Origin of the sequence: Massilia oculi, assembly GCF_017582745.1 — a bacterium.
Taxonomy (GTDB): Bacteria; Pseudomonadota; Gammaproteobacteria; order Burkholderiales; family Burkholderiaceae_D; genus Telluria; species Telluria oculi_A.
The window spans coordinates 1-56,740 of the sequence record NZ_JAFVIM010000007.1 but is presented as its reverse complement, the minus strand read 5'-3'; the positions used below and the strand labels follow the sequence as shown (position 1 = coordinate 56,740).

The 56,740-nt window shown below is 65.3% G+C and carries 51 protein-coding genes (1 of these 51 cut by a window edge); 34 read left to right on the top strand and 17 right to left on the bottom strand.

Annotated elements, in window-relative coordinates; translation table 11 throughout:
• The 9 genes in view from paaE to J3U95_RS10420 are tightly spaced (at most 41 nt apart) and all read left to right on the top strand, a layout consistent with a single transcriptional unit that may run on beyond the window.
• Positions 1-1,001, top strand: partial view of a 1,2-phenylacetyl-CoA epoxidase subunit PaaE gene (paaE, locus tag J3U95_RS10460; protein ID WP_208278553.1) — the 3' portion only. Its footprint begins 76 nt before the window's first position; the window shows 1,001 of its 1,077 coding nt (coding positions 77-1,077); its start codon lies off the left edge, out of view; it ends in the stop codon at positions 999-1,001.
• Positions 1,002-1,023: 22 nt separating this feature from the next.
• Entirely contained in the window at positions 1,024-1,815 is a 792-nt protein-coding gene (paaG, locus tag J3U95_RS10455) for a 2-(1,2-epoxy-1,2-dihydrophenyl)acetyl-CoA isomerase PaaG (protein ID WP_208278552.1), read from the top strand.
• A 2-nt stretch (positions 1,816-1,817) separates the two neighbouring features.
• Positions 1,818-3,344, top strand: coding sequence for a 3-hydroxyacyl-CoA dehydrogenase PaaH (gene paaH / locus J3U95_RS10450; RefSeq protein WP_208278551.1), 1,527 nt, complete (start codon positions 1,818-1,820; stop codon positions 3,342-3,344).
• The gene (paaI, locus tag J3U95_RS10445; protein WP_208278550.1) at positions 3,337-3,774 is read left to right on the top strand and encodes a hydroxyphenylacetyl-CoA thioesterase PaaI; all 438 of its coding nucleotides are present in this window, start codon (positions 3,337-3,339) and stop codon (positions 3,772-3,774) included. Before paaH ends, paaI begins: the two co-directional genes overlap by 8 nt.
• A 25-nt stretch (positions 3,775-3,799) precedes the next feature.
• Positions 3,800-5,113, top strand: a complete 1,314-nt coding sequence (gene paaK, locus J3U95_RS10440; protein ID WP_208278549.1) for a phenylacetate--CoA ligase PaaK — start codon at positions 3,800-3,802, stop codon at positions 5,111-5,113.
• A 12-nt stretch (positions 5,114-5,125) separates the two neighbouring features.
• The gene (pcaF, locus tag J3U95_RS10435; protein WP_208278548.1) at positions 5,126-6,331 is read left to right on the top strand and encodes a 3-oxoadipyl-CoA thiolase; all 1,206 of its coding nucleotides are present in this window, start codon (positions 5,126-5,128) and stop codon (positions 6,329-6,331) included.
• Positions 6,332-6,336: 5 nt separating this feature from the next.
• Positions 6,337-6,948 carry a phenylacetic acid degradation protein PaaY gene (locus tag J3U95_RS10430; protein ID WP_208278547.1) on the top strand — a complete coding sequence of 204 codons (612 nt, stop codon included), beginning with the start codon at positions 6,337-6,339 and terminating at the stop codon, positions 6,946-6,948.
• A gap of 23 nt (positions 6,949-6,971) precedes the next feature.
• A complete protein-coding gene (gene paaZ, locus J3U95_RS10425) occupies positions 6,972-9,023 on the top strand; it encodes a phenylacetic acid degradation bifunctional protein PaaZ (RefSeq protein WP_208278546.1) in 2,052 nt (683 codons plus the stop codon).
• A gap of 41 nt (positions 9,024-9,064) precedes the next feature.
• Positions 9,065-9,532, top strand: coding sequence for a cupin domain-containing protein (locus tag J3U95_RS10420; protein WP_208278545.1), 468 nt, complete (start codon positions 9,065-9,067; stop codon positions 9,530-9,532).
• A 9-nt stretch (positions 9,533-9,541) separates the two neighbouring features.
• Here the strand turns inward: J3U95_RS10420 and J3U95_RS10415 are convergent, their stop codons facing one another.
• From J3U95_RS10415 to argH, 3 genes are all read right to left on the bottom strand, one after another.
• On the bottom strand, positions 9,542-9,769 hold the full coding sequence (locus tag J3U95_RS10415) for a hypothetical protein (protein ID WP_208278544.1): 228 nt from the start codon (positions 9,767-9,769) through the stop codon (positions 9,542-9,544).
• A 66-nt stretch (positions 9,770-9,835) separates the two neighbouring features.
• Positions 9,836-10,501, bottom strand: coding sequence for an HAD-IA family hydrolase (locus J3U95_RS10410; RefSeq protein ID WP_208278543.1), 666 nt, complete (start codon positions 10,499-10,501; stop codon positions 9,836-9,838).
• 75 nt (positions 10,502-10,576) lie between these two features.
• Positions 10,577-11,974, bottom strand: a complete 1,398-nt coding sequence (gene argH / locus J3U95_RS10405) for an argininosuccinate lyase (protein WP_208278542.1) — start codon at positions 11,972-11,974, stop codon at positions 10,577-10,579.
• A gap of 174 nt (positions 11,975-12,148) precedes the next feature.
• On the opposite strand from argH, the gene J3U95_RS10400 reads away from it, so the two are divergent.
• From J3U95_RS10400 to J3U95_RS10380, 5 genes are all read left to right on the top strand, one after another.
• Entirely contained in the window at positions 12,149-12,586 is a 438-nt protein-coding gene (locus J3U95_RS10400; protein ID WP_208278541.1) for a GNAT family N-acetyltransferase, read from the top strand.
• Positions 12,587-12,653: 67 nt separating this feature from the next.
• Positions 12,654-13,874: a cyanophycinase gene (locus J3U95_RS10395; RefSeq protein WP_208278540.1), complete on the top strand. Its 1,221-nt coding sequence runs from the start codon at positions 12,654-12,656 to the stop codon at positions 13,872-13,874.
• Positions 13,875-13,914: 40 nt separating this feature from the next.
• Positions 13,915-15,333: an IgA Peptidase M64 gene (locus J3U95_RS10390; protein ID WP_208278539.1), complete on the top strand. Its 1,419-nt coding sequence runs from the start codon at positions 13,915-13,917 to the stop codon at positions 15,331-15,333.
• 146 nt (positions 15,334-15,479) lie between these two features.
• On the top strand, positions 15,480-15,974 hold the full coding sequence (locus J3U95_RS10385) for a hypothetical protein (protein ID WP_208278538.1): 495 nt from the start codon (positions 15,480-15,482) through the stop codon (positions 15,972-15,974).
• 177 nt (positions 15,975-16,151) lie between these two features.
• Positions 16,152-16,676 carry a contractile injection system protein, VgrG/Pvc8 family gene (locus J3U95_RS10380; RefSeq protein ID WP_229519761.1) on the top strand — a complete coding sequence of 175 codons (525 nt, stop codon included), beginning with the start codon at positions 16,152-16,154 and terminating at the stop codon, positions 16,674-16,676.
• A 69-nt stretch (positions 16,677-16,745) separates the two neighbouring features.
• Here the strand turns inward: J3U95_RS10380 and parC are convergent, their stop codons facing one another.
• Together parC and J3U95_RS10370 are read right to left on the bottom strand one after the other, a co-directional pair.
• Positions 16,746-19,073, bottom strand: coding sequence for a DNA topoisomerase IV subunit A (gene parC / locus J3U95_RS10375; protein WP_208278537.1), 2,328 nt, complete (start codon positions 19,071-19,073; stop codon positions 16,746-16,748).
• A 33-nt stretch (positions 19,074-19,106) separates the two neighbouring features.
• Positions 19,107-21,104, bottom strand: a complete 1,998-nt coding sequence (locus J3U95_RS10370) for a DNA topoisomerase IV subunit B (protein ID WP_208278536.1) — start codon at positions 21,102-21,104, stop codon at positions 19,107-19,109.
• Positions 21,105-21,276: 172 nt separating this feature from the next.
• On the opposite strand from J3U95_RS10370, the gene J3U95_RS10365 reads away from it, so the two are divergent.
• The 3 genes from J3U95_RS10365 (at position 21,277) to J3U95_RS10355 (ending at position 23,687) form a co-directional block, all read left to right on the top strand.
• Positions 21,277-22,122 (top strand): response regulator, encoded by an 846-nt coding sequence (locus tag J3U95_RS10365; protein ID WP_208278535.1) that lies wholly within the window; start codon positions 21,277-21,279, stop codon positions 22,120-22,122.
• Positions 22,123-22,188: 66 nt separating this feature from the next.
• Positions 22,189-23,187: a gamma-glutamyl-gamma-aminobutyrate hydrolase family protein gene (locus J3U95_RS10360; RefSeq protein WP_208278534.1), complete on the top strand. Its 999-nt coding sequence runs from the start codon at positions 22,189-22,191 to the stop codon at positions 23,185-23,187.
• 161 nt (positions 23,188-23,348) lie between these two features.
• Positions 23,349-23,687 carry a hypothetical protein gene (locus J3U95_RS10355; protein WP_208278533.1) on the top strand — a complete coding sequence of 113 codons (339 nt, stop codon included), beginning with the start codon at positions 23,349-23,351 and terminating at the stop codon, positions 23,685-23,687.
• Here J3U95_RS10355 and J3U95_RS10350 read toward each other — a convergent pair.
• From J3U95_RS10350 to J3U95_RS10325, 6 genes are all read right to left on the bottom strand, one after another.
• Positions 23,684-25,585, bottom strand: a complete 1,902-nt coding sequence (locus J3U95_RS10350; RefSeq protein ID WP_208278532.1) for a M61 family metallopeptidase — start codon at positions 25,583-25,585, stop codon at positions 23,684-23,686. The two genes, J3U95_RS10355 and J3U95_RS10350, sit on opposite strands and share 4 nt — an antisense overlap.
• A gap of 80 nt (positions 25,586-25,665) precedes the next feature.
• A complete protein-coding gene (locus J3U95_RS10345; RefSeq protein ID WP_208278531.1) occupies positions 25,666-26,793 on the bottom strand; it encodes a YbdK family carboxylate-amine ligase in 1,128 nt (375 codons plus the stop codon).
• A complete protein-coding gene (locus J3U95_RS10340) occupies positions 26,783-27,973 on the bottom strand; it encodes a cation:proton antiporter (RefSeq protein ID WP_208278530.1) in 1,191 nt (396 codons plus the stop codon). Before J3U95_RS10340 ends, J3U95_RS10345 begins: the two co-directional genes overlap by 11 nt.
• A 229-nt stretch (positions 27,974-28,202) precedes the next feature.
• Entirely contained in the window at positions 28,203-29,372 is a 1,170-nt protein-coding gene (locus J3U95_RS10335) for a vWA domain-containing protein (protein ID WP_208278529.1), read from the bottom strand.
• Positions 29,373-29,375: 3 nt separating this feature from the next.
• Positions 29,376-29,966: a GNAT family N-acetyltransferase gene (locus J3U95_RS10330; protein ID WP_208278528.1), complete on the bottom strand. Its 591-nt coding sequence runs from the start codon at positions 29,964-29,966 to the stop codon at positions 29,376-29,378.
• A complete protein-coding gene (locus J3U95_RS10325) occupies positions 29,963-30,808 on the bottom strand; it encodes an AAA family ATPase (protein ID WP_208278527.1) in 846 nt (281 codons plus the stop codon). Before J3U95_RS10325 ends, J3U95_RS10330 begins: the two co-directional genes overlap by 4 nt.
• A gap of 188 nt (positions 30,809-30,996) precedes the next feature.
• On the opposite strand from J3U95_RS10325, the gene J3U95_RS10320 reads away from it, so the two are divergent.
• The 3 genes from J3U95_RS10320 to J3U95_RS10310 all read left to right on the top strand — a co-directional run bounded on the left by J3U95_RS10320 (position 30,997) and on the right by J3U95_RS10310 (position 33,318).
• Entirely contained in the window at positions 30,997-31,353 is a 357-nt protein-coding gene (locus J3U95_RS10320) for a c-type cytochrome (RefSeq protein WP_208278526.1), read from the top strand.
• An 8-nt stretch (positions 31,354-31,361) separates the two neighbouring features.
• A complete protein-coding gene (locus tag J3U95_RS10315) occupies positions 31,362-31,700 on the top strand; it encodes a c-type cytochrome (protein ID WP_208278525.1) in 339 nt (112 codons plus the stop codon).
• Positions 31,701-31,797: 97 nt separating this feature from the next.
• A complete protein-coding gene (locus J3U95_RS10310) occupies positions 31,798-33,318 on the top strand; it encodes a SulP family inorganic anion transporter (RefSeq protein ID WP_208278524.1) in 1,521 nt (506 codons plus the stop codon).
• A gap of 13 nt (positions 33,319-33,331) precedes the next feature.
• On the opposite strand, the gene J3U95_RS10305 is transcribed toward J3U95_RS10310, so the two are convergent.
• From J3U95_RS10305 to J3U95_RS10295, 3 genes are all read right to left on the bottom strand, one after another.
• Positions 33,332-33,760, bottom strand: coding sequence for a DUF1841 family protein (locus J3U95_RS10305; RefSeq protein WP_208278523.1), 429 nt, complete (start codon positions 33,758-33,760; stop codon positions 33,332-33,334).
• A 63-nt stretch (positions 33,761-33,823) separates the two neighbouring features.
• Positions 33,824-34,876: an aspartyl protease family protein gene (locus tag J3U95_RS10300; RefSeq protein WP_208278522.1), complete on the bottom strand. Its 1,053-nt coding sequence runs from the start codon at positions 34,874-34,876 to the stop codon at positions 33,824-33,826.
• Between the two features lie 114 nt (positions 34,877-34,990).
• Positions 34,991-35,620 (bottom strand): RNA pyrophosphohydrolase, encoded by a 630-nt coding sequence (locus tag J3U95_RS10295; protein ID WP_208278521.1) that lies wholly within the window; start codon positions 35,618-35,620, stop codon positions 34,991-34,993.
• A gap of 206 nt (positions 35,621-35,826) precedes the next feature.
• Here J3U95_RS10295 and J3U95_RS10290 point away from each other — a divergent pair, with 206 nt between their 5' ends.
• The 4 genes from J3U95_RS10290 (at position 35,827) to J3U95_RS10275 (ending at position 41,102) form a co-directional block, all read left to right on the top strand.
• Positions 35,827-37,548, top strand: a complete 1,722-nt coding sequence (locus J3U95_RS10290) for a proline--tRNA ligase (protein WP_208278520.1) — start codon at positions 35,827-35,829, stop codon at positions 37,546-37,548.
• Complete coding sequence (locus tag J3U95_RS10285) at positions 37,548-38,174, top strand: lytic transglycosylase domain-containing protein (protein WP_208278519.1); 627 nt, start codon at positions 37,548-37,550, stop codon at positions 38,172-38,174. Before J3U95_RS10290 ends, J3U95_RS10285 begins: the two co-directional genes overlap by 1 nt.
• 92 nt (positions 38,175-38,266) lie before the next feature.
• On the top strand, positions 38,267-39,709 hold the full coding sequence (locus J3U95_RS10280) for an alkaline phosphatase (RefSeq protein ID WP_208278518.1): 1,443 nt from the start codon (positions 38,267-38,269) through the stop codon (positions 39,707-39,709).
• A gap of 19 nt (positions 39,710-39,728) precedes the next feature.
• Positions 39,729-41,102 carry an alkaline phosphatase gene (locus J3U95_RS10275; protein WP_208278517.1) on the top strand — a complete coding sequence of 458 codons (1,374 nt, stop codon included), beginning with the start codon at positions 39,729-39,731 and terminating at the stop codon, positions 41,100-41,102.
• Positions 41,103-41,241: 139 nt separating this feature from the next.
• Here the strand turns inward: J3U95_RS10275 and J3U95_RS10270 are convergent, their stop codons facing one another.
• The gene (locus J3U95_RS10270; protein WP_109346291.1) at positions 41,242-41,622 is read right to left on the bottom strand and encodes an SWIB/MDM2 domain-containing protein; all 381 of its coding nucleotides are present in this window, start codon (positions 41,620-41,622) and stop codon (positions 41,242-41,244) included.
• 232 nt (positions 41,623-41,854) lie between these two features.
• The gene (gene ffh / locus J3U95_RS10265) at positions 41,855-43,222 is read right to left on the bottom strand and encodes a signal recognition particle protein (protein WP_208278516.1); all 1,368 of its coding nucleotides are present in this window, start codon (positions 43,220-43,222) and stop codon (positions 41,855-41,857) included.
• A gap of 244 nt (positions 43,223-43,466) precedes the next feature.
• Between ffh and J3U95_RS10260 the strand changes: the two genes are divergently transcribed.
• From J3U95_RS10260 to J3U95_RS10220, 9 genes are all read left to right on the top strand, one after another.
• On the top strand, positions 43,467-44,441 hold the full coding sequence (locus J3U95_RS10260) for an ABC transporter substrate-binding protein (protein ID WP_208278515.1): 975 nt from the start codon (positions 43,467-43,469) through the stop codon (positions 44,439-44,441).
• A 13-nt stretch (positions 44,442-44,454) separates the two neighbouring features.
• Positions 44,455-45,312, top strand: a complete 858-nt coding sequence (locus J3U95_RS10255) for an ABC transporter permease (RefSeq protein WP_229519759.1) — start codon at positions 44,455-44,457, stop codon at positions 45,310-45,312.
• A gap of 1 nt (position 45,313) precedes the next feature.
• Positions 45,314-46,111, top strand: coding sequence for an ABC transporter ATP-binding protein (locus tag J3U95_RS10250; protein WP_208278514.1), 798 nt, complete (start codon positions 45,314-45,316; stop codon positions 46,109-46,111).
• Positions 46,112-46,210: 99 nt separating this feature from the next.
• The gene (locus J3U95_RS10245) at positions 46,211-47,014 is read left to right on the top strand and encodes a cytochrome C assembly family protein (RefSeq protein ID WP_208278513.1); all 804 of its coding nucleotides are present in this window, start codon (positions 46,211-46,213) and stop codon (positions 47,012-47,014) included.
• A complete protein-coding gene (locus tag J3U95_RS10240; RefSeq protein WP_208278512.1) occupies positions 47,014-47,262 on the top strand; it encodes a PP0621 family protein in 249 nt (82 codons plus the stop codon). Before J3U95_RS10245 ends, J3U95_RS10240 begins: the two co-directional genes overlap by 1 nt.
• Positions 47,263-48,915 carry a sensor histidine kinase gene (locus tag J3U95_RS10235; RefSeq protein WP_208278511.1) on the top strand — a complete coding sequence of 551 codons (1,653 nt, stop codon included), beginning with the start codon at positions 47,263-47,265 and terminating at the stop codon, positions 48,913-48,915.
• 3 nt (positions 48,916-48,918) lie between these two features.
• A complete protein-coding gene (locus tag J3U95_RS10230; RefSeq protein ID WP_208278510.1) occupies positions 48,919-50,385 on the top strand; it encodes a sigma-54-dependent transcriptional regulator in 1,467 nt (488 codons plus the stop codon).
• 575 nt (positions 50,386-50,960) lie between these two features.
• Positions 50,961-53,891, top strand: coding sequence for a ribonucleoside-diphosphate reductase subunit alpha (locus tag J3U95_RS10225; protein WP_208278509.1), 2,931 nt, complete (start codon positions 50,961-50,963; stop codon positions 53,889-53,891).
• Positions 53,892-54,127: 236 nt separating this feature from the next.
• The gene (locus J3U95_RS10220) at positions 54,128-55,231 is read left to right on the top strand and encodes a ribonucleotide-diphosphate reductase subunit beta (RefSeq protein ID WP_208278508.1); all 1,104 of its coding nucleotides are present in this window, start codon (positions 54,128-54,130) and stop codon (positions 55,229-55,231) included.
• A 63-nt stretch (positions 55,232-55,294) separates the two neighbouring features.
• On the opposite strand, the gene J3U95_RS10215 is transcribed toward J3U95_RS10220, so the two are convergent.
• Positions 55,295-55,717 carry a VOC family protein gene (locus tag J3U95_RS10215; RefSeq protein ID WP_208278507.1) on the bottom strand — a complete coding sequence of 141 codons (423 nt, stop codon included), beginning with the start codon at positions 55,715-55,717 and terminating at the stop codon, positions 55,295-55,297.
• A 75-nt stretch (positions 55,718-55,792) separates the two neighbouring features.
• On the opposite strand from J3U95_RS10215, the gene J3U95_RS10210 reads away from it, so the two are divergent.
• Positions 55,793-56,497 (top strand): helix-turn-helix transcriptional regulator, encoded by a 705-nt coding sequence (locus J3U95_RS10210; protein WP_208278506.1) that lies wholly within the window; start codon positions 55,793-55,795, stop codon positions 56,495-56,497.
• Positions 56,498-56,740: the final 243 nt, after the last annotated feature.

Below are 56,740 nucleotides of genomic sequence, written 5' to 3'. Positions count from 1 at the left end.
TCCCGCCCGAGCTGAAGGACACCTTTGCCTACCGCCAGGGCCAGTACCTGACCCTGCGCACGACCATCGATGGCGAAGACGTGCGCCGCTCGTACTCGATCTGCTCGGCCGTGCAGGACGCGCAGCTGCGGGTGGCGATCAAGCGCTGCAGCGGCGGCCTGTTTTCGGGCTGGGCCAACGACAGCCTGCAGCCCGGCGCCACGCTGGACGTGATGCCGCCCAGCGGCAACTTCAACGTGCCGCTCGACGCGGCGAGCAGCCGCCACTACCTGGCCTTCGCCGCCGGCAGCGGCATCACGCCGATCCTGTCGATCGTCAAGACCACGCTGCAGGCCGAGCCCGAGAGCCGCTTCACCATCGTCTACGGCAACCGCGCCTCGTCGAGCGTGATCTTCCGCGACGAATTGACCGACCTGAAGGACCAGTACATGGGGCGCCTCCGCCTGGTGTACGTGATGAGCCGCGAGCAGCAGGACATCGAGCTGTTCAACGGCCGCATCACCGAAGACAAGTGCAGCCAGTTCCTGCGCCACTGGATCGATATCAAGGACATCGACGTCGCCTTCATCTGCGGCCCGGAAGACATGATGCATGGCGTCTCGCGCGCGCTGCAGCAAGCCGGCCTGCCGAAGGAGCAGATCCGCATCGAACTGTTCGCCGCCAGCGCGCCGACGCGTGAGCGCAAGCCGCGTTCGGTCGAATCGGCAGCACGAAACCTGACTGAAGTGACCGTGATCATGGACGGCAACGCCGCCAGCTTCACAATGGACAAGGACAAGGAATCGCTGCTGGACGCGGGCCTGCGCGCCGGGCTGGACATGCGCTACTCATGCAAGGGCGGCGTGTGCTCGACCTGCCGCTGCAAGGTGCTCGACGGCGAAGTCGAAATGGACGTGAACTACGCGCTCGAGGATTACGAAGTGGCGCGCGGCTTCGTGCTGAGCTGCCAGAGCTTTCCGGTCACCGACAAGGTGGTGGTCGATTTCGATATCCACGAATAAGAACCTGATAACGGAGACAACCATGAGCTATGAATCGATCACGTTCAAGATCGAGAACGGCATCGCGCTGCTGACCTTGAGCCGGCCCGACCGCCTGAACAGCTTCACCCAGGCCATGCACCTCGAAGTGCGCGACGCCCTGAGCAAAGTACAGGCCGACAGATCGGTCCGCGTGCTGGTCCTGACCGGCGCCGGCCGCGGCTTTTGCGCCGGCCAGGACCTGTCCGACCGGGCCGTCGACCCGGGCGCCCCCAGCGTCGACCTGGGCGAATCGGTCGAGAAGTTCTACGCCCCGCTGGTGCTCACCCTGAAGAACCTGCCGATGCCGGTCATCTGCGCCGTCAATGGCGTGGCCGCCGGCGCCGGCGCCAACCTGGCGCTGGCCTGCGACATCGTGCTGGCCGCCAAATCGGCCAGCTTCATCGAAGCCTTCAGCAAGCTGGGCCTGATCCCCGACACCGGCGGCACCTGGCACCTGCCGCGCCTGATCGGCCATGCGCGCGCCGTGGGCCTGGCCATGCTGGGCGAAAAACTCAGCGCCGAAAAAGCCGAGGAATGGGGGCTGATCTGGCGCTGCGTGCCCGACGAAGCCCTGATGGACGAGGCGCTGGCGATGGCCGAACACTTCGCCGCCGCGCCGACGAAGGGGCTCGCCTTCACCAAGAAAGCCTTCCAGGCCAGCTACGCCAACTCGCTCGAAGATCAATTGCAGCTGGAGGCCGGCATGATGCGCGAACTGGGCTACAGCCACGACTACCGCGAAGGCGTGGCCGCCTTCATGGCCAAGCGCACGCCGCACTTCAAGGGAGAGTGAGCATGCATGCCATCCCTCCAGGCAGCACCGTCGCGGTGATCGGCAGCGGCGCCATGGGCGCCGGCATCGCGCAAGTCGCGGCCACCGCCGGCCACCAGGTCCTGCTGTTCGATACCCGGCCTGACGCCGCCGACAAGGCCATCCTTGAGATCGGCAAGACCTATGCGAAGCTGGTCGAGAAGGGCCGCATGGGCGCGGTCGAATCCGACCTGGCGCGCGAACGCCTCAAGCGCATCGCGTCATTGCACGAAGCCGCCGGCGCCGTCCTCGTGATCGAGGCCATCGTCGAGAACCTGGACGCCAAGCGAGCCCTGTTCGCCGAACTCGAAGGCATCGTCGGACCGCACTGCATCCTGGCAACCAATACCTCGTCGATCTCGGTCACGTCCATCGGCGCGCAGTTGAAGCACCCCGAGCGCCTGGTCGGCATGCATTTCTTTAACCCGGTGCCGCTCATGGCGCTGGTGGAAGTGATCAGTGGCCTGGCAACCGACCGCGAGGTCGCGAACGTCGTCCACGCCACCGCCGAAAGCTGGGGCAAGAGCCCGGTGCATGCGAAATCCACGCCCGGCTTCATCGTCAACCGCGTGGCCCGGCCGTATTACGCCGAAGCCCTGCGCCTGCTGCTCGAGCAGGCCGCCGACGTGGCGACGCTGGACGCCGTGATGCGCGACTGCGGCGGTTTCCGCATGGGGCCTTTCGAGCTGATGGACCTGATCGGCCACGACGTCAACTTCTCGGTCACCAACTCGGTGTTCGCCGCCTATTACAACGACCCGCGCTTCACGCCGTCGATCCTGCAGCAGGAACTCGTCAGCGCCGGCTTCCTGGGGCGCAAGACGGGGCGCGGCTTCTACCGCTATGGCGACGATGTTCCCAAGCCGGCGCCGCAGACCGAGGCGGCAGGCAGCAAGCCGTCGGCAGTGCGCTATGTCGGTGCGCAAGGAGCGATCGATGCGATCGCCGGGCGCCTGCGCGGCGCCGGTATCGAGCCGGTCGTCATCGAGGCCGCGCCCGGCCTGTATTGCGAAGGCGCCGCGATCTACCTCACCGATGGCCGCAGCGCCACCGAGCGCGCCGAAGCCGACGGCCACCGCGACACGATCCTGTTCGACCTGCTGCTCGACCCCGCGGGAGCCACCCGCATCGCGCTGGCGCGCGCCGACCAGTGCAGCGACACTGCCTGGCAGGCCGCGGTCGGGCTGTTCCAGGCCGCCGGTTTCGCGGTGACGCGCCTGGACGACGTGCCCGGCATGGCCGTGATGCGCACCGTGGCGATGCTGGCCAACGAGGCGGCCGACGCCGTCAACCAGGGCGTGTGCAGCGCCCGCGCGGTCGACATCGCGATGCAGAAGGGCGTGAACTATCCACGCGGCCCGCTGGCCTGGGCCGACACGATCGGCTTGCGCCAGGTCGTCACCGTGCTGGCCAACCTGGCCGCCACCTATGGCGAAGACCGCTACCGCGTGTCGCCGCTGCTGCGCCGCAAGCTGGCGGCCAATCCGCAGGGAGCGCGTTTTCATGCTTAGTAGCGCACAACGGCTGGCCGAACTGGCCGGCCGCACGATGTACGAACGCGATCCGGCCAGCCAGGGCCTCGGCATGCAGCTGCTCGAGATCCGCCCCGGCTATGCGCGCATGTCGATGAAGGTGCGCGACGACATGCTCAACGGCCACGCCACCTGCCACGGCGGCTACATCTTCATGCTGGCCGACAGCGCCTTCGCCTTCGCCTGCAACTCGCACAATTTCAATACCGTCGGCGCCGGCTGCACCATCGACTACCTCGCGCCCGGCCGTCCCGGCGACGTGCTGGAGGCCGAGGCAAGGGAGCAGGCGCTGCAGGGCAAGACCGGCGTCTACGACGTCGCCGTGACGGACCAGGACGGGCGCACGATCGCGCTGTTCCGAGGCAAGTCGCACCGCGTCGCCGGCACCCTGGTGCCGATGGACGCGTGAATCAACACGTATAAAGGAGATCGAGATGGTCCAACGCATTCCGCTTGATGGCGAGCTGGAGCCGATCGAACGCGCCAGCCGCGACGAGCTGCAGGCGCTCCAGCTGCAGCGCCTGCAGTGGGCGCTCAAGCACGCCTACGAGAACGTGCCGCACTACCGCGCCGCCTTCGATGAAGCAGGGGTGCACCCGAGCGACCTGAAGACCCTGGCCGACCTGGCCAAATTCCCGTTCACCGAGAAGAAGACGCTGCGCGACAACTACCCGTTCGGCCTGTTCGCCGTGCCGCGCGAGCAGGTGGTGCGGGTGCACGCTTCGTCCGGCACCACCGGCAAGCCGACCGTGGTCGGCTACACCCAGAACGACATCGACACCTGGGCCAGCGTCGTGGCGCGCTCGATCCGCGCCGCCGGCGGGCGCAGGGGCGACCTGGTGCACATCTCCTACGGCTACGGCCTGTTCACCGGCGGCCTGGGCGCCCACTACGGCGCCGAGCGCCTGGGCTGCACCGTGATCCCGATGTCGGGCGGCCAGACCGAGAAACAGGTGCAGCTGATCTGCGACTTCAAGCCATCGATCATCATGGTCACGCCCTCGTACATGCTCAATATCGTCGAGGAGTTCACCCGCCAGGGCATCGACCCCGCCACCTCGTCGCTGAAGGTCGGCATCTTCGGCGCCGAGCCGTGGACCGATGCGATGCGGCGCGAAATCGAGACGCGCGCCGGCATCGATGCGGTCGACATCTATGGCTTGTCCGAAGTGATGGGCCCTGGCGTGGCCAGCGAATGCATCGAGAGCAAGGATGGCCCCGTGATCTGGGAAGACCATTTTTATCCCGAGATCATCGATCCCGACACCGGCGAAGTGCTGCCGGACGGCGAAGAGGGAGAATTGGTATTCACCTCGCTTACCAAGGAAGCGCTGCCGATCATCCGTTACCGCACGCGCGACCTGACCCGTTTGCTGCCGCCGACCTCGCGCGCGATGCGCCGCATGGGCCGCATCACCGGCCGCTCGGACGATATGCTGATCATCCGCGGCGTGAACGTGTTCCCGAGCCAGATCGAGGAACTGATCCTCAAGATGCCGGCGCTGGCGCCGCAGTACCAGCTGGTGGTGGCGCGCGACGGCCATCTCGACACGCTCGAAGTGCTGGGTGAATTGCGCGATGCCAGCTTGCCGACCGATTCGGTGGATGCGCTGTGCCGCGATCTCCAGCACTGCATCAAGACCTATGTCGGCGTGACCACCCGCGTGACCCTGCTGCCGCCGCAAGGCATCGAGCGCACCCTGACCGGCAAGGCCCGGCGCGTGGTCGACCGCCGACCAAAACCATAACTGGAGATTTTCATGATCGACGCCTTTATCGTTGACGCCGTCCGCACCCCCTTCGGCCGCTACGGCGGCGCCTTGTCCAGCATCCGCGCCGACGATCTTGCCGCGCTGCCGATCGCGGCGCTGATGGCCCGCAACGAGAACGTCGACTGGACGGCGGTCGACGACCTGTTCTACGGCTGCGCCAACCAGGCCGGCGAAGACAACCGCAACGTCGGCCGCATGGCCGCACTGCTGGCCGGCCTGCCGCAAGATGTGCCGGCCAACACCATCAACCGCCTGTGCGGCTCGGGCATGGATGCCGTGGGCACCGCCGCGCGCGCCATCAAGGCCGGCGAAGCGCAACTCGTGATCGCCGGCGGTGTCGAAAGCATGACCCGCGCGCCGTTCGTGATGGGCAAGGCCGATAGTGCGTTCTCGCGCGCGGCGAAGATCGAGGACACGACCCTGGGCTGGCGCTTCGTCAATCCGGCGATGAAGGCGAAGTACGGCATCGACTCGATGCCCGAGACCGCCGAGAACGTGGCGCGCGAATTCGGCATCGCCCGCGCCGACCAGGATGCGTTTGCACTGCGCAGCCAGCAGCGCTGGGCGCGCGCGAATGAAGAAGGCTTCTTCAAGGACGAGATCGTGCCGGTGACGGTGCATGGCAAGAAAGGCGAATCGCGTGTGGTCGACACCGACGAGCAGCCGCGCCCCGACACCAGCATCGAAGCGCTGGCCAAATTGAAGGGCGTGGTCATGCCGGAAGGTTCGGTCAGCGCCGGCAACGCCTCGAGCCTGAACGACGGCGCCTGTGCGCTGCTGCTGGCGTCAAGCGAAGCCGCCGCCCGCTACGGCTTGACCCCGCGCGCCCGCGTGGTCGGCATGGCCACCGTCGGCCTGGCGCCGCGCATCATGGGCTACGGCCCGGCGCCGGCCGTGAAGAAGCTGCTGGCCCAGACCGGCCTCACGCTCGACCAGATGGACGTGATCGAGCTGAACGAAGCCTTCGCCGCACAGGGCCTGGCCGTCACGCGCGACCTTGGCCTGGCGGACGATGACGCCCGCGTCAACCCGAACGGGGGCGCGATTGCCATCGGCCACCCGCTGGGGGCCTCCGGCGCGCGCCTGGTCATGACGGCCGTGAACCAGCTGCACCGCACCGGCGGACGCTACGCCTTGTGCACGATGTGCATCGGCGTCGGCCAGGGCATCGCGATGATCGTGGAACGCGTGTAAAAGGTATGGAGAACGTCAAGGTCAAGGTCTATGAAATCGACGGCGTGCGGCCGGTCGTGCATCCGACCGCCTACGTGCACCCGTCGGCGGTGCTGATCGGCGACGTGATCGTCGGCCCGCGCTGCTACATCGGCCCCTGCGCCAGCCTGCGCGGCGATTTCGGCCGCCTGATCCTGGAAGAAGGCGCCAACCTGCAGGACACCTGCGTGATGCATGGCTTCCCGGGCGAAGATACCGTGGTCGAGGTCGACGGCCATATCGGCCACGGCGCCGTGCTGCACGGCTGCCGCGTCAAGCGCAACGCCATGGTCGGCATGAATGCCGTCGTGATGGACAAGGCGGTGGTCGGCGAGGAGTCGATCGTGGCCGCGATGAGTTTCGTGAAGGCGGGGATGGTGATCCCTCCCCGTTCGATGGTGATGGGAGCGCCCGCGAAGGTCATGCGCGAACTCACCGATGAAGACGTGAAATGGAAAAGCTTCGGCACCCGCCAGTACCAGGAACTGGCCGTGCGTTCGCTGCAGACCATGCGCGAAGTCGAGGCGGACCTCGAGGTACAACCGGACCGGCAGCGCATCGCATTCGACGCCGACGGCATGCACAAGCCGAAAGCCTGAAGAGACAAACGAGGAGACAGAACATGGGTGACATCCCGACACTACAAAGCCTGATCGCCGGCCGCTGGCACGGCCAGGAAGCGCACACGGCGCTGCACAGCGCTCTCGACAACGCGCTGATCTATCACACGCACGCCGAGCAGATCGATTTCGACGAGGCGCTCACTTTTGCGCGCAAGACCGGCATCAAGAGCCTGATGAGCCAGGACTTCCAGAAGCGCGCGCAATGCCTGAAGGCGCTGGCGCTCTACCTCATGGAGCGCAAGGAAGAACTGTACGAGATTTCGCACCTCACCGGCGCCACGCGCAAGGACAGCTGGGTCGACGTCGAAGGCGGCATCGGCACCCTGTTCGCCTATGCCAGCATGGGCTCGCGCGAGCTGCCGTCGTCGAACGTGCTGCACGAAGGCCCGGCCATGGCGCTGGGCAAGCGCGGCGGCTTCGCCGGCACCCACATCCTGGTGCCGCGCGGCGGCGTGGCGGTGCACATCAATGCCTTCAACTTCCCGATCTGGGGCCTGCTCGAGAAATTCGCGCCGAGCTTCCTGGCGGCCATGCCCTGCATCGCCAAGCCAGCTACCGCCACCAGCTACCTGACCCATGCCGTGGTCAGGATGATGATGGAGTCGAACCTGTTACCAAGCGGCGCGCTGCAGCTCGTGATCGGCAGCACCGGCGACCTGCTCGATCGCCTCGGCGGCTTCGACGCCGTCACCTTCACCGGTTCGGCCGACACCGCCGCCAGGCTGCGTTCGAACCAGAACCTGATCCGTGCATCGGTGCCGTTCACGGCCGAAGCCGACTCATTGAACTGCGCGATCCTGGCGCCGGACGTCACGCCCGACGACCCGGAGTTCGACCTGTTCGTCAAGGAAGTGGCGCGCGAGATGACCGGCAAGGCCGGCCAGAAGTGCACCGCGATCCGCCGCGTGATCGTGCCGGAAACGCTGGTCGATGCGGTCGGCGAACGCCTGCGCGAACGCCTGGCCAGGACCACGGTCGGCAATCCGAAAGTGGAGGGTGTGCGCATGGGTGCGCTGGCGTCGATGGACCAGCACCGCGACGTCAGCGAGCGCGTCGAGCTGCTCGCGCGCGGCAACGAAGTCCTGTTCAGCGCGCGCGACGGCTTTACTCCGGTCGGCGACAACGTCGCCAGCGGCGCCTTCTTCTCGCCTACCTTGCTGCTGTGCCGACACGCGATGGACAACGACGCCGTGCACGACGTGGAGGCCTTCGGCCCGGTCAGCACGCTGATGACTTACCGCGACATCGACGAGGCCCTTGAGCTGGCCGCGCGCGGCAAAGGCAGCCTGGTGACGACGCTCGCCACCAAAGAGCCTGCTATCGCCGCCCATGCCGTGCCGGTGGCGGCGGCCTCGCATGGCCGCGTGCTGATCCTGGACCGCGAGGCGGCCGTGGACAGCACCGGCCACGGCTCGCCGCTGCCGCAACTGAAGCACGGCGGTCCGGGCCGCGCCGGAGGCGGCGAAGAGTTGGGCGGCATCCGCGCCGTCAAGCACTTCCTGCAGCGCGCCGCGGTGCAGGGTTCGCCGACCATGCTTGGCGCCGTGACGGGCGAATACGTTCGTGGCGGCGCCGTCAAGGAAAGCGAGATCCACCCGTTCCGCCGTTACTTCGAAGACCTGGAGATGGGCCACTCGCTGCTGACCCACCGCCGCACGGTGAGCGAAGCCGACATCGTCAATTTTGGCGGCGTCTCGGGCGACTACTTCTACATGCACTTCGACGAGATCGCGGCCAAGGACACGCAGTTCGGCCAGCGCATCGCGCACGGTTACTTCGTGCTGTCGGCGGCGGCCGGCCTGTTCGTGTCGCCGGCGCCGGGACCGGTGCTGGCCAACTACGGCCTGGACAACCTGCGCTTCGTGGCGCCGGTGGCGATCGGCGACACCATCCGCGCGCGCCTGACCTGCAAGCGCAAGGTCGATCGCAACCGCACCGACGAGCAGGGCAGGGGACAAGGCGTGGTGGCGTGGGATGTGCAGGTCACCAACCAGCGCGACGAGCTGGTGGCGAGTTACGATATCCTGACACTGGTACTGAAGCGCGCCTGACCCGGCGCTTGACTCATCTGGTGCGACCGAAAGGATGTGCGATGTCGAGACTCGATCTGAGCAGTATTCCGGTGTTGAGCGGAACCGGCTATCCGGCGCCGTTCCATGAGGCGGTGGACGGCCGCACGCGCCAGGCGTTGGGCGATTCAGGCGGCCTGACGCAGTTCGGCGTCAACCTGGTCGAGCTGCAGCCTGGCGCCGCATCGTCGCAGCGCCACTGGCACTCGCACGAGGACGAATTCGTCACAATCATCTCGGGGGAGCTCGTGCTCGTCACGGACGAGGGTGAGACCGTCATGCGTGCCGGTGACCACGCCGCCTTCCCGGCCGGGCGTTCCAATGGCCACCAGCTGGTCAACCGCAACTGGGGGCCGGGCGTGTTTCTCGTGATCGGCTCGCGCGACAAGGCCGACGTGGTGACCTACGCCGACATCGACATGCGCTACGAGCAGGCGTCCAACGCCTATCTGCACAAGGACGGGACGCCTTATCCGAAACGCGACGTCTAGCGCCCGGCATTAACCCAGCTTGCGCGCGTAACGTTCGCGCACATGCTGGCTGATGTAGGTCGACAGGCCCTGGCCCGCCGTGGCCAGTTCGCGCATCCTTGCGATGTGCTCGACGCCGGTGCTGTCCGCGGTGTACAGGTAGCGATCGCCGCCCGTGAACTTCACCGTGATCGAATCCGCCGCGAGTTCATAGGCGACGACGCCGGAATGGCCGCTCAGGTTGGCGTAGCGCTGCATGATCCTTCTCCACAATCCCGTTGTTATCGTCATGGGATCACGTTCAGCATCATGCAGGAGCACGATTCAGGAGCGCGTGCGCTGCAGCCGCAGCAGGCCTTCCGGCGTGCGGATGGCGCGCAGGTCGTCGTAGTCCGGTACGCCGGTGACCTTGGTCTCGAGCGGCTCGTGGTGGGTGGCGGTGACGACGATGCTGTCCATCCCGGCCGCCTCGGCCGATTGAAGGCCGGCCAGCGTGTCCTCGAACACCAGGCAGTCCTGCGGGCGCATGCCCAGTTTTTCGGCGCCCAGCAGGAAGGGATCCGGCGCCGGCTTGCCGCGCTGGACGTCTTCGGCGGCCACCATCACCGGCGGCGTCGGCAGCCCGGCCGCGGCGATGCGCGCCTCGGCCAGCGCACGCGGGGCCGAGGTCACGATGGCCCAGCGGTCGGCCGGCAGGGTGGCGAGGAAAGCCGCCACGCCGGCGATCGCCTCGATGCCTTCCACGTCTTCGATCTCGGCCAGCGTGATGCGCTGCGCCTCGGCTTCCACGTCGATATCGGGCAGGCCGACGCCGCGCACCGTGTCGATGCTGCGCTTGCCGTGGATGGTCGGCAGGAAGACGTCGACGTCCAGGCCATGGCTGCGTGCCCAGGCGGCCCAGACGCGCTCGGCGGCGATGATCGAGGTGAGGATGGTGCCATCCATGTCGAACAGGAAGGCGGTGTAGTCGCGTGCGGGAAGGGCAGTCATTGAGTCGTTAATCGATGGTGGAAATGAAAAGCGGGCCAGGGCGCTTGAGGCGCTGGCCCGCCGGAAAGCTAGAGCTTACTCTGCCAGCTGCTGGCGCACGCGCATGATAGCCGCGCGCACCTGGTTCGGCGCGGTGCCGCCCACGTGGTCGCGCGCCGCCACCGAACCCTCGAGGGTCAGCACCTCGAACACGTCCTGACCGATCAGCGGCGAGAAGCCCTGCAGCGTTTCGAGCGACATCTCGGACAGGTCGCAGCCCGCCTGGTCGCAGGCGCGCACCGCATGCGCCACGGCTTCGTGGGCGTCGCGGAACGGCAGGCCTTTCTTGACGAGGTAGTCGGCCAGGTCGGTCGCGGTGGCATAGCCCTGCAGCGCCGCGGAGCGCATGTTCTCGGCCTTGACCGTGATGCCAGACGCCATGTCGGTGAAGATGCGCAGCGTGTCGGTCACGGTGTCGATCGTGTCGAACAGCGGTTCCTTGTCTTCCTGGTTGTCCTTGTTGTAGGCCAGCGGCTGTCCTTTCATCAGGGTCAAGAGGCCGGTCAGGTGACCGTAGACACGGCCGGTCTTGCCGCGCGCCAGTTCCGGCACGTCCGGGTTTTTCTTTTGCGGCATGATCGACGAGCCGGTGCAGAAGCGGTCGGCGATGTCGATGAAGCCGATGCGCGGGCTGATCCACATCACCAGCTCTTCCGAGAAGCGCGAGACGTGCATCATCAGGATCGAGGCGGCGGCGGTGAATTCGATCGCGAAGTCGCGGTCGGACACGGCATCCAGCGAGTTGTGGCAGACGTCGTCGAAGCCCAGGGTCCTGGCCACGCGCAGGCGGTCGATCGGGAAGGTGGTGCCGGCCAGGGCGGCGGCGCCCAGCGGCAGGCGGTTGACGCGGCGGCGCGCATCCTGCATGCGCTCGGCGTCGCGGCCAAACATCTCGACATAGGCCAGCATGTGGTGGCCGAAGGTGATCGGCTGCGCCACCTGCAGGTGGGTGAAGCCCGGCATGATGGTATCCGCGTGGCGTTCCGCGAGATCCGTCAGGGCGCCGCGCAGACCGTTCAGCAGGGCCAGGATGTCGTCGATGGCGGCGCGCACGTACAGGCGGATGTCGGTGGCCACCTGGTCGTTGCGCGAGCGGCCGGTGTGCAGGCGCTTGCCGGCGTCGCCGACCAGTTCGGTCAGGCGCTTCTCGATGTTCAGGTGCACGTCTTCCAGGTCGAGCAGCCATTCGAAGCTGCCGGCGTCGATCTCGGACCGGATCTGGGCCATGCCGCGTTCGATCTCGGCACGATCGTGCTCGCTGATGATGCCCTGGGCCGCCAGCATCTCGGCGTGCGCCAGCGAGCCCTGGATGTCGTATTGCGCCAGGCGTTTGTCGAAGAACACCGACGCGGTGTAGCGCTTGACGAGATCGGACACGGGTTCGGAGAAGCGGGCCGACCAGGCTTCGGCTTTTTTGGAGAATTGTTCGGTCATGGTGGAATTCCGGTTGGGGATCCAGCGATTATAAACCGCGTCGCCGCCATGCCATCCGGTGGGCAGATTACGCAGGGAAAGCATGCGAAAAAAAGCCACCGGACGACCCCAATCGAAGCGGATGCGGGGACCAATCGGCGCTAGAATGGTTTTTTTGCCAGCTTTGCAAGCCCAATGATTACGAACGATTCCAGCTTCCAGGTCAGTACCGACCAGTCCCGGCTCGACATCCCGATGATCTACCGCTTCCTCAGTGAGCAGTCGACCTGGGCCGTGGGCATTTCCCGTCCGATCGTCGAGCGCGCCATCGAGAATTCGCTGTGCTTCGGCGGGTACCTCGACGGCCGCCAGATCGCGTTCGCGCGCGTGATTACCGACTATGCCACCTTTGCCAACCTGGTGGACGTGTTCGTCGTACCGGAATACCGGGGCCATGGCTACGGCAAGCAGTTGATCGGCGTGGTGCTGGCCCACCCCAGCCTGCAGAAACTGCGCCGCTTCACCCTGGCCACCAAGGACTCGCACGGCTTGTACGAGCGCTTCGGTTTCACCGTGCCGTTGTATCCAGAAACATTGATGGAACGGTATTTTCCCAACATCTATTTGTCCTGAGCGGACTCAACATGGCGACGTGAATCTGGAATCAGGCTTACGCTGATGGCTCATCAGAGGAAGTCTTATGCTCCAGATCGTCGTCCATGCCATTCTCGCGTTGGCATTGCTGGCGAGTAGTGCCAGCCATGCCGCCGACAAAGAACCTGTCCCGCCGAAAGGCTCGCTCGTCATCATCGGCGGCGCCCTGCGCGCCGATAATGATGCCGTGTGGGAACGCATCGTCCAGCTCGCGGGCGGCAAGGGCGCTCGCATAGCCGTGTTCGCCTCTGCCTCGGCGAGTCCCGAACGTGCCGGCAGTTATCTCGTGGAGCGCCTGAACCGCTATGGCGCCGACGCCTTCTTCGTCCCGGTCGCCGAGCGCCTGGACGGCGCCGACGGGCGCGCCGCGGCCGACGATCCCAAGCTGGCCGAGGCCGTGCGCACGGCCGGCGGCGCCTATTTCTCGGGCGGCGACCAGGGCCGCATCACGGGCGTCCTGCGCCGGCCCGACGGCAGCAACACGCAGGTGCTCGACGCCCTGTGGGACATGTACCGGCGCGGCGGCGTGATCGCCGGCTCCAGCGCCGGCGCCGCCATCATGAGCAGCACGATGTTCGGCCACCCGCGCTCGATCCTGTCCACCCTCCAGCATGGCGTCGACGACGGCCGCCAGATCACGCGCGGCCTGGGCTTCATCGGCGACGACGTCTTCATCGACCAGCACCTGCTGGTGCGCGGGCGCTTCGCGCGCATGCTGCCGGCCATGCTGGCCAAGGGCTACAAGATCGGCCTGGGGATCGACGAGAACACGGCGATGGTGGTGGGGCCGAAGCGCGACGTCGAAGTGATCGGCTACCGCGGCGCGCTGCTGGTCGACCTGAGCGAGGCGGCCACCCGCGACGGCAGCTTCAATCTCGCCAACGGGCGCCTGAGTTACCTCGACAATGGCGACCGCTTCAACCTGGCCACCAAGACCTTCACGCCGGCGCCCGAGAAGGCGCACGGCAAGGTCGACGCCAAGAAACCGTACTGGCGCGGCCCGCTGTTCTCGGCCGACATCCTCGGCAACGGCACGGTGGTCGACCTGATGGCCAAGCTGATCGACAGCGACCAGGTCGACGCGATCGGCCTGTCGCTGGACAGCCCCAATGCCGAACGGCCCGACCTGGGCTTCGAGTTCAAGCTCAGTCGCGTGGGCGAGAGCGTCGGCTACCAGTCGGCGTTCAGCGAAGCCTATTCGGTCTATAACGTGCGGCTCGACATCCGGCCGATCGTGGTGCAAAGGCCGCTCTATCAATATCGATGAGCTTAGAATAGCGCGATCTTCTTATTGCCGAGGAATCGTGATGCGCAGTCTCCTGATCCAGTGTTTTGCCCTTCTGCTGGGCGTGACGTTCTTGCCGGCGGTGCAGGCTGCCCAGCCGGCCACCGTGCGTCTCGACTACACCCACAGCGGCAACGCACTCTCCGACCAATACGCGATCGAGCGCGTGGTGATCGAACCGCTGCCCTGGCCGGGCAGCATGGCGCGCAATCTCGACGATACCAATCGTGGCCAGAACCGCGTGGAGGTGGTCGATGCCAAGACCGGCGATCTGCTGTACTCGCGCGGTTTCTCGACCGTGTTCGGCGAATGGCGCACGACCGAGGAAGCGAACCGCATCAGCCGCTCGTTCCAGGAATCGGTGCGCTTTCCGCAGTTCGAGCAAGCGGTGCGGGTGCGCATCCTCAAGCGCGACGAGCGCAACCAGTTCTCGGTGGCCTGGAGCATCGAGGTCGATCCGAATGCGCAGGACGTCATCCGGCGCCAGCCGCCGGCCCCGGCGAAGCCGATCGCGATCCACTCCAGCGGACCTTCGCCCGACAAGGTCGACCTCCTGATCCTGGGCGACGGCTACACGCAGAAGGACATGAAGAAGTTCGAGCAGGATGCGCGCCGCCTGACGAAGCACCTGTTCACGGTGTCGCCGTTCCGCGAGCGCGCCGGGGATTTCAATGTGTGGGCGATGGCGGTGCCGACCGAGAAATCGGGCATCACCCGGCCCTCGACCGGCGTGCACAATTCGTCCGCGCTGGGTACGCGCTACGACATCTTCGGCAGCGAACGCTACGTGCTCACGCTCGACAACCGCGCGCTGCGCGACATCGCCCAGCACGCGCCGTATGAATTCATCGAGATCCTGGTGAACAACGAAACCTATGGCGGGGGCGGCATCTTTGGCCAGTTCAGCACCGCGGCGGCGGGCAACGACTGGGCCGACTATCTGTTCGTGCACGAATTCGGCCACCACTTCGCCGGCCTGGCCGACGAGTACTACACCTCGCCCGTGGCCTATCAGTCGGCCAGCGGCCGCATGGAACCGTGGGAGCCGAACGTCACCGCGCTGCGCGACCCGGCCAAGCTCAAATGGAAGCGCCACGTGAAGGACGGCACGCCGCTGCCGACGCCATGGCCCAAGGTTCAGTATGAGGAAGAGTCGCGCGCCTACCAGAAGAAGCGCGCCGCGCTGCGCGCCGGGAATCGTCCGGAATCCGAGATGAGCGCCTTGTTCCATGAAGACCTGAAGCGCACCAACGCATTGTTCGCGCAGCAGCCGCACCGGCACACGATCGGCGCCTTCGAAGGCGCCAACTACGAGGCCAGCGGTTACTACCGGCCGGCGATGCAATGCCTGATGTTCGACCGCAGCGACACGTTCTGCCAGGTGTGCCAGGACGGCATCGGCGACATCATCGATCTGTATGCAGGTCCTGTTCAGCGGTAATCTTTGCTTACAACTCTGACAATTTGACTGTGGGCTGTCTAACAGACCCGGCGCTGCGATAAGCCTATTCTGGAATCACTGAAGAACAACAACGACTGCACAGGCATCCCGATCTGTGCAGAGACCTACCAGAAAGGAAACACATCATGAACAAACTGATCGCTACCCTCATCGCCGGCCTGATGGCTACCGCTGCTCACGCCCAAACCACCGCACCGGCCACGACCGCGGCTGATAACCGCATCGTCAAGGCGGAAGCCAATGCCAAGAAAGATGTCATCAAGGCAGAGCAGAAAGAAATCAAGACCGCCGTCAAAGCGGACGAGAAAGTGAACAAAACCATGGCCAAGGCCGCCGAGACCAAGTCGAAGGCCCACGCCAACCTGGTCGAGTCGCACACCGACGCAGCTGCGAAAGTGGCCAAGGCCGATCCGGAAGACCGTGCCAAGGCGATGGCCAAGGCTGAAGAGAAAGTGGCTGATGCCAATCTGAAAGCCGAGAAGAAAATGATCAAGGCTGACGAAAAAGTGCTGAAGGCACAAGTCGATGCGGCAGCCGACAAGGCAACCGCCGCAGCCAAGACCGAGCAGGTGCGTGCTGAAGCGCAAGCCGACGTGCACAAGGCAGCTGCCCGCAACTAAGCACCTGAGTTGACACTGCGCCTTCGGGCGCATCGAGCCCCAAAGCCGGATGAAGGTTTTGGGGCTTTTTCCTTTGGTGTTGCGAGAACGGCGTTTTGGTGGAAGGCATGCGGCAGCGCAAGTCATCGGTTTCGGAGTGGGTATCCAATGAGGTGTCCGATTCCTCCAGGAACTACCATGCTCGCAAAGGCCCAGTCGCTGTTTCAGCACTTTACGCAATCGCGCAGGCTGCTGCGATTGCACACGCCCTTGGGATCGGATGTGTTGCTGGCTGAATGCGTGCGTGGGGAAGAGGCGCTTGGTGAAAACTATGCGTTCACGATCAGCGCCTTGTCCGAGGATGCTGGCCTGTCCCTGCGGCGATTGCTTGGACAGCCTGCGCTGCTCGAGCTGGAGACGACCAGCAGCGGGCCAAGGTATTTTCATGGTCACCTGACCTCGGTCGACATCAATGGCGCGAATGGCGGAATGGCGCGCTACACCCTGGTGCTGCAGCCATGGTGCGCGTTCCTGGAACACGGGCGGGATAGCCGGATATTCCAGGACAAGAATGTGTTCGACATCCTCGACGCCGTCTTTCGTGCCTGGCAAGGCCGGGGAACCCTGGCGCCGGCATGGCGCTTCGATATCGCGGACAGGAGCATTTATTTGGTTCGCAGCCTGAGCCAATGCTCATTCGTGCATTCAACTAGCCGCTGCTGATAGGTAAGTTGAAATGAAAAACGCCAGCAATGAAGCTGGCGTTTTTCTAATCATTGCACGTAAAAAGGATTAACTCCCTTCAGCCGCCCGCATCGCCAAATCCTGCGCCTTCAACCTCGCCGACAACGCCTTGCCCTTGCGCGCTCGCTTGCCAAAGTGCGGCTCCAGCCCCGACGCAAACAGTTCCACCGTCCGCGCCTTGTCACCCGACCAGGTGCCAACCACATTCACGCCCTTTTGCGTGATCGGCTGCGCCGCCAGCATCTTCTCCTTCGGCTCCAGCTCCATCAGGATCACACCGCGACCGCCATTGGTCAGCACCTTCATCTCGTCGATGCCGAACACCAGCACGCGGCCCTTCTCCGACAGGCAGGCAACCGCGCCGGCAGTGTCGGTAACGACCCGCGGCGGCAGCGGCGCCGCACCTTCGTTCAGGGTAATGAACGACTTGCCACCCTTCAGGCGGCTGACCATATCCCCGGCCTTGGTGATGAACCCGAACGCATCGGAAGTCGAGATCAACAGGCGCGTCTCCGGATTGCCCGCGAAGTAATGCAGGATCCGCACACCGCCCGACAAATCGACCAGGGTGGTAATCGGCACACCATCGCCACGCGACCCAGGCAGCGCATTCACCGGCACCGAATACACCTTGCCGTTGTCGCCAATGCCCAGCAGATGATCCACCGTGCGGCACTCGAAGGCCTTGTACAGCGAGTCGCCGGCCTTGAAGGTGAACTGCGCCGGATCGTGTCCGATGCCGGTACGCGCGCGCACCCAGCCTTTTTCCGACACGATCACGGTCACCGGCTCGTCGATGACCTTCTGCTCGGCCACCGCGCGCTGCGCTTCCTCGATGATGGTGCGGCGGTCGTCGCCGTACTGCTTGGCGTCCGCTTCGATTTCGCGGATGATCAGGCGCTTCATCGACGACGGATTCTCGAGGATGTCCTCGAGCTTCTCTTTCTCGTTGCGCAGTTCGGCCAGCTCCTGCTGGATCTTGATCGCTTCCAGGCGCGCCAGCTGGCGCAGGCGGATCTCGAGGATGTCCTCGGCCTGGCGTTCGCTCAGGCGGAATTCTTCGATCAGCGCCGCCTTCGGTTCATCCGAATTGCGGATGATGGCGATCACCTTGTCGATGTTCAGCAGGACCGTCTCGCGGCCTTCCAGGATGTGGATGCGGTCGTTGACCTTGCCCAGCTTGAATTCGGTGCGGCGGCGGACCGTCACGAAGCGATAGTCGATCCACTCCTGCAGGATCGCCGTGAGACCCTTCTGGCGCGGACGGCCGTCGCCGCCGATCATCACCAGATTGATCGGCGCCGAGCTCTCGAGCGAGGTATGCGCCAGCAGCATCAGCATGAACTCGCCCTGGTCGACGTTCTTCGACTTCGGCTCGAACACCAGGCGCACCGGGGCGTCGCGGCCCGATTCGTCGCGCACCGCGTCGAGCGCGCCCAGGATCGTGTTCTTCAGCGCCAGCTGTTCCGGCAGCAGTGCTTTCTTGCCGGCCTTGACCTTCGGATTGGTCAGTTCTTCGATTTCTTCCAGCACGCGCTGCGACGAGCAGCCCGGCGGCAGTTCATGGACCACAGCCTGCCACTGGCCGCGCGCCAGCTCTTCGATCTTCCAGCGCGCGCGCACCTTCATCGAGCCGCGGCCAACCGCGTACATGTCGGCGATCTGCGATGCCGGGGTGATGATCTGGCCGCCGCCCGGGAAGTCCGGGCCGGGGATGTGGGTCATCAGCTCGGCGTGGGTGATCTTGGGATTGCGGATCATCGCCACCGCCGCCGCCGCGACCTCGCGCAGATTGTGCGACGGGATCTCGGTGGCCAGGCCGACCGCGATGCCCGAGGCGCCGTTGAGCAGCACCATCGGCAGGCGCGCCGGCAGCGTACGCGGTTCGGTAGTCGAACCGTCGTAGTTCGGTTGCGAGTCGACCGTGCCCATGTCGATCTCGTCCATCAACAGGCGCGAGATCGGGGTCAGGCGGGCTTCGGTATATCGCATCGCCGCGGCGCCGTCGCCGTCGCGCGAGCCGAAGTTGCCCTGGCCGTCGATCAGCGGGTAGCGCAGCGAAAAGTCCTGCGCCATGCGCACCAGCGCGTCGTACACCGACTGGTCGCCGTGCGGGTGCAGTTTACCGAGCACGTCGCCGACCACCGCGGCCGACTTGCGCGGCTTGGCGGTCGGGCCCAGGCCCAGTTCGTTCATCGCGTACAGGATGCGGCGCTGGACCGGCTTCTGGCCGTCCGACACGTCCGGCAGCGCACGGCCCTTGACCACCGAGACGGCGTAGTCGAGGTAGGCGCGCTCGGCGAAGGTGGACAGGGTGAGCGTCTCGACGTCCGAGGGCTCGTGTTGTTGCTCAAAGAGGCTTGCTTGATTCGTCATGATGTCTGTTCGGTTGCTCGCGAGTAGCGCGGATTAGATATCCGCCTCGGTCTCGTTCCCGTGTTCCTCGATCCAGGCCCGGCGCGCCGCGGCTTCGCCTTTGCCCATCAGCATATTGAAGCGCGATGCCGACTCGGCCACGTCGTACTGGCCGAACGAGACCGGCAGCAGGCGACGGGTGTCCGGGTTCATGGTGGTTTCCCACAGCTGCTCGGCGTTCATCTCGCCCAGGCCCTTGAAGCGCGAGATGCTCCACACGCCTTCCTTCAGGCCTTCCTTCTTCAGCTTGTCCTCGATCGCCAGCAGCTCGCCGTCGTCCAGCGCGTACAGCTTCTGGATCGGCTTCTTGCCGCGCGCCGGCACGTCGACGCGGTACAGGGGCGGACGCGCGATGCAGATGTTCCCGTTGCGGAACAGGGCAGGGAAGTGCTTGAAGAACAGCGTCAGCAGCAGCACCTGGATGTGCGAACCGTCGACGTCCGCATCGGACAGGATGCAGATCTTCCCGTAGCGCAGGCTGGAGAGGTCGGGCGAATCGTTCGGTCCGTGCGGATCGACGCCGATCGCCACCGAGATATCGTGGATCTCGTTGTTGGCGAACAGGCGATCGCGGTCGGTCTCCCACGAGTTGAGCACCTTGCCGCGCAGCGGCAGGATGGCCTGGAATTCCTTGTCGCGGCCCATCTTCGCCGAGCCGCCTGCCGAGTCGCCCTCGACCAGGAACAGCTCGTTGCGCGTGATGTCGGTCGATTCGCAATCGGTCAGCTTGCCCGGCAACACCGCCACGCCGGACGATTTCTTCTTCTCGACTTTTTGCAGCGAACGCAGGCGCGACTGGGCCTGCTTGATGACCAGTTCGGCCAGCTTCTTGCCGTATTCGACGTGCTGGTTCAGCCACAGTTCGAGCGGCGGTTTGGTAAACGTCGACACCAGCTTGAGCGCGTCGCGCGAGTTCAGGCGTTCCTTGGTCTGGCCCTGGAATTGCGGGTCCAGCACCTTGGCCGACAGCACGAACGAGACGCGCGCGAACACGTCTTCGGGCAGCAGCTTGACGCCTTTCGGCAGCAGGCCGTGCAGCTCGACGAAGTTCTTCACCGCGCCGAACAGGCCGTCGCGCAGGCCGGCTTCGTGGGTGCCGCCGCTCACGGTCGGGATCAGGTTGACGTAGGACTCGCGCACTACGCCGCCTTCCTCGGTCCAGGCCACGACCCAGTCGGCGCCTTCGCCTTCGGCGAAGCTGTCGTCACCGGCGGCGGCAAACTGCGCGCCTTCGAACAGCGGGATCAGGGTCTCGCCGTTCGAGCTCTGGGCCAGCGCCTCGTTCAGGTAGCCGCGCAGGCCTTCGTCGTAGCGCCAGGTCTGGACGTCGCCGGTTTTTGCGTTGGTGAGCGTGACGGTCACGCCCGGCAGCAGCACCGCCTTCGAGCGCAGCAGGCGCTGCAGGTCGCCCAGCGGGATGTTCGGGGAATCGAAATACTTACCGTCCGGCCAGGCGGTGACGCGGGTGCCGTTCTTCTTGCCGCCGCGTTCGGCAGGGCTGGACGTGAGCGGCTCGATCACTTCACCGTCGGCGAACACCAGGCGGTGCTGGCCGTTGCCCTGGTCGTCCTTGCGCCACACCTCGATCTCGAGGCGCTTCGACAGCGCATTGGTGACCGAGACGCCGACCCCGTGCAGGCCGCCCGAGAAGGCGTAGGCGCCGCCCGAACCCTTGTCGAACTTGCCGCCGGCGTGCAGGCGGGTGAACACGATCTCGACCGTGGACACGCCTTCTTCCGGGTGGATGCCGACCGGGATGCCGCGGCCGTCGTCCTCGACCGTGATCGAACCGTCCGGGTTCAGGGTCACGCCGATGTTCTTGCAGTGACCGCCCAGCGCTTCGTCGGAGGCGTTGTCGATCACTTCCTGGATGATGTGGAGCGGATTCTCCGTCCGGGTGTACATGCCCGGGCGCTGTTTCACAGGTTCGAGTCCCTTGAGGACGCGGATGGATGATTCGCTATAGTCTGGAGCGGGTTTCTTGGAGGCCATCTTGAAGATTGTTTGTCGAATGCTCCGGCATTCTAACTTGTCGGGAGGAAAAGGTTAGGCTTTTTTACTGTTTAAATATACAGTAGTTTGCGCTGTGACGTGCTTTTCGCTTCGCACGTTTGTGCTAGATTAAGCTGGATAACCACGGCAATGCCAGGGAGGGGCGTTACCGATGCACTTATCCAGCTATCCGTTTACCGTTCGCCTGATCGGGTTCACACCTGGCGAAAGCGCGCGGCTCGAAGCCCTGCTGGCGCGCGCGCCGGGCGTGGGGCCGTCGTATTCTTGCCTGCACGACGACAGTTTGCAAGAGCCGGATCTGTATATCGCCAACGGCGACAGCCCGACCGCGCTGACCCGGCTCGGCTGCCTGCCGCCCGGATCGCTGCAGCCTGCGCTCGTCATCGGCAACCCGGGGAATCCCGGCAACCCCGGCGCCGGACCCTGGCGCACCCTGGCGCGGCCGGTCGACCCCCTGCAACTGTATGAAGCCCTGGCCGACCTGCTCGATACCCGGGTCCAGGTGCTGGTGCAGCAGAGCACCCGCACCGTCCGGCGCGTGCTGGCCGAGCGCCGCCGCCGTCCGCGGCTGGCGCCGGACTGCGAAACGCCGGCATTCTACACGCGCCTGCGCCGTGGTCCCGTCGATGGGGCCGTCCTGATCGTCGACCAGGAATGCAAGTTGCGTAACGAGGTGGCGCGCGTGCTCGGCCCGCGTCGGGTGCCGGTGGAATGGACCGACAGCCGGTGCGCGGCGGTGCGCCTGTGCGACGAAACGAAGGTAGCGCTGGTGCTGATCAATACGGCGGCGGCCGGCATCGAACCGTATGAGGTATGCAGCTCGATCAAGTCGCAGGACGGGGCCCAGCGCACGCCGGTGGTGTTCCTGGTCGAGCAATCCTTTCACTACGATAGCGTGCGTGCGCGCCGCGCCGGGGCGCGCGGCCTGCTCACGACGCCGGTCGCCGGCCGCCACTGGATGCTGACCTTCCAGAAGCTGCTCGACCTTCCGGTGTAGGCGGAACGCGACGTTTTGTAACAACTTTATATTGTGCGCAGCGGTGGCGAAGTTATATTAATAGCCATGGCTGAAGATGATCAAATCAAGCGCAACGATGATCCCGCGGCGGACGTGGACGAGCGCCGCGAGACCCGCGTGCGCGTGCCCGAACGCCGCGCCAGCGGCGGCCAGTCGCGCGGCCCCGCCCGCTACCTGCGCGATGGCGACAATGCCGTCGCCCTGGCCGGCCGGGTCATCACCTCGCGTTTTCGCTCGCTGCGCGAACGCTTCAACCGCGACTTCATGCAGCGCACGCTGCATATCGGGGTTTCGGCCCGCATCTTTCACCCTGCCGCCGGCGCCAAGGGGCTGCTCAGCAAGAACCTGCAGTATCTCGAGGAATCGATCGCCCAGTGGGTGATGTCGCGCGACGTGCTGGTGTTCATGATCCCCACCGTGAATACCAACGGCCTGCTACACCCCAGCAATATCACCCTGCGCCACTATGCGCGCCACCTCGACGGCCTGGTGCTTCAGGGCGGGGCCGACGTGGCGCCGCAAACCTATTCCGAAACCCCCACCAAGCCCGAATGGAGCGGCGACCGCGCGCGCGACGTCTACGAGCTCGAACTGCTGCACGAATTCGTCGATGCCGGCAAACCGGTGCTGGGCGTGTGCCGCGGTTGCCAGCTGATCAACGTCGCCTTCGGCGGCACCCTGCACCAGGATGTCGCCACCGACATGCCCGAAGCCCTGGCCCACGTGCACGACATCTACGACGCGCACCGCCACGCCATCGTCTTTCCCAAGGGTTCGTCGCTGGGCCGCATGTTCCCCAAGGTCGAGCGGGCGATGGTCAATTCGATCCACCACCAGGCGGTCAAGGATCTGGGGCGCGACATCCGCATTGAGGCCATGTCCGAGCCGGACGGCATCATCGAGGCGATCCGCTACCAGCGCGCCAACTTCGTCATGGGCCTGCAGTGGCACCCCGAATTCCACCGCGCCGGCGGCGTCGACTTGCTCGATTGCACGCCGGTGCTCGACGAATTCCTGCGCGCGGCGCGGGAAACCCGGCTTTAAATCTTGCCTGTAATCAAGCTGTGAGTCGCTTGTCGAAAACGCTTGCTTTCGCCGCGTGAGGCGTGAATAATGAAATGAGAATCATTCGCATTGCGTTGCGAATCTCGTTCCATCACACGTTTGGCTGTTGCGCACCGCAACCGCATTTGGGAGACGCTTGCATGACTATTTCCACCGCCCACACGACGCCGTCGGAACCGCGCAGCCAGGACGCGTTGCTGGTCGCTTCGCTATTGCACCTGATGTCCAATTACACGACGCGCGGCGACGGCGAGCAGCCGTGCGTCAAGCTGGCCTCGGTGATCGAGCGCCACCTGTGTGCGCTGTCGCGCCTGCCCAACATCGATCCGGTGCTGCGCGCTACCTGCGAACAGCTGGCTGACCAGTGGGCGGTCGTGGTCGACGCCAAGTTGCCGCCGCCGGCGCCGACGCGCCAGCCCTTGCTGGCGCGCTTCATGAAAGGCGGCTGGGCCGGCAAGACCGCGCCGCTGGCCGACTAACGCGGCTGCAGCAGCCCCTTCAGGCCGTCGGCCCGGTCCGGAATGCGTTCCAGGGCCGGATAGCGCAAGCCGCCATCGTAGGCGATCGTGACCGCGCGCTTTTGCCCATCCAGTTGCACTGTGAGCACGATGCCGGCCGGATCGCGGCGCGACACCGCCGCGGCCAGGGGCTCCATGGTGAACGGCTCGCCTTCCACCTCCACCAGCGTGGCGCCCGGCGCCAGCCCGGCCTTGAAGGCGGGGCTGTTCCAGCCCACCGAGCGCACCACGCCCTTGCCGTTCACGCCAATCCCGAGGCCGTAACTGAAGTCGGGGACCCCTTCGCCCTGCAGGGCGCGCTCGACGTAGCGGCTCGGCGTCGGTTTGTAGACCAGCCGGTAACCGGCGCGTTCCAGGCCGTCGAGCAGGCCGGCGTCGCTGTTGCCGTGCACGCGCCCCTCGAGATAGCCGCGCCAGTCGAATGGCGCGAGCTTCGATAAGGTGGCGCAGACCCCGTCGAAGGTGTAGTCCTTGCTGGCCTTGCCCTGTACGGCAAAGAACCTGGCGGCGAAGTCGTCCATCCCATGCTTGCCCTGGCTGCGTTCGCGCAGGATGCCGTCGATGTCCAGCCATAGCAGCACACCTTCGGCATAATAATCCTTGCGGCGCTGCCAGTCGGTCCAGCTGACCCCAACGCCGCCCGGCATCGTGATCGAATCGAGCGCGCTGTCGCCGAGCGCCTTCCAGGCGCGGCCCGGACGGTTCGCCATCGCGGCCGCATCCAGGGCCAGCGCGTCGAGGGTGTCCTGGAAACCGCGGAGGCCCGAGCGTGCGCCGATCACCCGCCCCCAGAATTCGGACTGTCCCTCGTACACCCACAACAGCGTACTTTGCATGGGCACGTTGGGCGTGGGCGTGCGATGGTCGGCGGGCTGGGCGAACTTGCCGTTCCAGGCATGGATGTATTCGTGGGCAAACAGATCGATTTCCGCGGCCGAGGCATCGCGGTTGGCCAGGAAGTCCGGCGGCAGCGTGACTTCGGCGGAGCGGATGTGTTCCAGGCCGCCCGGTCCCGGTAACCGGTCCGTCAGCGGCACCAGGTAATCGAAGTGGGGGAAGGGCGCCTTGCCGAATACCCTGGCGGTCTGTTCGACGATGGCGTGCAGCGGCGCGTCCATCGCCGCCGCGCCGGCAAGCTGCGCCGCCTCGCCGGCGAAATAGGTCACGCGTACCGGGACCGGGCCGGCGGCCACGGTGCGTTGTTCCACATGGGGCGCGGCCAGCACCGGCGAGTCGAGCAGCAGGTCGAGCGGCACGGGCGCGAACGTGACGGTCGAGCCGGCGCGGCCCTGCTCGACCAGCGAGGTGCCCGCCACCAGTCCCTTGGGCAGGGTCAGCGAGGCCGCCACCGGGATGCGGCTGGCAAACCAGCCGGCCGGATACAGGATCACGTTTTGCCACTGCAGATTGATCATGTCCGAGGCGATGTGACTCATGCGGCCGAGCGGCGCCAGGTACTGGAATTCCAGCGTCAGCTCGCGCACGCCCGCCGGCACCTGCACGTGAAAGGCATGTGCGTCGAGGGGATCGCGGCGCCACGCCAGGCGCTGCCCGCCGCCCTGGATCGCCAGGCCGGCCAGGCGCTGGACCTGGATCGTCGGGCCATGGCTGCCGCCGTCCCACTTCGGATACAGCAGGGTCAGGCGGCCCGCCGACTGCACCGGCACGCGCTGCTTGACGCGGACGATCCGCTGCGCGGTGTCGCTGGCGTCGACCTCGAGCTGCAAGGTGCCGGGGAAGGCGCGGTCGCGCGGCAGGGGGATAGTCGAGGCGGGCGCGCTCCATGGCGCCGCAGTCGACAGCGGGCTGGAACACAGCAGGGCGGGAAGCAGAAGCAGGGTGGCGGTCAGTTTAACCATATGGGCATGAATAATGAAAAACTGCAGGTAGGCAATTTTTCATTATCATGCAATTCGGATACTGAATGTAAGGAAAATTGTCAGCTCGTGCGGCTGCCGCGGAAGTGCCCGATCGCCGCATTGACCATGCCCTCGACACTGCCTTCGCGCTCCACGTGGCGGCGCAGGATGGTGGCGTCGCTGCCGTCGTGCACCGCCGCCGCCAGGTGCTTCAAGGCATCCACGCTGCCCAGCGCCTCGGCATGCGGCAGCATTTGTTCGAGCGTCGCCAGGATGTCGTCGCGCATCGGCACGTTGTCGTAGGTCTTCGGATGCGTGATGCTGCCGTCCAGGCCGAAGCGGCAGGCCTGGAAGCGGTTGTAGTTGTAGACCAGGTAATCGTCCTCGACCGGCGCTTCTTCTTTCCGCTCCAGCAGATGCCGGCACAGCGCCTGCAGGTAGCCGGCCAGCGCCGCCGCCCGCTCCACCGTCAGCGGCGTGTCGCACACGCGCAGCTCGATGGTGCCGTATTCCGGCTTGGGCCTCAGGTCCCAGTAAAAATCCTTCATGCTCTTGATGATGTTGGTGCGTTCCATCTTGGCGAAGTAGACGTCGGTGAACTCCTGCCAGGACAGCGTGAACGGCGCGCGGCCGCTCATCGGGAAGGCGAACACCGAATTCAGGCGCGCCGATTCGAACAGGCTGTCGTGGCCCTGCACATAGGGCGACGACGCCGACAGCGCGATGAAGTGCGGCAGGTAGCGGTTCAATGCATGCAGCAGATACAGCGCATCGTCGCCGTTGGCGCAGCCGATGTGCACGTGCTGGCCGAACACCGTGAACTGCTTGGCCAGGTAGCCGTACAGCTGCGACAGGTATTCGTAGCGCGGCTTGGCCGAGATGCGCTGGTCGGACCAGTGCTGGAACGGATGCGTGCCGCCGCCGGCGATGCCGATATTGAGCACGTCGCTTGCCGCCACCAGGGTGTCGCGGATCTCGGTCAGTTCCGCCAGCAGCGGCGCGTAGGCCGTGTGCACGCTCGAGTTAATCTCGATCATGCTCTCGGTGATCTCGGGCGTGACGTTGCCCGGGAAGGGTTTGCGCTTCAACAGGTGCATCAGGTCGGGGCTGGCCGCGGTCAGGTTGAAATCCGACAGGCTGACCAGTTGCAGCTCCAGCTCGACCCCGAAGGTGAGCGGCTGCGAGGGGTTGAAGGCTTCAAGCGGCATGGGTCGTCTCCGGTGCTTCGCGTGCCCAGATCAGCGCGCGCTGGATGATGATCGGGCCGAAGACTTCGAGCAGCATCGTCACGGCCGCCATCGCATACAGTTCTTCGACCACTTTCAGGCCGGCATAGCGCGCGTGCTCGAGCAGCAGGATCACGAACACGGCCAGCGGCGCCAGCCCGAGACCGGTGAGCGCGCCCTTGCGCCAGGTGACGCCCGACAGGTGGGCGAACGCCGTCACGCCCGCCACCTTGGCGAACATGCGCGCCAGCACCACGCTGATGGCGAGCGCGGCGCCGGCGGCCACCAGGCGCCAGTCGAGGGTCGAGGCGGCATATACGAACAGCAGCACGGTCAGCACTTCGCCCAGCGCGCCGAAGTTGCGCTGGGTCTGGGTAAAGGCGACGCGCCGGTAGCGCACCGTCAGGCCGAAGGCCAGCGCCGCCACCACCGGCGTCAGGCCGGCGCTGTCGCACACGGCCACCAGCAGGATGATCGCGAGGGCGAAGGCGACGGTGGCGTCCTGCTGCACGTTGCCGATCGCGCGCAGCAGGCTTGGGGTGACCACGCCGAAGATGGTCCCGATCAGGATCGAGCCGGCCAGCATCACCAGGCTTTGCCACAGGGCTTCACCGACGGCGTCATAGGTGCGGAACAGCCAGATGCCGATGATGGCATTGAAGGCGAACACCGACAGCACGCAGTTCAGGGCCGACAGGTGCAGCACCCGCTCCGTCATCTGGCCCGAGCTTTTCTGTTCGTTGACGACCCGCACCACGGTGGCGGGCGAGGTCGCCATCGACAGCGCGGCCATCAGGAGGGCGGTCAGGCGGCCGACGCCGAAGGCGCTGGCGACGATATAGACGAGGATGAAGGTCAGCGCCGCCTCCACCAGGCCGGCCACGCCGATCCAGGGATTGTTGACCAGCCAGCGCAGGTTGATGCGGTTGCCTAGTTCGAACAGGATCAGGCCGAAGGCGACGTTGGCCAGCAGCGAGACCGGCCCCATGTCGGGGGCGGGCAGGGCGCCGATCTGGGTGCTGCCGAGGGCGAAGCCGACCAGGCCATAGAAGCTGATGCGCGGCAGGCCGGTCCAGCGCTGGCCGAATTCGCCGGCCAGCCAGGCGAGCGCGATCGCCAGTGGCCACGCGAGACTAGTCAACAAGGACAGCAGGTCTGGCATTCGATTTCCCCTCGATTCTTATGTGTCTTGTATGGCGCGCGCTTGCCGCCCAACGCTTGCGGATTCTACAAGCGGATGGCGCACGCACGATTGTCCTGGCTCGCCCGTCCACGCGCCTTGTGTTGAGGCACGGCGAGCGGCGGGCGAGTGGCTCGATCATAGCGATTCCAGCACGGCCGTCCGTGTCCGCACTAACACAGTGCGTAAAGACATTAATTGTCGAGGGGAATTACTTGCTGAGAAGGCGCATCGCCCGTTCCAGCCCGTCGAGCGTGATCGGAAACATGCGGTTGTTCATGATCTGGCGAATGAGTGCAATCGACTGCCGGTACTGCCACAGATGCTCTGGCTCCGGATTGAGCCAGGCGAACTTGGGAAAGGTCGACACGAAGCGCGCCAGCCAGGCCGCGCCCGGCTCTTCGTTGTTGTACTCGACCGAGCCGCCCGGCGCCATCACCTCGTACGGGCTCATGGTGGCGTCGCCGACGAAGATCACCCGCGTATCGGGCGGATACTTGCGCAGCACGTCCCAGGTCGGGAAGCGCTCGCTGTGGCGGCGGCGGTTGTTCTTCCACAGGTAGTCGTAGACGCAGTTGTGGAAGTAGTAGAACTCCATGTTCTTGAACTCGCTGCTGGCGGCCGAGAACAGCTCTTCGGTGCGCTCGATGTGGTCGTCCATCGAACCGCCCACGTCGAGCAGCATCACCACCTTGATCCGGTTCTTGCGCTCGGGCCGCATGCGGATGTCGAGCCAGCCGGCATTGCTGGCGGTGGCGCGGATGGTGTCGTCCAGCGCCAGCTCGTCGGCCGCGCCTTGCCGCGCGAAACGGCGCAGGCGGCGCAGCGCGACTTTCAGGTTGCGCGTGCCCAGTTCGCGCTCGTCGTCGTAGTCGCGGAAGGTGCGCTGTTCCCATACCTTGACCGCGCTGCGGTTGCGGCCCGTGCCGCCGATGCGGATGCCCTCTGGGTTGGTGCCGCCGTGGCCGAAGGGCGAGGTGCCGCCGGTGCCGATCCACTTGCTGCCGCCGGCATGGCGTTCCTTCTGCTCTTTCAGCAGTTCCTGCAGGCGCTGCTGCAGCTTCTCGTAGCCGAATTTTTCCAGCTGCGCCTTCTGTTCCGGCGTCAGTTCGCGCTCGAAGCGCTTGATCAGCCATTCCAAGGGGATCTCCGCCTTCTCGTCGAATACCGCGTCGACACCCTTGAACCAGAGGCCGAACACGCGATCGAACTTGTCGAAGTGGGCTTCATCCTTCACCAGCGTCAGGCGCGCGAGGTAATAGAACTCGTCGAGCGAGGGCAGGATCACCTGGCGCTGCAGGGCTTCGAGCAGGGTCAGGAATTCGCGGATCGAGACCGGGACCTTGGCCTCGCGCAGGGCGCGGAAGAAGTCGATCAGCATGGTCTAGCTCCCGGCGTGATGCGCCAGACGCGCCTCCAGGTGCGCCTTCACGCGCGGCCATTCGTCGCGCAGGATGCTGTACATGACGGTATCGCGCGGCTGCCCGTTGCGGCGCGCGGCGTGATGGCGCAGCACGCCATCCTTGTGCGCGCCGAGGCGCTCGATGGCCGCCTGCGAGGCGAAGTTCTCGCCATCGGTGCGCAGGCCCACCACGGCGCAGCCGAGCGTGTCGAAGGCGTGCCGCATCAGCATCAGCTTGCAGCTGGTGTTGACGTGGCTGCGCTGCGCGCGTTTGGCATACCAGGTGTAGCCGATCTCGACCCGGTCGACGTCGGGCACGATGTCGTGGTAGCTGGTGCTGCCGATGACGGCGCCGCTGGCGGCATCGACCACGGCCCAGGCCCGGCGGTTGGACATGCCGAGTGCGGTGTCGATATAGGCGCCGGCGTCCTGCGGCGCCGGCACGCTGGTCACGACCAGGTTCCACAGCTCGCCGTCGCTGGCCGCCGCGCGCAAGCCGTCGGCATGGTGCGACGCCAGCGGCTCCAGGCGCACGCCGTTCAACTCCAGGGTAATGGGTGCGACGGTGATCATCGCCGGTTCCTCGCCATGGCCATCAGGCGGTCGAACAGGGCGACGTCCTGTTCGTTCTTGAGCAGCGCGCCGTGCAGCGGCGGCGCCGCGTCCTCCGCGCGCAGCGCTTCGGCCGGCACGTCTTCCGCCAGCAGCAGCTTGAGCCAGTCGAGGAATTCCGAGGTCGACGGCTTCTTCTTGATGCCGGGGACGTCGCGCAACACATAAAAGCTTTGCAGCGCGGCCGCCAGCAGGTCTTGCTTGAGCGTCGGGAAGTGCACGCCCACGATGTCGGCCATCGTCTCGCGGTCGGGGAACTGGATGTAATGGAAGAAGCAGCGGCGCAGGAAGGCGTCGGGCAGTTCCTTCTCGTTGTTGGAGGTGATGATCACCAGCGGGCGGTGTCTGGCCACCACCATCTCGCGCGTCTCGTAGACGTAGAACTCCATGCGGTCGAGCTCACGCAGCAGGTCGTTGGGGAACTCGATGTCGGCCTTGTCGACTTCGTCGATCAGCAGCACGACCGGCTCGGGCGACGTGAACGCCTGCCACAGCACGCCCTTGACGATGTAGTTCTGGATGTCGCGCACGCGCTCGTCGCCCAGTTGCGAATCGCGCAGGCGCGAGACGGCGTCGTATTCGTACAGGCCCTGCTGGGCCTTGGTGGTCGACTTCACGTGCCACTGCAGCAGCGGCATGTTCAGCGCGCTTGCTACCTCTTCGGCCAGCATGGTCTTGCCGGTGCCCGGCTCGCCCTTGATCAGGAGCGGACGGCCCAGCGTGAGCGCGGCGTTGACGGCCAGTTTCAGGTCGGGAGTGGCGACGTAGTTGTCGCTGCCTTCGAAGCGGGGAGAAGCATGCATGGCGGGTAACGGGGAAATCGAAGAAGGTAGACCGAGTATATGACAGAAATTCACGCCGGCGGCCGGCCCGGCGCCGGACGCCGGTTTGTAGACTGGTGTCAAGTCTTCAGATAGAATCGGCCCGTTGGTAAGCCTTTGCTAAGTTTTTGTGCGGTTGCGGTTTTCGAAATATAACTAACGAGACGCCCATGAAAAAAACTCTGGTACCACTGGCGCTGGCGCTCCTTGCCGGCGCCGCCGGCAGCGCCTCCGCCGCGGAAGTGGTCGGTAATCCCCAGGCGGCCACCGCCAAGATCGAGATGTGCATCGGCTGCCACGCCATCCCCGGCGGCTACAAGACGGCATTCCCCGAGGTGTACCGCGTGCCGATGATCGGCGGCCAGTCGGCCAAGTACATCGAATCCGCACTCAAGGCCTATCGCAAGGGCGACCGCAAGCATCCTTCCATGACCGGCATCGCGCGCTCGATGAGCGACCAGGACATCGCCGACGTGGCTGCTTACTACTCCCAGCAAACGTCGGTCCAGACGACCGCCAAGCGATGAGGACCGCCATGAAGAACACGATGCTCCTGCTGGTGCTTGGCGCCATCTCGCTCGGCGCTTCCGCCAACGACGTCAAGCGCGGCGAAGCCCTGGCCCAGAAATACAACTGCGCTTCCTGCCACGGCGCCGACTTCAACAAGCCGATCGATCCGACCTATCCGAAGCTGGCCGGCCAGCATGCCGACTATCTCACGCATGCGCTGCGCGCCTACAAGCGCGGGGCGGGCGCCAACGGCCGCGTCAACCCGATCATGGCCGGCCTGGTGCAGCCGTTGTCGAACCAGGACATGGCCGATCTCGGCGCGTATCTCGCCAGCCTGCCGTCGCAGCTGGTGGTCAAGAAGTAGCAGGGCCGCGACACGCCTGCGGGCGCCAACTGGTAACATGCGGTCCCCTCTGCTGCAGTGCAGCGAGGGGATTGTCATTCTTGCCGCTGGAGCCGCCGTGCCGTCCCTTACCCCCGCTTACCTGAAGATCAACCTGCTGGCCGGCCTCACCGTCGCGCTGGCCCTGGTGCCCGAGGCGATCGCCTTCGCCCTGGTCGCCCACCTGTCCCCGCTCACCGGCCTGTACGCGGCGGTGATCGTCGCCTTCATTACCTCCGCCTTCGGCGGCCGGCCGGGCATGATCTCGGCCGCCGCCGGTTCGCTTGCGGTGGTGATGGTGGCGCTGGTGGTCCAGCATGGCGCGCAATACCTGCTGGCCGCCGTGGTGCTGATGGGCGTGCTGCAACTGCTGTTCGCCGCCGCGCGCCTGGGTAAATTTATCCGCATGGTGCCGCATCCGGTGATGCTCGGCTTCGTCAACGGCCTGGCGCTGGTGATCTTCCTGGCCCAGTTCAACCACTTCAAGGAGCCGGGTCCGGATGGCGCGGCGCAGTGGATGGCCGGTCCCGAACTGGCCGTCATGGCCGGCATCATCGTCGTCACGATGGTGGTGATCTACCTGACCCCGCGCCTGACCAAAGCGGTGCCATCGACCTTGGTCGGCATCCTGGTGGCAAGCGTCGGCTGCGCGCTGCTCGGCATCGAAACCAAGACCGTGGGCGACCTCGGTTCGATCGCCGGCGGCCTGCCGGCCTTCGCGCTGCCCGAGGTGCCGTGGAACCTGGAGACACTGCGCATCGTCTTTCCTTATTCACTGGTGCTGGCCGGCGTCGGTCTGATCGAGTCGCTGCTGACGCTGACTCTCATCGACGAGATCACTGACACCCGCGGCCAGCCGAACCGCGAGTCGCTGGCGCTGGGCGCCGCCAACGTCGCGGCTGGCCTGTTCGGCGGCATGGGCGGCTGCGCGCTGATCGGCCAGAGCATGATCAATGTGAACAGCGGCGCCACCGGCCGCCTGTCGGGCATCGCGGCCGCGCTGTTCCTGCTGGCCTTCATCCTGTTCGGTTCCAGCTGGATCGAGGCGATTCCGCTGGCGGCGCTGGTCGGCGTGATGTTCGTCGTGTGCGAAAAGACCTTCGAGTGGGGCACGTTCCGCTTAGTTGGAAAAGTGCCGCGCGCCGACCTGTTCGTGATCGTGCTGGTGGCGGGCATCACCCTGGTCTACGACCTGGCGCTGGCGGTGATCGCGGGCGTGATCGTGTCGGCGCTGGTGTTCGCCTGGCAGCACGCCAAGCGGGTGGCGGCCGCGGTCTCGTACGACGAGCAGGGCTGGAAGGTGTATGCGCTGGAGGGCACGCTGTTCTTCGCCTCGGTGACGCCGTTCCAGGCGCTGTTCACCCCGAAAGACGATCCGCAGGACGTCGTCATCGACTTCCTGCATGCGCGGGTGGTCGACCACTCGGCGATCCAGGCGATCGACGCGCTGGCCGAGCGCTACCGCCTGCTGGGCAAGCGCCTGCACCTGCGCCACCTGAGCCCGGACTGCCGCGAGCTGCTGGACAAGGCGCGCGGCATGGTCGAGGTGAACCTGGTGGAAGACCCGCGCTACCGGGTTGCGGACGACAAGCTGGGGTGAATCGCGGAGCGGATCACGCGAATGCGCGCCGGCGCACGCATTCGATATAGGCCTCGGTATCCGGCGGCACGCCGTTGCGTTGCGAGGCCCAGATCATCTCGCCCAGGCATTCCATGATTTCGTGGTGGGCGTCGTGCTCGCCGCGCCGGGCCACCAGGGCATCGTGGGCGGCGCGGATGCCGCGCGGCTGGTCGATCGAGATCTGCTCGGCGATCGACAGATGCATCGACAGGTGCAGGAAGGGATTCGCCTTGCCGCCTTCGACCGAATAGTCGGCCGCGATCGCCGCCTCGACGTCCTCGAACTGCTCGTGGTATTCGGGATGCTGGGCGATCCAGTCGGCCGCGATCGCGTCCATCGGGGTCAGGATCTCGCCATTGCGGTGCTTGCGGTAGGCTTCGCAGAAGAAGCGGCGCACGTCGTGCGAGGACGGAGTGAACATGGCAGGGCCGGGGAAACGAGGACAGGAAGCCGGCATTGTAGCGCGATGCCGGCTACGGCGTCATCACGGCGCCGGGGTGGGCGTCTGGAGTTGCTCGACCAGCAGCCTGGCATCGCCGTTGCCCGCGTCGGCTTCCTGCTGCAACCAGGCGGGGATGCCGGTCCGCTGGCCGAATGGATGGCCGCCGAGGTAGGAGAGGTAGAGCTTTTTCTGACTCATGGCGAACAGCACCCGGTGCGCGCGCAGGAAATCGGCGCCCAGCAGCAGGTCGACGTCGAGGCCCGTCGCATCGAGCACGCCGATGTCGGCGTCGCGGATGGCGATGCGGCCGATCTCCACCAGCGCCGGCCTGGCGTTCCAGCGCGCCACACGCTTGTTACCGATGCCGACGACGTCCTGCAGGCGCGTGACCTCCGGGCCGTCGAGTTTGATGCCCGCGCGTTCGGCGCCATCGCGGGTCAGGGCGCTGGTGGCGGCGCCGCTGTCGATCATCGCCGTCAGGTCCTTGCCATTGACCTTGACCGTGAAATACGGGTTGGCGTGATGCGAGAAACGGGTGTCGAACGGAATTTCGACCGCATCCGCGTCCCAGTAGGCCAGCTTGGCGTGCTCGCAGTTGGACGGCTTGAAGAACTTGAGTTCCTTGGTCGCCAGCGAGAACTCGAGATCGGTCTGCAGCAAGAACTGGGCGCTCACGATTGCGTCGAACGACGGCGCAAATCCCATGTCGCCCACCACCCGCACATTGTTGTTGCGGATGGCTGCCGGCCCGGCGCGGAATTCCCTGACGCGGGCGCTGTACATGCGCGAAAAACCGCCGATGCCGCGACTGACCTGGCCGCTGCGCTCCAGTTGCAGTCGGTGCCTTTCGGCGCCCGTGCGCGTCACCATGCTGGCCCACGCGCCGGTGTCCACCAGCATGTCGGCCGGGGCGCCGTTGATGCTGCCCTCGATCGTCGGGCTCAGGCTCGGGCCGGTGTAGCGTATCGGCAAGTTCACCAACTGGCGGTATTCGCAGGCAGGCGCAGCGGCTTGTGCGGCATGGGCCACGGTGGCAAACAGGGGGAGGGCGAGTGAGGCGAGGAAGAAGCGCAGCATCGGGGCAAGGAAAGTCATGCCCCCATTCTACTGGCTGAAGTTACTTGAAAAACAATGCTCTGCGCATGAAATGATGCGGGAGAAGAGAAATCGACGGAAGCGGCGACGAGGGCCGCCGTTTCCATCAATACACTACTTATTGGGCGCCAGCGCCAGCGATTCCGGCCCCGCCGGACTGGGTCCGTTGGCCGTGACCATGTCCTGGGCCGGCTTGGCGGCTTGCGACCTGCCATGCGGCTGGCGCAGGTAGCGCGCGCTGTGACGCCGCTCGCCTTGCTGGCCTCTGGCGGGCCAGGTGACGAAGCGCGACAGTTCCTGCAGGGCGCGCTGGTAGACGTCGCGCTTGAATTCGATCACGACATCCAGCGGCACCCAGTAATCGTGCCAGCGCCAGGCATCGAATTCCGGGTGGTCGGTCAGGCGCAGGTTGACTTCGTTGTCGCGCGCAACCATGCGCAACAGGAACCAGATCTGCTTCTGGCCGCGGTAATGGCCGCGGATCTCGCGCTTGATGAAGTGGTCGGGCACCTCGTAGCGCAGCCAGTCGCGGGTTCGCCCCATGATCTTGACGTGCTCCTGGCGCAGGCCGATTTCTTCCTCGAGCTCGCGGTACATTGCCTGTTCTGGCGTTTCCCCGTATTTGATACCCCCTTGCGGGAATTGCCATGAGTGCTCGCGCACTCGCTTGCCCCACCAGACCTCGTTGTTAGCGTTCAGCAGGATGATGCCGACGTTGGGCCGAAACCCTTCACGGTCGAGCATAAGTGCACCTCGATACTTTCTGCCGGCGGATCGTCCCTTATGTTTTTACCTACAAATTCTGTACGCCCGTGGGTTTTCCGCACCGCTTGCGCGGTGGATGCTGCTGGTTGCGGACCCTGTTTGTAGAAAGATTGGACGCATCAGCCGGCTAATCCTTTAAAATTAGGTCGATTATAACCCTCTCTTTTTAAAAAGAATTCACTGATATGCGCGCCTCACGATTTTTTATTTCAACTCTTAAAGAAGCGCCTTCCGATGCCGAGATCGTCAGCCACAAGCTGATGATGCGCGCCGGGATGATCAAGCGCCTGGGTTCCGGCATCTATACCTATATGCCGGTCGGGCTGCGCGTCATCCGCAAGGTCGAGGCCATCGTCCGTGAAGAAATGAACCGCGCGGGCGCGATCGAACTGCTGATGCCGCTGGTGCAGCCGGCCGAACTGTGGCAAGAAACCGGCCGCTGGGACAAGATGGGCGACGAATTGATGCGCGTCAAGGACCGTCACGGCCGCGATTTCGCGATCCAGCCGACCTCAGAAGAAGTGGTCACCGACGTCGTGCGCAGCGAACTCAAATCGTACCGCCAGCTGCCGATCAACTTCTACCACATCCAGACCAAGTTCCGCGACGAGCGCCGTCCGCGCTTCGGCCTGATGCGCGGCCGCGAATTCACGATGAAGGATGCCTATTCCTTCGACCGCGACCTGGAAGGCATGCAGAAGTCCTACCAGACCATGTTCGACGCCTACACGAAGATCTTCAACCGCTTTGGCCTGAAGTTCCGCGCGGTGGCGGCCGACAACGGCGCCATCGGCGGCACCGGTTCGCATGAATTCCACGTCATCGCCAGCACCGGCGAAGACGCGCTGGTGTACTGCCCCGACTCGGACTACGCGGCCAATATGGAAGCGGCCGAAGCGGTGGCCACCGGCACCCGCGGCGCGGCGACCCAGGCGTTGACGAAGACCCCAACCCCAGGCAAGACCAAGTGCGAAAGCGTGGCCGAGCTGCTCAAGCTGCCGCTGTCGCAGACCGTCAAGACCATCGCCCTGACCGTCGAGAGCGAAGAAGGCAAGAAGAGCTTCTGGGTGCTGCTGCTGCGCGGCGACCATGAACTCAACGAGATCAAGGTCTCGAAAGTGGCGGGCCTGAAGGACTTCCGCTTCTCGACCGAGGCCGAGATCCTCGAGGTGTTCGGCACCGTGCCGGGCTACCTGGGTCCGATCAACACCAAGCTGCCGGTCAACGTCGTGGCCGACCGCACCGTCGCCAACATGGCCGACTTCGTGTGCGGCGCCAACGAGGCCGACTTCCACTACACGGGCGCCAACTGGGGCCGGGATCTGCCAGAGCCTGTCGTGGCCGACCTGCGCAACGTGGTCGAGGGCGACGCTTCGCCGGACGGCAAGGGCGTGCTGGCGATCGAGCGCGGCATCGAGGTGGGCCACGTGTTCCAGCTCGGCACCGCCTACTCGGAAGCGATGGGCGCGACCTTCCTCGACGAAGGTGGCCGTCCCGCGCCGCTGCAGATGGGTTGCTACGGCATCGGCGTGACCCGCATCCTGGGCGCGGCGATCGAGCAGAACTTCGACGACAAGGGCATCGTGTGGCCTGACGCCATCGCGCCGTTCGAGCTGGTGCTGTGCCCGATGGGCCTGGACCGCAGCGAGATGGTCAAGGAAGCGACCGAGAAGCTGTACGCCGACATGCAGGCAGCCGGCATCGACGTCATCGTCGACGACCGCGGCCTGCGTCCGGGCGCGATGTTCGCCGACTGGGAACTGATCGGCGTGCCGCACCGCGTCGTGATCGGCGAGCGTGGCCTGAAGGAAGGCAACCTGGAATACCAGGGCCGCCGCGACGAAGCGGCGAGCAGCGTGCCGGTGGCCGAGATGGTCGCCTTCATCAAGGGCAAGCTGGGCAAGTGATGCGCCTGCGCCTCGCCTCCTGGCTAGGAGGCGCCGTGCTCGCATGCGCCTTCGGCCTGGGTGGGGGCGAGGCGTACGCCGGCAACCAGAAGGAAGAAGCGCTGTCGGATTCGGTGCGCCTGGCCCTGGCCAACGCCATCGCCGACGCGCGCCCGCCGCGGGCGACGTTCCGTACCGAGCAAGCGCGGGTGCGCTACCAGGCCTGGTTCCAGGAGATGTCGGGCCGGCTCGCCAAGCGCCTGCCCGACGTCCAGACCCGCACCGAATTCCTCGAGACGGTCTGGTACGAATCGACCCGCGCCGGCCTCGACCCGGGACTGGTGCTGGGCCTGATCCAGGTCGAATCGGCCTATCGCAAGTACGCGATCTCGATCGCCGGCGCGCGCGGCTATATGCAGGTGATGCCGTTCTGGACCAAGGTGATCGGCGACGGCGACCGCCGCCGCCTGTTCCACATGCAGACCAATCTGCGCTACGGCTGCGCGATCCTGCGCATGTATATCGACATGGAGCGCGGCGACCTGTACCTGGCGCTGGGCCGCTACAACGGCAGCCGGGGCAAGCCGCAGTATCCGAACGCGGTGCTGGCGGCGTGGAAGAAGTGGGAATTCAAGCACGGTATCTAGGTCGGACGTCCTGTACAAAACCCCAACATTTCAGTTCACCAACATGTCACGTTAGCAGTGTAGACTTTCCGCTTTCCCAAGCAGAGGACTGCATGCGACCGACCACTCTTGCCTCCGCCGCGCTGCTGGCGGCACTCGCCGGCTGCGCGACAACGCCGCCCGCGTCAAACCAATCCACCGCCGCACAAGGCGTCAACGCCGTCGACCACCGCGCGAAGAACGTCATCTTCTTCCTCGGCGACGGCATGGGCATCAACACCTTGACCGCGGCGCGCATCTTCGCCGCCGGCGAAGACGGCGACCTGGCGATCGACAAGCTGCCCGAGTCGGCCTTCGTGAAGACCTTCTCGAACGATGCGCAAGTCACCGACAGCGCCGCCTCGATGGCGGCCTACATGACCGGCGTGAAGCAGAATAACAATGTCGTCTCGATGTCCTTCGGCACCCGCTCGATCGCACCGGGCAAGGACGCCAACGGCAACGCCCTGGTCAGCCGCTGCGAGAACGGCACCGCCGCCGTCACCTTGCTCGAACTGGCCAAGCGCCGCGGCATGGCGGTCGGCGTGGTCACCAATACCAGCGTCACCGACGCCACCCCGGCCTCGACCTATGCCCACGCCTGCCATCGCAAGCTGGAGACCGATATCGCCGCCAGCCTGGTGCCGGGCGGCGCCGGCTACAACGCAGCGCTCGGCGAGCGCGGCCTGGACGTGCTGTTCGGCGGCGGCGCCCAGAACTTCACGCCGTTCGCACGCGGCGGCAAGCGCGCCGACAACCGCGACCTGCTGGCCGAACTGGGCTCGAAAGGCTTCCGCGTGGTGAACGACACCGCGCAATTCGCGGCCCTGCAACCGGGCCAGCCGGCGGTCGGCCTGTTCGCGCCGAACCACATGGACTTCGACGCCACTCGCGACCCGGCGCGCCAGCCGGCCCTGCCGGCAATGGCCACCAAGGCGATCGACCTGCTGGCGCCGAACAAGAACGGCTTCTTCCTGATGGTCGAGGGCGGCCTGATCGACCACGCCCTGCACGCGACCCTGGGCAAGCGCGCCCTGCAAGAGACGGTGACGTATAACGCGGCGCTGCAGGCGGCGATCGACCGCATGGAAACCCTCGATCCGGGCCTCAAGAACACCCTGATCGTCGCCACCGCCGACCATGACCACACCCTGATCCTGAACGGCTACGCGGCCCGCACCGGCAAGACCACGCCGACCAACCCCGGGGTGATCGGCCTGGTGCGCAACGCCGACGGCAAGCCGGCCCTGGATGGCAAGGGCCAGCCATATACCATCATCGGCTTCGGCACAGGCGAGCAGCGCCACGCGGGCGACCGCACGGCGCACCTGACCGACGAGGTCGTGACGCGCGACGACTACCACCAGGAAGCGGTGGTGCGCACCCGCACGGGCGCCGAGACCCATGGCGGCAGCGACGTCTACCTGGGCGCGACCGGCGCCAACGCCGAACTGTTCCGCGGGACCATCGACAACACCCGCGTGTTCAACCTGATCAAGACCGCCGCCGGCCTGTAAGCCGCGACCAGGAGCCACCATGACTTTCCAACGTTTTACCCCGCTGCTGCTGGCCGCCTGCTGCGCGGCTGCATTCTCCACCCCGGCCACCGCCCAGCAAAAAGCGAAGAACATCATCTTCTTCCTCGGCGACGGCATGGGCCCGACCACGATCACCGCCGCCCGCATCTATCGCGGCGGCGAGGACAGCCTGCTGCACTTCGAGCGCCTGATGGAGCGCACCGCGCGCATCAAGACCTATTCGGCCGACTACCAGACCACCGACAGCGCGCCGTCGATGGGCGCCTACATGACCGGCGTGAAGATGAACAACGACGTCATCTCGCAGGCCGGCGCGCGCCCGATCGAACCGACGAAAGAGGGTGTCGACATGTGCGGCGCCAATAACGGCACGCCGGCGGTGACGATCCTGGAACTGGCCAAGGCCCAGGGCAAGGCGACCGGCGCCATCACCACCACCGAACTGACCCACGCCACCCCGGCATCGACCTTTGCGCATACCTGCAGCCGCGACGCGGCGTACACGATCGCGCAGCAGATCGTGCCCGGCGGCGCCGGCTACAACAAGGCGTTGGGCGACGGCGTCGACGTGCTGATGGGAGGAGGGCGCAACCACTTCACGCCGGTTGATCCCGCCACCAATCCGAAGGGCCGCCCCGACGGGCGCGACCTGATGGCCGAATTCGCCGGCGCCGGCTACTACGTGGCCGGCACCCGCGCCGGCATGATGTCGGCGCAACCGGGCCGCAAGTTCGTGGGCATCTTCAGCGCCACCAGCCACCTCGATTACTCCTACCAGCGCCGCCCCGAGCAGCCGACCCTGGCCGAAATGACCGGCAAGGCGATCGACCTGCTGTCGAAGAATCCGAACGGTTTCTTCCTGATGGTCGAAGGCGGCAAGATCGACCACGCCCTGCACGACACCCGCGCCAAGCATGCGCTGGAAGAGACGGTGGCCTTCGACGATGCCCTGCAGCTGGCGATCGAGCGCATGCGCGCCATCGATCCGGGCCTGCAGAACACGCTGATCGTGCTGACCGCCGACCATGACCATACGATGCAGATCAACGGCTATCCGAAACGCGGCAATCCGATTACCGACATCGTGCGCGACTATGCGTCGGGCGAGCCGAAGAAGGATGCGGACGGCAAGACCTTCACCACGCTCGTGTTCGGCAATGGCCCGAACCGCCCGGACATGCGCGCCGACGTCGACAGCGTGGTGGCGCAGAGCGACGATTACCATCAGGAAACTGGCGTGCACAAGTCGTCGGAAACCCATGGCGGCGGCGACGTCAAGCTGTATGCAACCGGAGCCGGATCGGCGCCGTTCAAGGGCACGATCGAGAATACCCAGGTGTTTCATCTGATGAAAGCGGCGGCGGGCTTGTAATGGATCCGGATCGGCGCGCCGCGTCGATCCCAGGAGTCATTAACCACTTGCCACTATTATTTACAGCTAAATAACAAAAGCCCCGGTTTTGAAACCGGGGCTTTTGTTTAAGCTCGAAGCTTTTGAAATAAGGAGTGGCTTATTTCAGGTGATCCGAAATGAGCTTGGTCATTTCGAACATCGAGACTTGTGCCTTGCCGCCGAAAACGGCTTTCAGCTTGTCGTCGGCATTGATCATGCGGCGATTTGCTGCGTCTTGCAGGTCTTTCGACTTGATGTAATCCCAGACCTTCTTGGTCACTTCGGTGCGCGGCAGCGGCTTGTCGCCGACGACGGCGGCCAGCGTGGCGGACGGGGTCATGGCTTTCATGAAAGCAGCATTTGGCTTGCGCGCGGCTGCCGGCTTATCGGCCGACTTCGCTGCTGGTGCTGCCTTTTTTGCTGCCGGCTTGGCCGCTGCAGCAGGCTTGGCAGCGTCTTTTTTTGCTGGCGCTGCAGTGGTTTTTTTGGCTGTTGCCATCTTCGAGCCTCCTAAAACGAACACGTGGAAAAGTGCGTAATTTATCGCACGCCTATATTGGTAGCGTTTTACAGAACGTGCAAGTCTTTTTCAAAACTTTTTCACTCTTAAAACCCGCCAAATGGGCGTTATCGCACACAACAACGCATGAGAACGAAAAAACGCTGACAAGCGGCGAAAAAAAACCGCGCAAACTGATACTTTGCGCGGTTCTCGCCGATTGACATGCAGATTAGCGCAAGCCGGGCATCATCCCCTTCATCCCGCGCATCATCTTCATCAGGCCGCCGCCCTTGAGCTTTTTCATCATGGTCTGCATCTGGTCGTACTGGTTCAGCATGCGGTTTACTTCCTGCACCTGCACGCCGGCGCCGGCCGCGATGCGGCGCTTGCGGTTGGCCTTGATCAGCTCGGGCTTGGCGCGCTCGCCCGGGGTCATCGAATCGATGATGCCGACCATGCGGCGCACCGATTTCTCGGCCTGGTCCATATTGGCGCCGCTCGCGGCCTGCTGGAACTGGGCCGGGAGTTTGTCCATCAGGCCGGCCATGCCGCCCATTTTCTTCATTTGCGTGAGCTGGGCCTTGAAGTCGTTCATGTCGAAACGGCCGCCGACCTTGATCTTGTTGGCCAGTTCGGCCGCCGCCTCGGCGTCGACGCCCTTGCGCGCTTCTTCGACCAGCGCCAGGATGTCGCCCATGCCCAGCACGCGGTTGGCCATGCGGGTGGGGTCGAAGGCTTCCAGGCCGTCGAGTTTTTCGGACACGCCGGCGAACTTGATCGGCTTGCCGGTCACGTGACGCACCGACAGCGCCGCGCCGCCGCGCGAATCGCCATCGAGCTTGGTCAGCACGATGCCGGTCAGGGGCAGGGCGTCGTTGAAGGCCTTGGCGGTGTTGATCGCATCCTGGCCCAGCATGGCGTCGACCACGAACAGGGTCTCGACCGGCTTGACGGCGCCGTGCACGGCGGCGATCTCCTGCATCATCGCCTCGTCGATGCCCAGGCGGCCGGCGGTGTCGATGATCAGGACGTCGTGGTAATGCTTCTTGGCCCAATCGAGCGCGTTGCGGGCGATGTCGACCGGCTTGTCGCTGGCGGTGGACGGGAAGAAGTCGGCGCCCACCTGCTTGGTCACCGATTCGAGCTGGGCGATCGCGGCGGGACGGTAGACGTCGGCCGAGACGGTCAGGACTTTCTTCTTCTTTTGTTCCTTGAGGTACTTGGCCAGTTTACCGGTGGTGGTGGTCTTGCCGACACCCTGCAGGCCGGCCATCAGGATGATCGCGGGCGGCTGCTGGGCGAAGGACAGTTGGGTAGCCTCGGGGCCGAGGTCGGCGCCCATCAGGGCGGCCAGCTCTTTCTGCACCACGCCGACCAGGGCCTGGCCGGGCGACAGCGAGCCGACGACTTCTTCGCCCAGGGCCTTCTCCTTGACCTTGGCGATGAATTCGCGCACCGCCGGCAGCGCCACGTCCGCCTCGAGCAGGGCCATGCGCACTTCGCGCAGCATTTCCGCGGTGTTCGCCTCGGTCAGGCGGGCCTCGCCGCGCATGGTCTTGACGACCTTGGCAAGGCGTTGGGTGAGGTTATCTAGCATGTCTACCTAATATAGAAAGAAGCGCAATTCGGACTTGGCGCAGGTTCGCCAACGCGTCATTTTACCTTGCGCCGCCGCTGCCCTGCATACCTCATCGCGTCGAACCCGGGCTGTCCCGGCCATTTTTCGCCAACGCCGTCGCCTTTTGGCATACCGCAAACACGACCCGCGGCTGCCATGTTGTATTGCCTACTCGCCTTTCCGGCAAGCATGAATCCTAAAAATCGAGGTCAGGAGAAAACATATGAGGCAAATGTTTGGCAAGACATTGATCGCGTTAGCGCTGTTAGCCGTGGGCGGGACCGCCGCGGCCCAGGACGTCGTGCGGTTGGGGAACCTGAAGCTGGCGCATTTCGGCGCGGTGTCCTATATCAAGGAAATCGCGCCGGGCTGCGGCATCCGGGTCGAGGAAAAGATGTTCGCCAAGGGGCTGGACATCATGCAGGCCATCATCGCCGGCGAACTGGACGTGGGCGCCACCGCATCCGAAGCCGCGATCCAGGGCCGCGCCGGCGGCGCCCCGGTGGTGGTGGTGGCCGGCTTCGCGCGCGGCGGGGCGCGGCTGGTGGCGCGGCCAGAACTCAAGATGTCGTCGGCCTCCCAGCTCAAGGGGAAAAAAGTGGGCGTCACCCGCGGCGGCATCCAGGAAGTGCTCCTGATGGCCGAGCTGGCGCGCAACAAGCTGAGCGCCGACACCACCGGCCGCAAGGACGTGCAGCTGGTGTACCTGTCCTATCCCGAGCTGAACCAGGCGCTGCTGGGCCGGCACATCGACGCGATGATGCAGTCCGAGCCGCAATCGTCGCAGGCGATCAATATGGGCTTCGGGGTGGAGGTCATGAAACCCTACGGGACGCCGATCGGCGAGCCGGTGCGCACCATGGTCATGACCGAGAAGTTCTACCGCGAGCGCCGGCCGCTGGCCGAGAAGTTCATGCGCTGCTTCGTCGAGGCCACGCGCACCTTCATCGACCGGCCCGACATCGCCGAACAGTATGTGCGCCAGTCGATGTTCAAGGGCCAGATCACGACCGCCGACTTCCGCGCGGCGATGGCCAATTCGCCGTACTCCTACGACATCACGCCCCAGCACATCCAGGTCACGACCGACGTCATGGCGCAGACCGGGGTGGGGCGCATGGCGCGTCCGCCGCTGGCCAGCGACTGGGTCCGTACCGACCTGCTGGCATCGGCCAAGAAAAGCCTGAACATCAAGTAGGGGAGCATCGATCATGGAACGCATCGAACGACGCAAGACGATCCGCAAAAAGCGGCTGCGATGGAACGACGCCGCCACCGGCCTGGTGGTGCCGGTGCTGGCGATCGCGCTCTGGCAATGGGGGGCGGCCAGCGGCCTGGTCGACCGCCAGGTGCTGCCGGCGCCGCTGGACGTGTGGCGCAAGTGGGTCGACTACCTGCTGCCTTCGGCGCCGTTTGCGCAGTACACCGATGGCGGCTGGCTCAAGTGGGCGTTGTCGGGCGAGCTGCCGGTTGACGTCATCGCCAGCCTGTACCGGGTGGTGGTGGGCTTCGCCATCGGCGCCGGGCTGGCGCTGCCGCTCGGGCTGGCGATGGGGGCGAGCCAGCGCGTGCACGCCTGGATGAACCCCCTGGTGCAGGTGCTGCGGCCGATCCCGCCGATCGCCTACATCCCGCTGGCGATGCTGTGGTTCGGGCTCGGCAATCCGCCGGCGGTGTTCCTGATCGCGATCGGGGCTTTCTTTCCGGTCTTGATGAACACGATCGCCGGCGTGCGCCAGGTCGACGGCATCTATCTGCGCGCGGCGCACAACCTCGGCGCCGGCAAGCTGACGATGTTCCTGCGCGTGATCCTGCCGGCGGCGGTGCCCTACATCCTGTCCGGCGTGCGGATCGGGATCGGCACCGCCTTCATCGTCGTGATCGTGGCCGAGATGATCGCCGTGAACAGCGGCCTGGGCTTCCGCATCTCGGAGGCGCGCGAGTACTTCTGGTCCGACAAGGTCATCGCCGGGATGATCAGCATCGGCGTGCTGGGCCTCCTGATCGACATCGGCGTGAATCGATTGAACAACCATTTGCTGCGCTGGCACCGCGGCCTGGAGCACTGACATGAGCGATATCCATATCCGTATCGAAGGCGTCAATAAAGTGTTCGGCGCCGAAGACCATGAAGTGGTGGCCCTGCAGGGCATCGACCTGGCGCTCGAACGCGGGCAGTTCACCTGCCTGCTCGGCCCTTCGGGTTGCGGCAAGTCGACCCTGCTCAATGCGGTGGCCGGCTTCGCGCCGCCGTCCTCTGGGGAGATCCTGGTCGACGGCCGCCCGGTCACCGGGCCGGGGCCGCAGCGCGGCATGGTGTTCCAGGAATACGCGCTGTTTCCCTGGATGACGGTGGAGCAGAACATCCGCTTCGGCCTCGAGATCAAGCGCATGCGCGGACCGGAGATCGACCGCCGGGTGGACGACCTGCTCAAGCTGCTGTCGCTGGCCGACTTTCGCACCCGCTACCCGAAGGACCTGTCCGGCGGCATGCGCCAGCGGGTGGCGATCGCGCGCGTGCTGGCGCTCGATTCGCCGATCCTGCTGATGGACGAACCCTTCGGCGCGCTCGACGCGCTCACCCGGCGCAACCTGCAGGACGAACTGCTGCGCCTGTGGGCCGAGCTGAAAAAGACGATCCTGTTCGTCACCCACAGCATCGAGGAAGCGATCTACCTGGCCGACCGCATCGTCGTGATGACGTACCGGCCGGGAACGATCAAGCGCGATCTGCTGGTCGAGATCGCGCGCCCGCGCGACCCGGCGGCGCCGGAATTCAACCTGCTCAAGCGCGAGCTGGGGCTGATGGTGATGGAAGAGCAGGAGCGGCATCACAACGACGAGTTGCGGATGGCGGCGGTGGATTGAACGTCCGCCATATATATATGTGGCGGCGCCATCGGAGGAAGGGGGGCTTCCACCTGGGGGCCTTACCCCCGCCGTTCGCCGATGGTGTAGACTCCTGTTATGCAGAATTCCCTCTTCCTTGCCGCTGCCTTCCTGTACGCGGTATGCGCCCTGCTGCCGTCGCGGCTGGGCGCCGTCATCTCGGGCGTGACCGCCGGGGCCTGGGCCCTGCATGGCGTCGCGCTCGGCATGGACGTGATGGTGCCGGGACGGCTGCGGGTCGGCTTCGCCATCATGATTTCCAGCGCTTTATGGGTGTCGGTGGCCGCCTATTGGTTCGAGAACCGTAATTTCGCCCTCGACGGCATGCGCCGCCTGGTGATGCCGTTCGCTGCGGCTGCCACCCTGTTGCCGCTGCTGTTCCCGGGCACCCTGACGCCGCTGGCCGGCAAAACCGCCGCCTTCGGCTGGCATATCGCGGTCGCGGTGCTGGCCTACAGCACCCTGACCATCGCCGCTTTCCACGCAGTGCTGATGGCACTGCAAGAGACGCGGCTGCATACCCGCACCGCCGGCGGCGGCTGGTTTGGCTCCGCGCTCGACCAGCTCCCGGCGTTGCTCACCATGGAAAAACTGTTGTTCCGTGTGATCTGGATCGGCTTCGTCTTGCTCAGCCTGACGGTATTGTCGGGCTTCGTGTTCTCCGAACAGGTGTTCGGCCGGCCGCTGCTGCTCGACCACAAGAGCGTGTTCGCGCTGCTCTCGTGGGCGCTGTTCGCGGCGCTGCTGGCCGGGCGCAAGTGGCAGGGCTGGCGCGGCAAGACCGCGCTGCGCTTCACGCTGGCAGGCTTCGCCACCCTGGCGCTGGCCTATGTCGGTAGTCGCTTCGTGCTCGAAGTCGTCCTGCACCGGGGAGTCTACTGATGCGTATCTTGTTCTGGATTGCCCTCATCGTCCTCATCGTCTTCGCCGTGCGCAGCAAGCTGCGCGCGATGGCCAAAAAGCATGGGGTTCCGCCCAATATGGGGCGCGGGCCGGCCCCGGCGCCCGGCCAGATCGAGGCCATGGCGCAGTGCGCGCACTGCGGCGTCTATTTTCCTGCATCCGAGACGGTCAAGGCCGACGGCCTGGATTACTGCTCGCCAGGCCACGTGCGCCTGCCGCCCAAGTAATTGAAGGCCGCGACCGGCACGCTGTCGGCGGGCGCGCGCGTGACCCTGTGGCGCTCGCTCCAGACCTTCACCGTCACCCGCATCGTCATCGCCCTGGTGCTGCTGCTGTACCTGGGCGTGGACCTGGAAAGCGGCACACTGCGCCCCGACCCGGTCAACACCGAAACCTGCGTCTTCTATGTGCTGACCGCGGCGATGTTCGCGCTGGCGGCGCGCTGGCAGCGGCGCTTCCTGATCCAGCTCGGGCTGCAGATCGCGGTCGACCTGCTGGTGATTTCGCTGCTGTACCTGGCCGCCGGCGGCATGCGCAGCGGCCTGGGCATCCTGTATCTGTTCCCGCTGGCCGGCGCCGCGATCCTGGCGCCGCTGGTGCTGGCGCTCTTTTCGGCGGCGGTCGCGACCCTGTTCCTGCTCGGCCTGAACCTCTGGCAGCTGGTGATCGAGGGGCGCGACCCGCCCCTGATGCAGGCCGGCCTGTTCGGCGCCGCCTTCTTCGCCGGCGTGCTGATGGTCAACCGCCTGGCGGCGCGCCTGCTCAAGCAGGAAGAACTGGCGTCCCAGCGCGGCGCCGACTTGCGCATCCAGCAGGCGATCAACGAGATCGTGATCGCCGACGTCGGCGACGGCATCCTGGTGGTGGGGGAGGACGGCGCCGTCTTCACCGGCAACCCGGCGGCGCGCCGCATGCTGGGCCTGGCCGACACCTCGGTGTTCTCGCTGCGCGCAGCGCCCGCCTTCGAGCCGGTGGCGCTGGCCTTCGACGCCTGGCTGGCCGGTCCCGACAACGACAAGGCCTTCGTCACCCTGAAACCCTATCGCGAAGGCGACGGCGCCGGCGACGTGCGCGGGCGGCGCGACCAGCCGGTGCATTTGAAATTGCGCTTCGCGCGTGTGGCCGACGGCGGCGAGGCGGCCGGCCGCAGCGTGATCTTCATGCAGGACGTGAGCGCCATCGAAAACCAGGCGCAGCAACTCAAGCTGGCCTCGATGGGCCGCCTGACCGCCAGCATCGCGCACGAGGTGCGCAACCCGCTGTCGGCGATCGGCCACGCCACCGACCTGCTGGCCGAAGACCTGCACGGCCCGGCCGAGGTGCGCCTGCTGAAGATCGTGCGCGACAACGTGACGCGCGTGAACCGCATGGTGGAAGACATCCTGCAGCTGTCGCGCAAGGCCCAGCCGAACGGCGAACCGGTGGCGCTCGGCCCTTTCCTGGAAGAGCTGAAGGCCGAATTCTGCGAAATCCACGGCCTGGCCGGTGATATAGTCTATATAGGCGATCCGGGCGGCAGCGCGGTGCGCTTCGATCCGCTGCACCTGCACGAGGTCTTGCTCAACCTGCTGAACAATGCGGTGCGCTACGCCAGCCGCCAGCCGGCCAGCATCCGCATCTTCCCGGCGCGCGATGCCGCGGGCCGGCGCGAGCTGCACGTGCAGGACGACGGCCCCGGCATCACGCCTGAAGTGCGCGACCACCTGTTCGAGCCCTTCTATACTACGTCGAGCAAGGGGACCGGCCTGGGACTCTACCTGGCGCGCGAACTGTGCCTGAACAACGATGCGAAACTCGATTATGAATACCGGTTCGACCCGTCCGCGCTGGGGCCGCGCAAGGCCAGCGGCCGCTTTGTCATCACCTTCGCCCTCGAGTAAGCCATGAGCGCGCCCCGCATCCTGGTGCTCGACGACGAAGCCGACCTGCGCGAGCTGCTCGAGATCACCCTGCTCAAGATGGGCCTGGACGTCGACAGCGCCGCCACCCTGCGCCAGGCGCGCAGCCTGTTCGAGGAGCACGACTACGCGCTGGTGCTGACCGATATGCGCCTGCCGGACGGCCTGGGGCTGGAACTGGTGCGCGAGATCGCCGCTTCGGGCAAGGGCACGCCGGTCGCCGTGATCACCGCCTACGGCAGCGCCGAGAACGCGGTGGTGGCGCTCAAGGCCGGCGCCTTCGACTACATCGCCAAGCCGGTGGCGCTCGACGCGCTGCGCGTGATGGTGCGCTCGGCCCTGAAATTGTCGGAAGGCGCCGCCGCGCCTGACGGCGGTGCGGTCGATTCGCGCATGATCGGCCATTCGCCGGCGATGCAGTCGCTGCGGGCGCAGATCGCCCGGCTGGCGCGCTCGATGGCGCCGATCTCGATCACCGGCGAATCCGGCAGCGGCAAGGAGCTGGCGGCGCGCGAGATCCACGCCCAGAGTTCGCGTGCTTCGAAACCCTTCGTGGCGGTGAATTGTGGCGCGATTCCCGAAACCCTGATGGAGGCCGAGTTCTTCGGCTACCGCAAGGGCGCCTTCACCGGCGCGGCCGAGGAACGCGACGGCTTCTTCCAGGCCGCCAACGGCGGCACCCTGATGCTGGACGAGGTGGCGGACCTGCCGCTGGCGATGCAGGTCAAGCTGCTGCGCGCGATCCAGGAGCGGCGCGTGCGCAAGATCGGCGCGACGAGCGAGGAACCGGTCGACGTGCGCATCATCAGCGCCACCCACCAGGACCTGGCGCGCTGCGTCGAGACGGGCAAGTTCAGGCAAGACCTGTTTTATCGCCTGAACGTGATCGAGCTGGCGCTGCCGCCGCTGCGCGAGCGGCTGGACGACCTGGCCCTGCTAGCGAACGGCATCCTGGACCGGCTGGCCGGGCCGGGACAGGCGTCGCTGGGGCCGGGCGTGCTGGAGGCATTGAAGGCGTATTCCTTCCCCGGCAATGTGCGCGAGCTGGAGAACGTGCTGGAACGGGCGCTGGCGTTCGCCAACGATGGCGCGATCCAGGTCGGGGACTTGTCGCTCAAGGCGGCGCGGCCGGCGGAAGGGGGGAGAGCAGAGACGGCTGTGCCGGTTACGGCACCTGACCCAGTCCCGGCCGCGTCGAGTGCCGGTTCGATTCCGGCTCCGGGCACCCAAGCAGCGACACCAGAAAAAAAACCAGCCCCGGTCGCCCTCGGCCCCGCCGAACTGCCGAGCAACCTGCCCGAATACCTGGAACAGGTCGAGCGCGACATCATCGGACGCGCGCTGCAGCAGACCCAGTTCAACCGCACCCAAGCGGCGAGCCTGCTTGGGATCAGCGTACGCCAGCTGCGTTACCAGATGCAGAAACTGGACATCAGCGCGCCGGACGATTGAGGCGTCCGGCCGGCACCGCCGGTTGCCGGATCATGTTACTTTGCGGTAATTATTTTGGTGCATAATGCGCCTTGGCGGAGCATGCGCGCCTCGTTTTGATTCCCGCGTAAGTCGCCTATTTGGTGCAGATTTTTCCGATGTTAGTGCTTGCTCACCGTGTACTCCCCTTCTTTTGTACGACGCTGAAATGTCAAGACTGCGCGCGCCAAAAAACTAAAAAAATGGCGATTTATTAGCTTGCCTCGATCGCAAGCGAGGTACTACAATTAGTCTCATATCAAAGCTCGGCACTAGATGTAGTGGTAGTGGATCGAAAGACACTAGGTTTTAAGCCAGCGGCGAGTTGTCCGCATGTTGTCCACAAGTTGCCCACAAATTTGTTCAGCGACTTGTCTATTAAGCACCTGCTGACAAGCTTTATTTAAATATTCTTACCCTGCTTCTCTGGTTTGCCAGCATCGGCCACCGGCTGGCGGGGATTTGTTTTGCTTTTAATTTTGTTGACGGACCATGGCGCCAGCTGCCACCCGGTCCTCGTGTACAAAGGCGGTCCGACCGCTCATCCTGGAGGCTCAATGCAAACAGCACAGAACATCTCGATCAACCAACACGTCACCCCAGGATCGGCGTCGACCAGCCCAACCCCGGCCGAGATCGTCGCGCGCGGCGACTACCGCGTCATCCGCCGCAACGGCGCCGTCGTCGCTTTCGAGCCGAACAAGATCTCGGTGGCGATGACCAAGGCCTTCCTGGCCGTGGCCGGCGGCCAGGGCGCGGTCTCGGCGCGCATCCGCGAGCTGGTGGAACAGATGACCGGTAACGTCGTGGCCGCGCTGGTGCGCCGCCAGCCGAACGGCGGCACCTTCCATATCGAAGACGTGCAGGACCAGGTCGAGCTGTCGCTGATGCGTTCGGGCGAACACGACGTCGCGCGTGAATACGTGCTGTACCGCGCCAAGCGCATGGACGAGCGCCGCGCGGCCAAGGAAGCTCTAGGTGGCGCCCCGGTCGCCGCGCCGCAGATCCACGTGGTCGATGGCGGCGAGCGCCGCCTGCTGGACATCAACGACGTCCACGCCCTCGTGAACGCCGCCTGCTCGGGCCTGGAAAAGCACGTCGACGCCGACGCGATCGTCGCCGAGACCCTCAAGAACCTGTACGACGGCGTGCCGGTCGAAGAGCTGTACAAGTCCGCCATCCTGGCCGCCCGCGCGCTGATGGAAAAGGACCCGGCCTACAGCCAGGTGACCGCCCGCATCCTGCTGCACACCATCCGCAAGGAAGTGTTTGGCCACGAAGTGCCGCAAGCCGGCGCCGCCGCCGAATACCTGACCTACTTCCCGCAATACATCGCCAAGGGTATCCACAACGAGCTGCTGGACGAAGAGCTGGGCAAGTACGACCTCGAGCGCCTGGCGAAAGCCATCGTCGCCGACCGCGACCTGCAGTTCGGCTACATCGGCCTGCAGACCCTGTACGACCGCTACTTCCTGCACGTGCGCGACGTGCGCATCGAAATGCCGCAGGCCTTCTACATGCGTGTCGCGATGGGCCTGGCCCTGCGCGAAGACGACCGCGAAGCGCGCGCCATCGAGTTCTACAACCTGCTGTCGTCGTTTGACTTCATGAGCTCGACCCCGACCCTGTTCAACTCGGGCACCCGCCGCTCGCAGCTGTCGTCGTGCTACCTGACCACCGTCGGCGACGACCTGGAAGGCATCTACGACGCCATCAAGGAGAACGCACTGCTGTCGAAGTTCGCCGGCGGCCTGGGCAACGACTGGACCCCGGTGCGCGCGCTGGGTTCGCGCATCAAGGGCACCAACGGCCGTTCGCAGGGCGTGGTCCCGTTCCTGAAAGTGGTCAACGACACCGCCGTGGCGGTGAACCAGGGCGGCAAGCGCAAGGGCGCGGTCTGTGCCTACCTGGAAACCTGGCACCTGGACATCGAAGAATTCCTGGACCTGCGCAAGAACACCGGCGACGACCGCCGCCGCACCCACGACATGAACACCGCGAACTGGATTCCCGACCTGTTCATGAAGCGCGTGATGGAAAAGGGCGCCTGGACCCTGTTCTCGCCATCCGAGACGCCAGACCTGCACGACCTGACCGGCAAGGCCTTCGAAAAAGCCTACCTGGCCTATGAAGCCAAGGCCGCCAACGGCGAGATGTCGGTCTTCAAGAAGATCGAAGCGCTCGACCTGTGGCGCAAGATGCTGTCGATGCTGTTCGAAACCGGCCACCCATGGATCACCTTCAAGGACCCATGCAATATCCGTTCGCCGCAGCAGCACGTGGGCGTGGTGCACTCGTCGAACCTGTGCACCGAGATCACCCTGAACACCAGCGCCGATGAAATCGCCGTCTGCAACCTGGGCTCGGTGAACCTGCCGCAGCACATGAAGGGCGATGGCCTGGACCACGTCAAGCTGCAAAAGACCATCCGCACCGCGATGCGCATGCTGGACAACGTCATCGACATCAACTACTACGCGGTGGAAAAGGCGCGCAATTCGAACCTGCGCCACCGTCCGGTGGGCATGGGCATCATGGGTCACCAGGACTGCCTGCACATGATGCGCATCCCGTTCGCGTCGGAACAGGCGGTGAAGTTCGCCGACGTCTCGATGGAAGCCGTCTGCTACTACGCCTACCTGGCGTCGACCGAGCTGGCCGAGGAACGCGGCCGCTACGACACCTACACCGGCTCGCTGTGGGACCGCGGCATCCTGCCGCAGGACTCGATCAAGCTGCTGGCCGAGGAACGCGGTGGTTACCTGGAGCAGGACACCAGCGAATCGATGGACTGGACCGTGGTGCGCGAGCGCATCAAGCAGTTCGGCATGCGTAACTCGAACTGCGTGGCGATCGCTCCGACCGCGACCATCTCGAACATCATCGGCGTGTCGGCCTGCATCGAACCGACCTTCCAGAACCTGTACGTGAAGTCGAACCTGTCGGGCGAATTCACCGAGATCAACTCGTACCTGGTGCGTGACCTGAAGGCGCGCGACCTGTGGGACGAAGTCATGATCGCCGACCTGAAGTACTTCGACGGTTCGCTGAGCAAGATCGACCGCGTGCCGCAAGACCTGCGCGACATCTACGCGACGGCCTTCGAAGTGGAACCGAAGTGGCTGGTGGAAGCCGCCTCGCGCCGCCAGAAGTGGATCGACCAGGCGCAGTCGCTGAACATCTACATGGCCGGCGCCTCGGGCAAGAAACTGGACGAGACCTATAAGCTGGCGTGGCTGCGTGGCCTGAAGACCACCTACTACCTGCGCACCATCGCCGCGACCCACCTGGAAAAGTCGACCACCCGCACCGGCGCCCTGAACGCCGTGCCGGTCTCGGGCGGCCTGCAGGCAGGTCACGCAGCACCGGCAGCCGCTTCGGTCGCCGCGGCCGCCGCAGCAGCACCAGCCGCACCGGAAGCCGAAGGCGCCGCCTGCTACCTGCGTCCAGGCGACGCCGGTTTCGGCGAGTGCGAAGCCTGCCAGTAATGCTGTAACGAGGTGCGAGCCGGCCTGATCGCTTGGCTGGCTCGCACCCCAAATCAAGTCAGTTTGTCGTTCCCGCCACTGGCGGAAACGACTTCCCGCGCAGGCGGGAACCCAAGTTTGCCCGCACCTCGCAAACGCCAACAGGTTCCCGCTCGTCGGCCGACAAAACATCATCAACACACACACGTGACCTCGCCCGCGCCCAACGCGACAGGCCACTACAGAAGGAAATCACCATGCTCTCTTGGGACGACGAACCAACCAGCGCCCAGCGCGCCCCACAAGCCGCCAATCCAGAAGGCGCTCCCGCCGCTGAAGTGGCGAAGCGCGTCAACGCCGACGACAAGCGCATCATCAACGGCGAAACCGACGTGAACCAGCTGGTGCCGTTCAAGTACAAATGGGCATGGGACAAGTACCTGGCCGGCTGCGCGAACCACTGGATGCCGCAAGAAGTGAACATGCAGCGCGACATCGAGCTGTGGAAGAACCCGAACGGCCTGTCGGAAGACGAGCGCCGCCTGGTCAAGCGCAACCTGGGCTTCTTCGTGACCGCCGACTCGCTGGCCGCGAACAATATCGTGCTGGGCACCTACCGCCACATCACCGCCCCAGAGTGCCGCCAGTACCTGCTGCGCCAGGCCTTCGAAGAGGCGATCCACACCCACGCCTACCAGTACATCGTCGAATCGCTGGGCCTGGATGAAGGCGAGATCTTCAACGCCTACAACGAGATCGAGTCGATCCACGACAAGGACCAGTTCCTGATCCCGTTCATCGACGTCCTGACCAACCCTGACTTCAAGACCGGCACGGTCGAGAACGACCAGAAGCTGCTGAAGTCGATCATCGTCTTCGCCTGCCTGATGGAAGGCCTGTTCTTCTACGTCGGCTTCACCCAGATCCTGGCGCTGGGCCGCCAGAACAAAATGACCGGCGCCGCCGAGCAGTACCAGTACATCCTGCGCGACGAGTCGATGCACGTGAACTTCGGCATCGACCTGATCAACACGATCAAGATGGAAAATCCACAGCTGTGGACCCCGGAATTCCGCGAAGAGATCAAGGCCCTGTTCCTGCAGGCGGTCGACCTGGAATACCGCTACGCCGAAGACACCATGCCACGCGGCGTGCTGGGCCTGAACGCCCCGATGTTCAAGGGCTACCTGCGCTTCATCGCCAACCGCCGCGCCGTGCAGATCGGCCTGGACGCGCTGTTCCCGAACGAAGAGAATCCGTTCCCGTGGATGAGCGAGATGATCGACCTGAAGAAGGAGCGTAACTTCTTCGAGACGCGTGTGACCGAGTACCAGACCGGCGGCACCCTGAGCTGGGATTGATTGCCATCGGCATCGCCTGAGTGACAAAACCCCGCAGCTGCGGGGTTTCTTTTTTTACGCGACTCAGGCGCCTCGCGTGGCGGCGACATCGACCACCCACGTCACGCCGAAACAGTCCTTCAGCATGCCGTACAAGGGCGACCACTGGGCCGGCGCCAGCGGCTGCACGATGCTGGCTTCCTGCGCCAGTCCCTCCCACAGCGCCCTGATCTCCTGTTCCGAACCGCCGCGCAGCGAGACGAAGAAGGCGTTCTCGCCCCGATGCCACGGCGAGCCGCTGGCCACGTCGAAGGCCATGATGCGAAAGCCGTTGGGGGCGACCACCTGGCCCCAGGCGATCCGCTCCGCATCCGCCGGATCGGCGACGTGGCCGAACTGCGCATAGGTGACCTGCGCGAGGTCGCCGCCGAACACGGACTGGTAAAAGGCCAGCGCGGCGCGCGCCTGGCCCTGGAAGTTGAGGTGGGTGACTACCTGGACGGACATCGAAAACTCCTTGGTGGGGTGTGGAAGACGGGTGCTACTATAGCCATCCGTCCTGTCAGTTATTGTCAGTAGAAGATGTCGCGCACAAACCGTCTGTTTCGCCTCCTCGATGCCCTGCGTCGTCTGCCCGCGCCGGTCACGGCGGCCCAGCTGGCGCAAGAGACCGGAGTGTCGGTGCGCTCGGTCTATCGCGACATCGAGACCCTGCGTGCGGGCGGCGCCGAGGTCGGCGGCGAGCGCGGTTTCGGCTACACGCTGGTCGAAGACGGCACACTGCGTCCCCAGACCTTCAGCCGCATCGAGATCGAGGCGCTCACCCTTGGCCTCGCCGAAGTGCGCGGCATGGGCGACCCGCAGCTCGTCGCGGCGGCGGAGGCGGTGCTGGCCAAGGTGGCCGCGACCCTGCCGTCGCTGGGCCAGCAGCACCTGCTGCATGCGGTGTCGCGGGTCCACCATTTCGGCGAGCGTTTTGCGCAACTGCCCGACATGGCGCTGATCCGCGCCTGCTGCTGGCGCGAAGAGGCGCTCACGATCGACTACGTCGACCGCGACGGCGCCGCGACCAGCCGCACGATCTGGCCGCTTGCCATCGTCTACCTCGACCGCATGCTGGTGGTGCTGGCGCGCTGCTGCCTGCGCGAAGACTTCCGGATGTTCCGCGCCGACCGCATCGCCTCGGTCGCGGCCACCGGCACCAGCTTCAGGCCGCGCCGCGCGGCGCTGCTGCGCGACTATGGCGCCAGACTGGCCGACGCCGGATCGTTGCGCGTGCGGGCCTGAACTGTCCTTTCATCGCGGCTTTTCAAGCCTGACCAGAGCAGAGCAAAGCGGGGTCAGGTCTGACATTCGGACACGAGCCCAGCCGTCAAAAACCTTTATTGTCGAGGCCGTGTCTAAAAGCCCCCTGTGTCACGCTAGTTGTCACCTTAATTTTTAGGAGACAACATGAGTAAAGTGTATTCTGCAGCCTTCATCGAGCAAGCCTTGGTGAAGGTTTATTCCCGCGGCAAACGGACCATTCAA

Bases quoted from the DNA above. Each gene is read 5' to 3' on its own strand.
- paaK (WP_208278549.1), top strand. From the start codon at position 3,800: ATGGTCCAACGCATTCCGCTTGATGGCGAGCTGGAGCCGATCGAACGC.
- J3U95_RS10380 (WP_229519761.1), top strand. From the start codon at position 16,152: ATGCTCGCAAAGGCCCAGTCGCTGTTTCAGCACTTTACGCAATCGCGC.
- J3U95_RS10365 (WP_208278535.1), top strand. From the start codon at position 21,277: ATGCACTTATCCAGCTATCCGTTTACCGTTCGCCTGATCGGGTTCACA.
- pcaF (WP_208278548.1), top strand. From the start codon at position 5,126: ATGATCGACGCCTTTATCGTTGACGCCGTCCGCACCCCCTTCGGCCGC.
- J3U95_RS10395 (WP_208278540.1), top strand. From the start codon at position 12,654: ATGCTCCAGATCGTCGTCCATGCCATTCTCGCGTTGGCATTGCTGGCG.
- parC (WP_208278537.1), bottom strand. From the start codon at position 19,073: ATGACGAATCAAGCAAGCCTCTTTGAGCAACAACACGAGCCCTCGGAC.
- J3U95_RS10220 (WP_208278508.1), top strand. From the start codon at position 54,128: ATGCTCTCTTGGGACGACGAACCAACCAGCGCCCAGCGCGCCCCACAA.
- J3U95_RS10410 (WP_208278543.1), bottom strand. From the start codon at position 10,501: ATGACTGCCCTTCCCGCACGCGACTACACCGCCTTCCTGTTCGACATG.
- J3U95_RS10295 (WP_208278521.1), bottom strand. From the start codon at position 35,620: ATGCTCGACCGTGAAGGGTTTCGGCCCAACGTCGGCATCATCCTGCTG.
- paaZ (WP_208278546.1), top strand. From the start codon at position 6,972: ATGGGTGACATCCCGACACTACAAAGCCTGATCGCCGGCCGCTGGCAC.
- argH (WP_208278542.1), bottom strand. From the start codon at position 11,974: ATGACCGAACAATTCTCCAAAAAAGCCGAAGCCTGGTCGGCCCGCTTC.
- J3U95_RS10245 (WP_208278513.1), top strand. From the start codon at position 46,211: ATGCAGAATTCCCTCTTCCTTGCCGCTGCCTTCCTGTACGCGGTATGC.
- ffh (WP_208278516.1), bottom strand. From the start codon at position 43,222: ATGCTAGATAACCTCACCCAACGCCTTGCCAAGGTCGTCAAGACCATG.
- J3U95_RS10390 (WP_208278539.1), top strand. From the start codon at position 13,915: ATGCGCAGTCTCCTGATCCAGTGTTTTGCCCTTCTGCTGGGCGTGACG.
- J3U95_RS10305 (WP_208278523.1), bottom strand. From the start codon at position 33,760: ATGTTCACTCCGTCCTCGCACGACGTGCGCCGCTTCTTCTGCGAAGCC.
- J3U95_RS10430 (WP_208278547.1), top strand. From the start codon at position 6,337: ATGGAGAACGTCAAGGTCAAGGTCTATGAAATCGACGGCGTGCGGCCG.
- J3U95_RS10400 (WP_208278541.1), top strand. From the start codon at position 12,149: ATGATTACGAACGATTCCAGCTTCCAGGTCAGTACCGACCAGTCCCGG.
- paaG (WP_208278552.1), top strand. From the start codon at position 1,024: ATGAGCTATGAATCGATCACGTTCAAGATCGAGAACGGCATCGCGCTG.
- J3U95_RS10315 (WP_208278525.1), top strand. From the start codon at position 31,362: ATGAAGAACACGATGCTCCTGCTGGTGCTTGGCGCCATCTCGCTCGGC.
- J3U95_RS10340 (WP_208278530.1), bottom strand. From the start codon at position 27,973: ATGCCAGACCTGCTGTCCTTGTTGACTAGTCTCGCGTGGCCACTGGCG.
- J3U95_RS10250 (WP_208278514.1), top strand. From the start codon at position 45,314: ATGAGCGATATCCATATCCGTATCGAAGGCGTCAATAAAGTGTTCGGC.
- paaH (WP_208278551.1), top strand. From the start codon at position 1,818: ATGCATGCCATCCCTCCAGGCAGCACCGTCGCGGTGATCGGCAGCGGC.
- J3U95_RS10240 (WP_208278512.1), top strand. From the start codon at position 47,014: ATGCGTATCTTGTTCTGGATTGCCCTCATCGTCCTCATCGTCTTCGCC.
- J3U95_RS10345 (WP_208278531.1), bottom strand. From the start codon at position 26,793: ATGCCGCTTGAAGCCTTCAACCCCTCGCAGCCGCTCACCTTCGGGGTC.
- J3U95_RS10415 (WP_208278544.1), bottom strand. From the start codon at position 9,769: ATGCAGCGCTACGCCAACCTGAGCGGCCATTCCGGCGTCGTCGCCTAT.
- J3U95_RS10275 (WP_208278517.1), top strand. From the start codon at position 39,729: ATGACTTTCCAACGTTTTACCCCGCTGCTGCTGGCCGCCTGCTGCGCG.
- J3U95_RS10210 (WP_208278506.1), top strand. From the start codon at position 55,793: ATGTCGCGCACAAACCGTCTGTTTCGCCTCCTCGATGCCCTGCGTCGT.
- J3U95_RS10260 (WP_208278515.1), top strand. From the start codon at position 43,467: ATGAGGCAAATGTTTGGCAAGACATTGATCGCGTTAGCGCTGTTAGCC.
- J3U95_RS10300 (WP_208278522.1), bottom strand. From the start codon at position 34,876: ATGACTTTCCTTGCCCCGATGCTGCGCTTCTTCCTCGCCTCACTCGCC.
- J3U95_RS10360 (WP_208278534.1), top strand. From the start codon at position 22,189: ATGGCTGAAGATGATCAAATCAAGCGCAACGATGATCCCGCGGCGGAC.
- J3U95_RS10330 (WP_208278528.1), bottom strand. From the start codon at position 29,966: ATGATCACCGTCGCACCCATTACCCTGGAGTTGAACGGCGTGCGCCTG.
- J3U95_RS10215 (WP_208278507.1), bottom strand. From the start codon at position 55,717: ATGTCCGTCCAGGTAGTCACCCACCTCAACTTCCAGGGCCAGGCGCGC.
- J3U95_RS10270 (WP_109346291.1), bottom strand. From the start codon at position 41,622: ATGGCAACAGCCAAAAAAACCACTGCAGCGCCAGCAAAAAAAGACGCT.
- J3U95_RS10355 (WP_208278533.1), top strand. From the start codon at position 23,349: ATGACTATTTCCACCGCCCACACGACGCCGTCGGAACCGCGCAGCCAG.
- paaI (WP_208278550.1), top strand. From the start codon at position 3,337: ATGCTTAGTAGCGCACAACGGCTGGCCGAACTGGCCGGCCGCACGATG.
- J3U95_RS10225 (WP_208278509.1), top strand. From the start codon at position 50,961: ATGCAAACAGCACAGAACATCTCGATCAACCAACACGTCACCCCAGGA.
- J3U95_RS10280 (WP_208278518.1), top strand. From the start codon at position 38,267: ATGCGACCGACCACTCTTGCCTCCGCCGCGCTGCTGGCGGCACTCGCC.
- J3U95_RS10255 (WP_229519759.1), top strand. From the start codon at position 44,455: ATGGAACGCATCGAACGACGCAAGACGATCCGCAAAAAGCGGCTGCGA.
- J3U95_RS10385 (WP_208278538.1), top strand. From the start codon at position 15,480: ATGAACAAACTGATCGCTACCCTCATCGCCGGCCTGATGGCTACCGCT.
- J3U95_RS10285 (WP_208278519.1), top strand. From the start codon at position 37,548: ATGCGCCTGCGCCTCGCCTCCTGGCTAGGAGGCGCCGTGCTCGCATGC.
- J3U95_RS10350 (WP_208278532.1), bottom strand. From the start codon at position 25,585: ATGGTTAAACTGACCGCCACCCTGCTTCTGCTTCCCGCCCTGCTGTGT.
- J3U95_RS10230 (WP_208278510.1), top strand. From the start codon at position 48,919: ATGAGCGCGCCCCGCATCCTGGTGCTCGACGACGAAGCCGACCTGCGC.
- J3U95_RS10370 (WP_208278536.1), bottom strand. From the start codon at position 21,104: ATGGCCTCCAAGAAACCCGCTCCAGACTATAGCGAATCATCCATCCGC.
- J3U95_RS10320 (WP_208278526.1), top strand. From the start codon at position 30,997: ATGAAAAAAACTCTGGTACCACTGGCGCTGGCGCTCCTTGCCGGCGCC.
- J3U95_RS10290 (WP_208278520.1), top strand. From the start codon at position 35,827: ATGCGCGCCTCACGATTTTTTATTTCAACTCTTAAAGAAGCGCCTTCC.
- J3U95_RS10420 (WP_208278545.1), top strand. From the start codon at position 9,065: ATGTCGAGACTCGATCTGAGCAGTATTCCGGTGTTGAGCGGAACCGGC.
- J3U95_RS10335 (WP_208278529.1), bottom strand. From the start codon at position 29,372: ATGCTGATCGACTTCTTCCGCGCCCTGCGCGAGGCCAAGGTCCCGGTC.
- J3U95_RS10325 (WP_208278527.1), bottom strand. From the start codon at position 30,808: ATGCATGCTTCTCCCCGCTTCGAAGGCAGCGACAACTACGTCGCCACT.